Source organism: Paraburkholderia diazotrophica (genome assembly GCF_900108945.1).
Classification (GTDB): domain Bacteria; phylum Pseudomonadota; class Gammaproteobacteria; order Burkholderiales; family Burkholderiaceae; genus Paraburkholderia; species Paraburkholderia diazotrophica.
Genome location: NZ_FNYE01000002.1, coordinates 115,344 through 173,014, shown reverse-complemented (window position 1 = coordinate 173,014; position 57,671 = coordinate 115,344). Strand labels below are relative to the sequence as shown.

Genomic DNA, 57,671 nt, shown 5'->3' with positions numbered 1-57,671 from the left:
AGGGCGCGATCGATTCTGCCGCGCCGAAAATTGCGCTCTCCAACGTCGGGAACGCATCCGCCCACCGAGCGAATTCTGGATCCGGCAGTTTCCGGGCAGTCTCCGCAGATTCATCGAAAATACTGCGATAGCAAATAATCTCCAATACTGTAGTTTCTGTCCGATCACCGCTCATATACAATGCAGTTATGCGCCCGACACCTACAATCCTGACTAATTGCACCGGTCGAAAACGTGCCAAAGGCACGGCGATTTCGCTGTCTACCGTCACACTCGGAAATACGTTAGACGGCGTCGCTCTGAACTGGGCCGAAGCTGTTAAATCGGCCCCTCCCAATCACGTGGCGGAGGAGTTGTACGCCGGGCGATCGTTCGCGGAAGCCAAGCGCGTGTCGGCCGCCCTTGGCGCAAGCCTGCGGATAGTTTCCGCGGGCCTCGGCATAGTGTCGGCCGAGGAGCGCATACCTAATTACGATCTCACAGTTGGAAGCGGGCACAATTCGCTCGCGACCGTCTTGACCGGTTTCAGCGCGAGCGCTAGCGATTGGTGGTCAGCGCTTACGCTGCAATTTGATACCCCGCGAACGCTTCGGTCGGCGCTTCGAGACGCGGACGACGTTCTTGTGATGCTCGCTCTCCCCGCCAGTTATCTGAACCTGATCGTCAATGAGCTAGCTGCGTTGCCCGCCCGGCAAGTCAACCGATTGAGAATATTCACGTCTTCGTATGGAAGAACAATCCTGCCGCCCGCAGTCCGGCACACTGCGATGCCATATGACGATCGACTCGAGACCTCTCGCCTGCCCGGAACGCGGACCGACTTTCCACAACGGGCACTGAGACACTTCGTCGAAGATCTTTCGGGACATGAGCTTGATCTTTGCGTTGCGGCCAAGGTCGTCGCTGAATCGATGCATCAACTGAACAAACGACCTGTTCCCGTTCGGACCCGGATGAGTGACCACGAAATTGCCGCCCTCATACGTGAGAACTGGAGTCGGTTTCAAGGCGCGTCTACCCAGTTGCTCCGCTATCTTCGCGACGAGGCTTCGGTCGCTTGCGAGCAACGGCGGTTCCGAGATATCTGGTCGCATGTAAAGAATGAAGTGCTCGATGGACGCTCGTGATGACGACAACTAGGCATGAAATCGTTGTCCGCGCATTGAAGACCACACAAGGCGATGGTCTGGACGTGTTCGCCTTTTTTATCAAAGGCTCAGACGTCGTTCGTGTTGCTGACATCTCACGCGTCGAACGCGATGAGGCCGATGCGTTAAGAGGGTTTCAGAGACCCGAGATTCGCAACCACGTAAAGGGTATCGTCGACTACCTTAATCAGGGAAATGTGTTGTTCCCAAATGCCATAATTCTGGCGATGTCGCCTGAGGTCCGGTTCGCTGCGGCTCGCGGCACAAAACCAACTGGGGACGACGGAGTAGCTCAGGCAGGTACGCTTTCCATTCCTGTCTACGACGAAGGTCATCGCGTCGCGTGGATCGTCGACGGACAGCAGCGTTCCCTCGCTCTGGCACAGGTCGAAAAGTCGGAAATCTCCGTGCCGGTCGTCGGTTTCGTATCCGACAATCTGGAGGTACAGCGCGAACAGTTCATCCTTGTGAACAAAGCGAAGCCTCTTCCTACGCGATTGATCAACGAATTGCTACCGGAAACTCGTGGAGTGCTGTTGCCACGAGAGTTGAGTGCACGCAAAGTACCATCTGAAATTTGCAACTTGCTGAACCGCGACAGCGACTCGCCGTTCCACAAGCTCATAAAGCGTACATCTGACAAAGGCAATAGTACGGCGGTCATCACCGACACGGCGATCATCGCGATGATCCGTAACAGCATGAACAATCCACTGGGCGCCCTCTCACCGTATAAGTCCACGGGACGTGACGGCGCAGACGTAGAAAGCATGTATCGCATTTTGTTGACCTTTTGGACCGCGGTTAAAGATGTCTTTCCAAACGCTTGGGGAGTCGATCCGCGAAATAGTCGCCTGATGCATTCAGCCGGAATCGAAGCGATGGGCGTTCTGATGGACCGGATCTACGCGAGAATCGCAGGTCACGGAGAGGACTATAAAACTGTCAGAAAGGAAATCGAGAAAGTGGCACCCGCCTGTCATTGGACCGAGGGCATTTGGGAAACGCTCGGAGTTCCATGGAATGAAATTCAGAAGACACCACGGGACATAAAAAAGTTGCAGGACGCATTAGTTAGAGCTTATACCAGCGTTAGGTCATGAAATTCCTTTATTCAGATACTCAGGACTACGTAGACCCAGAGTACGACTTTCTCGCAGACCGTCATGCCCTTGGGCGTCGTCGATACTGGGACGACGCTTACGCGCATGAATTGTTGCGACCGGCACCGTACGACGGACTGCTGGTGTCGATGAGTGCAGTTCGACAGGCGGATGGCGTCGCAAAGTCGAAAGTACGCTATTCAACTGCTGAGGAGCAGCGCATGCTCCGCGACGGCGTTAGAAAATTCCTCCGGTACGGCGGCCCAGACCACAGGGATGCCATGCTACTAGGTGACTGCGGTGCGTTCGCATACGTCGAACACGAGAAGCCAGCTTACTCTCCGCAGGAGGTCGTGGACTTTTATGCCGATGCGGAATTTACACATGGCGTTTCGCCCGACCACATTATCTTCGACTGTGACACAACGAACCCACCCGCGAGCGAGATGTCCGATGCGGTGCGTAAACGTTTCGAAATTACGTTGGCAAATGCTGAGGAGTTTCTGAAGATTACGCGTCAAGAAGGCGAGCCGTTCGAGCCTTTGGGCGCGGTTCAGGGCTGGTCTCCAGCTAGCATTGCTCAAGCCGCATCTGCGCTGGAACATATGGGCTATCGGTATCTGGCAATCGGAGGTCTCGTCCCGCTGAAGGTCGATGTGATCCATCAGGTCCTGCGCGCTCTTCGCAAAGCAATAAAACCCGAAACGAAAATTCATCTGCTTGGATTCGCGAAGGCGGAATCGATACACGAGTTTACTGGTTATAACATTACAAGTTTCGATTCGACATCACCTTTGATCCGCGCCTTCAAGGATGCCAAATCGAACTACTACATGCCGTCCACTTCGACGGGACTTGCCTACTACGCGGCGGTTCGAATTCCCCAGGCAATCGAAAATCCCAGGCTAATGCAGGGAATTAAGCGTGGTATTTTTAGTGCCGAGGATCTGCAACAGCGTGAACAGAAGGCGCTGTCCGCCCTGCGCGCGTTGGACTCAAAGGGCGGGAAGGTTAAGACCGCACTAGACGCAGTTATGGACTACCAACGCTTCCTAACTCTGGGTGACGGCAGTCCGCCTGAGAAGCATGAGCGAGAGTTGCTACGCACTCGCGCGTTGGTGGAACGCACTCTCGAAGACGCGCCGTGGAAGCGTTGTCGTTGCGAAATCTGCACATCTGTCGGCGTCGAAGTCATCATCTTCAGATCCAGTAACCGGAACAAGCGACGCGGATTTCACAATCTGCGCGTATATCACCAACATTTACAGAAGACCTTGGGAAATCTGTTGTGAAAACCTACAAGTTCAAGGCCATCCGCGCGTCGCAAGCCCCTGAGCACGACGTTTTTTCATTCGCAGCGACTCCGGAACAAATCCTCGCATTTTCAGAGATCGAACGCGTCGGACGAGAGGAGGATGGACAACTACGCGGCTTTCAACGGCACCAGATAGCATCGCACATCAAGGAAATTCGCGACTACCTCGGCCGCGCAGACGCGCTGCTTCCCAACGCGGTGATCGTTGCGTTTATCGGCGGGGTAAAGGTGCGTGAACTGTCCGATGGCATTATCGAGGTCGAAATCAGGACGAAGGACGGAAAGCCGGGCTTCGTTGTGGATGGCCAACAGCGACTCTCCGCACTTTCCGGTCTGCAAAAGCCGGGATTTCAGGTATTCGTTTCTGCACTTATCTGCAAAGACTATAACGAGTTACGTCAGCAATTCGTGCTTATCAACAACACGCGGCCATTACCTAAAACGCTCATCTACGAACTCCTGCCGTCGGTTGAAGGCTTGCCCGCACGTTTTACCGCTCGAAAGTTTGCGGCCCGAATTGTCGATCGCCTGAATTTCTCCCGTCATTCAGCTCTTCGCGGAGAAATCCGGCAACACACCAATCCGAAGGGCGTCATTAGCGACACTGCCATGCAGAAACTCGTTATGAATTCCACTTCCGATGGGGCTATTCGGGAATTTATAAAGGACGACGATTACGAGGACCGCGCCTTCGCGTTCGTCAATGAGTTCTTTGAGGCCATAAAAGTCGTATTTGGAAGCGAGTGGGTCGGCATGAGCCCCAAGACATCCCGACTTCGCCACGGAGCAGGCTTGGTTGCGCTAGGCTTCGTCATGGAAATGTTGTACTCGAGCGAGGGTGCGGTCACACGAGAGCAGTTCGCAGCGGGCTTGCGACTCATAAAGCCATATACGGCTTGGACCAGCGGCCAATGGCGGCTCGCAGACGGCGACGAACGGCCATGGAACGGAATACAAAACACCCCGAGTGATATCGACCTGCTCACGAATTTCCTCGTCAGAACCTTGAAGAAGGAACTGCGTCGTCCACGACGGGTTGCGAACGCCTGACATCCAGAGGCAATGATGAAGACACGTGCACTTGTTCTATTCTCCGGTGGCCAAGACTCGGCTACCTGTCTCGCTTGGGCGCTCAACCGGTATACATATGTTGAAACTGTTGGGTTCGACTACGGACAGCGACATTCAGTCGAACTGGATTGTCGACTTACCGTTCTTGACGACCTCAGAAAGGTCTTCCCAATATGGAGCGAAAGGCTGGGATGTGATCATCTGCTAGATCTCTCGGTTCTCGGGTCCGTCAGCGACACCGCGCTTACTCAAGGCAAAGCGATTGAAATAGAGAAAAGTGGACTGCCAAACACATTTGTTCCAGGGCGGAACTTGCTGTTCTTCACTCTGGCAGCCGCTATCGCCTATCGCCGCGACCTACATTCGCTAGTTGGAGGCATGTGCGAGACGGATTACTCGGGCTATCCCGACTGCCGCGACAACACGCTCAAGTCACTCCAAGTCACTCTTGCCTTGGGAATGGACTCACCGTTAATTATCGAAACTCCGCTGATGTGGATCGATAAGGCTGATACATGGCAAATGGCAGCGGATCTGGGTGGCTCGGCGCTGGTTGATCTTATTCGCAAAGCGACGCACACCTGCTATGTCGGCGACCGCACGCAAAGTCATGATTGGGGCTACGGATGCGGCCAATGCCCGGCCTGTGAACTTCGAGCCAATGGATACCGCACCTTTGCAACGCGGAACGTATAACGGTGCCCCGTGTGACGGCCATGCTCATTCACCAACTGCAGCTCACCCGCGCGAAGACTGTACCGCGGGGAATAGCACGGTCCCGAGAGCATCTGCGCACAAAAATACAGAACGTATTAACCATCCTATGATCTTCGAGCTAAGCCAACGATTCTTCTTTGATGCCGCTCATACCCTGCATCGTGAGATCGATCAGGAAGGAAGTCGCCGCATACACGGCCACACATATCATGCTCACGTCTTCGTACGCGGCAATCCCAATCCAGAAACCGGCATGGTTGTCGATTTGGGCCTGTTGAATCAGGCCATCGAGCAACTGCGAGACCAACTGGATCATCGTTTCTTAGACGACATTCCAGAACTCGGACCAGCCACCCTCGAGAGCTTGTGCGCTTTTATTCTTCGAAAGATCAGGTATTCCTTTCCAGAAGTCACGAGAGTGCGCGTTGAACGTACGGCTGGAGGTGATGCCTGCGATCTCTATGTGCAAGGATAGAGGCCCCCGCGCCTAAGCGTCCGATGATGCATCGGACGCTTACCCCTGATGACCAAGGATTGAAAGTCAAACCATCACATCCTCGCTGTCCTCGTATGGTCGGCGGTAACCTAGGTACAAGGAAGCTCACCGAACGCATAGATGATGTGCTCAAAATTTCCCGCATCGACCTAGGAGATTCTATCCCGAGATCGTCGCCACAAACGCATCGACTATGCTAGATGTACCTTTCCCCTTTGGATAGATGATGTCTTTTCGCGCTTTGCTGACAGGATAAAACGCCTGATGCGTCGCACTGGCCGAAACAAATATGAAATATTGAGCCTTTTGCGCTAGATTCAATAAGCCGACCGTTGCCACGTGATCATGGTTGATCTCCACCATCAAACCCTCAAACATGCGTAGCAAAACATCCCGAGCTCTTCGCGCGGCACCTTCGGTCAAACTATAGATCGCTAACAGCTTACCGCCGCAGACATTCGTCGCCGCAGTCGAGATCTCACCAGATTCGTCGTCTCTCAAGGGAGGAAACGCCTTGAGAATCTCAGGCCCAACAATCTCAGTGGCAATACTTTGGGTTATACAGCGCTGGCCAACATCCAACCGCCCCCATTTCGCCATCGAGAACTGTTGCAAGACATGCCAGAGTTGACCTAACTCTTCCAGATTGGAGGATGTCTTTTCCAAGAGTAGGTCGACGACATCAAGCATGCTCGGGTATGCCGTCACTGAGCCTCCCTTTTCCCAAAGGACCTGTAACGCCTCAATCATACGTTTTTGATCATTAGAATCGATCGTCTCCGATATGACAAGTTGGACCAATCTCCCGGCAAATTGAACATCTAGCGGATTTATCAGGTCATCAAGTGCTAGCACTTCTAAAATTTCCAACCATAATTTCGACGTGCACTTGATGTTTCGTTCATCAAGCCAATCCAATAGCAACGGGAAGCTGTTTCTTAGCGTCCCATAGTTTTCCGATCCTTTCTTGAGAAAGTTGAGTAACACCGGTTCCGAAAAGGAGGCTATCGGCCAATCGGCACAATCATCCTGCAACTCTCTCATCAGACGTTCTGTATCAACAATTGGGGCTGACAGTCGTTCCAGCCACCCGATCCACCCTAGACCTTCGGTCGCATTCTGCATCTTCTGGAGGTCTGACCACACCCCGAAGAGTCGAGGAAAACGACGCAACTGCAACTTAAACTCACTAGGCGCCGATTCCAAGCCACGCCAAATATCGCTAAGCTCACCGATGGGTGCAGTCAAGGTTCGTTCGAGCAATTGTCTGAAATCGTCAAAAGTTCGCGCGTCAATCCGTTCTTCCTTGTTGGGCCTTTCTACGTTTGTTTCATCCTTGCCGTTTTGGCCCTCAAACAGCCCCGCTAGCCTTTCGAGGGCATTCAACCAGGCTGCGTCAACAAACGATGGAAGCGTGCTTCTATACTTTCTGTTTCCAAGAAGACAAGCGCCGATCGCCCAATATTTCCATAAGTGCTCGAAGCACTCATTCGGTTCTATTCTGGGTGGTGTATTAAATATTGGACTCAACTTCTGAGACAGTAACCTCAGTTCGTCAACTCGCGTGGTTGAAACAACTTCAAAATTAAAGAGGAGATCGAATCCGAGTGCCCCGACTGTGTGAAGCAGTAAAACCGAGAGCCGAGTTGGTACGCGCCCATTGAGAAGATTTCCGAGTCGTGGATGATTTACGATATCCGAGTGTCGGTCTCCGGCCCAAAGCGCTTGGATCTCAAGTGAAACTAGATTTCGTTGGCTCAGCGCATCGGTACTCTGAATTTCCTTGTAGAAACGCAATGCTTCGACACCTGCCTTAATCTGACAAGCTGCGAAAAAATCGCGCAATATCCGACCGAGCGGGCGACGCGCCGCAGAAGTGAGAGGCGGACGCTGGCGATAAACGCCTAAAATGCGGCTCAGAGAGTCGAAGACTCTGTCACGGCGTTCTACCGTATTGGCGGCTTCTTCGAGCAGCATTATTCTGATGAATCCACTGGGACAGTGATCCAAAAAGGCTTGCTCGATTGCATCATCTGCCTTATTGACGATAAGGAAATCCGGCCAAACGTCGGCCGATCCAAGAAACGCCTGCAGCACCCTTCGCAACTCTTCCAGAGCTTGCCGACTGTTCTCGCCCGCATAGAAGGTCAATCTCCCAGAACGGCTGACGGGCAAAAGCAATGGCCAGCATCCACTTCGCGCGGCGAGGATTAGGGGCAGCAGAAGGCCCTGGATTTTTTCATCGTAAGGGCGGTCGTCCGACAGCACTCGCTCAAGCCGAATTTGGTTGCCATGGCCATAAAACTCGGTCAGCCAATCCTGCGACGCCATCATGTGCACTCCGGGAATAGGTATCGACTCTCAAATTCCAAGAATGCGTCTGAAATCACCGCTGCATCTTGGGTCAGCATAATGTGCTCGTCGTTACGATGCGTACCGCTATAAGTGAAGTTCATCGAACCTTTGAAAAAGCATTCTTTCGTCAAAAATCCTTTCGTATGAACCTCATCGCTCAACAGAAACCTGAGATCGCTTGTAGAGTCACGCCGGTTATCAAGATGCTGAATAAACCGTCTACTCGGCGCGTCATCCCGCGAAACGATCCTTATCGAGCAACCCGCGTTCAAGGCATCCGCTAGAAGTTCGCTAAAGGAAAGTTCACGGCTGCCCCATGAAGGATTTAACGCATCCCATTGACCCGCCGTGTTGTCGAGCAACACGAAGTCACTCAACCAAGGTGAGACGAGCCAAATTACATCTGGAGTCAGTAGAAGCGCAGCCATGACGCTCCCCAAAACTTCCTTGAACTGACGTCTACCAAATGGACCATGAAGAAAAATCTGGCGTTGTTCGCTCACTTGTCTTGTCCTTTCATTGCAGTGCTTCTCCAAGTTCAATTCGCAAGACAACGGCACCAAGCTCCCGTCGAAGACCCGCGATCCTCGGATAGAGTAGCAAACCCAGATGATCGACAGGCTTAACTTGGATTTCCCCGAGGGTGCGCAGTATCTGACCTTGCTGCGATCGCGAAACAACAAGCTCGGCACGCCCCGCATTTGTCAGCGCCGCATGCAATTCCCTCAGATAATTTTCCGAGAACTCGACTCTTGGAGCGTGGTCTTCGAACAATTTCGCCGCCAGCAAACGCTCCGTTCTCAACGGAGACCGAGAGAAAGGGCTGTAATAGTTCAATGCCGACTGTCGAACAGTGTGACCTCGTGGCCAAAGCAACCCTTGAAAGTTGCAATATGTCCGGAACAATTGAGCAGTCTGCACGTCAGGTCCCAGTTGCGCTCTCGCGAGAGCATGAGCGGCTACATTCAGAGGCCATTCGATTCTACTGGTGGCTTCGATCGTGCGCCACTTGTGAAGCAACGAAAGGATATTCTTATCCGTCTCGGCACTACTGCCCGGTCTAAGGATTCTTGAGTGCAAGACACTTAAGAAACTGTGGCTCAAGGCGAAACCCTCATCGCCGACGATCTTTCGAAAGCGCTCATTCGCTTCGCGACGATGCTTCATGTCCAAGGACGATCGCAGGCTCGCCAGACTCGCCCGAATCTCGGGTTTTGAGTTTGACCTACTCAGCAGATCATAGAGATCGTAGTCAATCTGCTCATAGTCACTCGGTTGCAAAACACGGGTAATCACATTTAGGACCCGCATCGGATCATCGAAATACTGTTCGGAGAGTCGACCGATGATGCCAGCTCCTCCAGGCTCGATCTCACTGAGAAAAACCTCCAAACACTCTTCTTTCCAGACAACGTCTGCGAGCAACGACCTCTCGTCAACATCTGGAAGCAATATGCATAGCGCCTGCTGAACGGTGGCGGCGAGTGTGTTCGCAAGAATCTCCCGCGCTGTAGCGACGAGCGTGCCAATTTCCGCTCCTTCTCGCCATAGAAGATCGCTACACCCGAACAGCGCATCAAGAAAGTGATCGTTCGACAGTATCTCCCGCAATGCTGCCTGAAGCTCCTGTTCTATCGCGTTGTGGTCTGCATCGTCGGGCTGAAACAGGCTTCCCGGAATTGCTCTTAGTCGCTCTATGCCGTCAGGTTGTCTCAACCGTTGAATTGCCTCGCGAAGAGTTGGCGAATTTGTCAACTCCGACCCAGCCAGGTCGAACACTTCTGAGAGAAGGGCCGCCATGAAGCACTCACTCACCCAGTCGGCGAGGAAAGGGTCCCTACGAAAATGATCGAGACTCAAAAGCTGTTGACGAAAGAGTACGGGCCGAAGCGCTCGGAGAACACACTCATCTTCGAGCCCCCTTGCAATAGTTTCGTTTTGTAGGCGGAATCGGAATCTGGCCCCATCCACCCATTGACGTGCTCCGATCGCAACGGGAGTTCCGTTACGCTTCCATTCAAAGGTCGTTTGAGCCTCACTTCCATCCTTGAAACGAAGTGAAGCAGTCGCGCCGAGGCTATACCGAACTACCTCTAACTGAGTCATGTGCTGATGCATACAAAACGTCACATCCGCGAGGCTGTTTTCCCAAGAACCGGAGGGGGACGGGTAGACGGGTGTAGCATCGGGGACCGCAAATTGCACTCCCCACAATGTCTGTGCGTGACTCTTCTCCGAGAGTTGCAAGCGTCTATCAAGCTTTCTTGTATGGATTTCCATAGGGCGCAATACACGTATATTTGCGCACGCACCGGTTTCTACTTCAGCTTCCTCTACGATCGATTCCCCGAAAGCGTCGGCGATCTCGAAGTCTACGAATTCTTCGACATTGGGCGTTGGTGCAAAGGCGGGGGGTACGAGCCAGTCGGTGTCGAGATTACTATCGGTTGCGAACCTTTTTGATATTCGTCCCGGCGCGAATTCACGCAGCCCCTGGAAGAAGGCCAAACCCTCCCAAACCGGCACACTTTTACTTCCGCGTTCAAGCGAAACAAACAAACTTGGAACATTAAGGGCCGCAAACAGCGCATCGGGTATAAATTCCGGGGACGGCGACCTGCCATGTGGTAGCCCCTTCCACAGCGTTCCATACTCCGCCCAGCTCGTCGATATTTGCCGGCGAAGACTTGGTAAAAACTCAAGCATAAGCGAACGAGGCGATGCCCAAAGAATCTTCTGCATCGCCGCTTCATCTACTCTCAAAGCATCCTTTATGTACTTGACCATCTGATCTTGCACATCACCCGGCACGAAGACCTTTTCGATCAGCGACTGTATCTTGGCTAAATCCGCCTCGCGCTTCTTTGGATATTTGAGAATACTGACTAGAGATCCATGGCCCAGTTGCAAGCTGATCCAATCGAGCGCAGCCATCGCACCTTGCATCTTCTGAATATGTATATTCGAAAGCGGCAGGCGGCTCCCCTTGATGACTGGGTCAAGTAGATCTTCATAACGTTGAAACGCTACGCGGTCGCGGCCGTAGTCGGAGAGCACAACGATCATCCATGGGCGCATACTTCTCGATCTTCCAGCTCGTCCCTTGCGCTGAAGATATGAAGCCATGTCTCGCGGAGCCTTGTGCTGCAAAACGGCACCCACCGAGGGATCATTGAATCCGACTTCCAGCGACGACGTCGCAACGATCAACTCAGCGCTGGAGTCCACGCCTGCGTCTTGACTCGAAGTTCTACCAACCTTAGCTCGATCATCCGCTCTCATCGAATGACCAATACTAAGACCGACCCTCCAATCTTGGCCGAAGCGAACGCGCTTCAATCGACCGGTTCGATCTAGGCCGATCTGAAGTCCTCTCAGGCTTGCGAGAGTGGGCTTGGTCGGCGTCAACCCTCTGAAGCTAGTTTGCCAACCTTCAGCGTCAGCCAGTTGATGGTACAAACGATTATTGACGTCAAGATCGTCCGTAAAGATGAATGCTTTAGTACCCCATGTTCCTTCGGATCGGCGATCGTGATTATCCAATACACGGCGTGTTAGCATACTCGCCTGAATTGTGGTCGATAGAAGTGCAGTTTGAGAGACTGGGTCACCCCGTAAGACCATTAAATATTCTGCACCGCTATCCTCAAGTTCCTCTTTCAATGGCTCAACGAGTTCAACGTGCTCTGCTTTGGCTCCAATCAACTCGGAAAAGAAGCTCGTTGCGTCCGCTAATGTAGCCGACAAGCCAACAAAATGAGGTCTACAGTTACTTCTCTTCATCCACCGACGCAACAGAAACGCCGACTGCGCTCCGCTGCTGCCGCCATAGGTGTGCACCTCATCCAAAAGTACAAGGTTAGGTCCAGCATGCTGCCCGACGCCGAAGAGATGGTTCAATCTAAAATTACTCAAATGTTCATTGAGCATCTCCGTGGTTGTGAAAAGAATATCAGGTGGAAGTTTTGCCTGAGATTCTCTTGTAAGCGCGACTTCGTCGGAAGTTACTGAGTGACTGCATTTGTTGCATTGAAGTTTTTCAATTCCGGACTTTAACGCTTCGAACCTCCACTCCATTTTTCCGTCGCAGCCCTTGGTCGGACAACGCATCAAATCGAACGAAAGATTGCCTCTCTTCTCGGCAGCGGAAGCATATGCTTTCGCAACATCTTTCGGGGTATCACCGAAAAGTGCGGCGATCCGAATCTTTCGTCCGTGAAGATGTGTCACGCTGTCGAGTTTTCGACACTGCGCCCATGTCTCCATGAACTGATCTTTCAGCAATTCACGACGGGGGTAGACGGCCAAAATGCGTACGCGCCTTCTATCGTCTACTGAGACCTCTGCAGACAGGGCGGTGATCGCAGGTAAATAGAAGGCCAGGGTCTTTCCGCTTCCGGTACCTGCACAGACTATCGTTCCAGTGGGTTGAGCGGCCCCCCGACGATGATGATCCCAAGCTTTCAGAATCCGACCTGTAGCGCGCTCCTGAAAACCTGACAACGAAAAAGGTGCCCCCTCATCGTCAAGCAGTGCCCGCATGGTCTCCTTTCGAGAATTCACCTCTGCAGACGGCGCATTCTCCAACACTCTCGCCACGAACTGATTTGCGTCGCGGTCTCGCCTCGGATAGCCGCGAGTCCGCCTAATGAACCTAAAATCCGAGACCAACGTCTTCGATTGGTCAATGGGCTTATTGAGAAACCATTGACGCGAACTCCTGTATAGATGCGCGGCCTCTCCCATTCGTGTGCGGTACATCTTCTCGAGGCCCTCTGGATGCGGAGACTCGACCAGCATGGCATGCCTTTCCAACTCGATTAACACATCGAGTGGATCATTCTCGGGCATCTCAGCGACGAGAACTGCCTTTACCTCGGCCTCGCTGAACATGCCTCCTGTGTCACCCCACGTAAGAAGAGTGCTTTCGATCTCTTCAAATTTGTCCAGACATCGTCTCAGATCGGGGAGTGATATGGTCATTGGTACAGCTTCCTTGATCGTTCAATCGAAAAATTGGCCAGAAGTCCCTGCTCTCTAAGCCAGTCGAATATTTTGGGCGACATTTCCGACAAGGGAACCTTCCCCGCCCCATCATGCTGATTTAGCCTTTTGAAGAACGCGTCGACTTCGGGAGGCAAATCAAATTTCATGCCCTCACGTTCCGCGCGCATTGCCCTCGCGATACTTTGCAAGTCGGATAACGAACTGACGGCATCCGGTATTTGGCTCGAAAGCAATTTAAATTGCTTTCGTAATTCGATGTATCTCGTATATGACTGCTCCAACCCTGGAATGTCGCGTTGTGTATCAAGTATCACTTGCTCAACTATAAATGTTCCACGCAGACTCTCGATCCAGTTCGTCCAGCAAGATTGAAGATGCTGGTCGATAGACAGCGACAAATGACGAAGCGAATCGGTAACCGCATTCAACGAATCGTCTTGTCGTGCCTCTGACTTTTGTGAAGTCCAAGCCTGAGTGAATCGTGAGAGATTTGACGCGGCATGATCTCGTAATCGCTGGAGTTCGTTGTCGAAGTCAACTCGCTCCGGCGCGTTTTCTGGTAGTGCTTCGAGCACGGATTGATTTTTAATCGACATCGACAACGCATCAATGACGGGCTTTAGGCGAGAAAATATCTCCGAGCAGTCCTTGATTGCCTCATGTGCCTTCCCTGCCGAGCGGCTGAGTTGGTATTGCTCGCGTAGCGTGAGCAATTGTTGTTCAAGCGTCCGCACGATGAATCCCCTGTAGACCGATCAAGCTGGATTCGGCTTCCTGCAGAAGTTGTGCAATTCCCTCTTGTGCCCGATGCAGCGACTCGGCGCCCCATTCTGCATTGTTAGCCTCCAGGCGGTGAGAGACGTACGCATAGAATATTTTCCACCAATCGAAAGCTTCGACAGCTTGCTTCAGTCGATCGCCGTCGATCTGGTTGACTATCTGCAGACGCCTCAACGTGTCGGGCTCCTTTTGAAGTGCTAGCGTGAGCTTAATCGTTGCCCATGTATCGGCATCAAGAAGGTTCTTGAGCATTGATTTGAAACGTCTTGCACTGGGAAATTCTTGTGCCGAGAAATTAGTTGGGTAATGCTCACCGTCTTTGCTTATGTTATCGATCATTTGGGACATTTCGCCTAGTAGCCCATAGAACTGCTCTTGTCGGGTACACTCCGCCAAACTCTGAAATGCTTCGATTGCTGGAGCGATTTGATCGCTTATGGATCTGTCCAAAGAAACAAGTTGACCATTGGCTCTGCGTTTTTCTGCTTGCGCGATACCATCCATCGCCAAGTCGCCGTCCAGTCCATGATCATTGAACGCGACCAAACTTAACCAAGCTTGTCGCTGAGCATTCCAAGATTGGATAACACGTGATCGAGCTTCGCGTACCGCTGGGGCAGCCGCCGGTTTTGTGACGGCGGCTATATGTTCGGCCTTTTGTAACAGTACGTTCATTACGTACTGTCCGCTTTTGTCTTGACCAATGATGCCTACTTCCTTGGCTGCCGATATCTGTATGCCCATTAATTCGGGAATGACTTTCCTTACTTCGAGAGATAACAACCCCATAGCATAAGGAACCCAGATCGAAGCGAAATTCTGGTACCTCAAGAAATCGACGAAGCCATCCACGTATCGCCATCCGATGCCCGGTGTCTTTTCGTTTATGTACTCATAGCGCAACAGTGCTATCGCTGCGCCTTGAAGAACCGCAGCCTTAAGCGGGTCATCGAAATCCGTTTCGTCGCAAAATTTTAGCGTCCACCCCAGCGCGTTGCCAAGCGCAAACGGCACTTCGATCTGTATTCTTGACCCAATTTTAATTTTTGGTTTTTCTGCCAAACCCACCCATTCGTTTCTGCAATACTGTTGAAACATACGGTCCAATCCGGCACGAAGGAGTCTCGCCTCTTCCTGACCAAGTTGCTGTCTGCGTTGAAACCACAGAGAGACAGTGGCGGGTACCTGGTCGCCAACAGGTTGAGCAGAGGGTTTTGCATCGCCTGTCGCTGCCGACCCGGCTCGGGGTTTTATCGAGTTCGCGGCGATATTTTTTGTCGTGCTCGCATTTTTCTGACCAACGACGGGCTGCTGTGAAAGTAACGCTGCCATCCCCCTAAGCCCGAATGTACTCGCGATTTTCGGATCTAGTTCAGATTGGAGTTCGCTGATTGAGTGGCAACCGTACCCCCAAATTGCCGCAAAGGTCGAGCATCGAGCAGGCTCGTCCAACACGTATAGCTCAGTAAGTCCCGCACCAGCCGCGATTTCGCCAAACCCCGCCACAGGGAATCTTTCTTGTCGACATTCCTCGCGATGATCTCTTAGCGTCCGAAGAAGAATTTCATTGAGGATCTGTCGGGGGTTGAATTTCAAGGGTTCGTCGCCCTTTCTGCAATACCTGTCGGCCAGTGCCTCGATAGCGGACCGGTTAAAGGGGTAGAGCGGGATTCCGGATGGAGCGTATCCGAACGCCTCGATAACGTCGCTATCAACGTCTACATCGTCCCAACGGGGCGGCCACTCGGCGGCGCCCCGATTTCTCCACGATTGCGTGAGTTCAGAGCTACCATGTCGCGCAGCATTCAGATAGCGGGCGCAAAAATTTAGGATTCGCGTCGATGTTTGCCCCGCATCTCCGCTTTGCTCACGAATGAACCACTCATAGATGGCGCGCGTCTTGATTGTATCCTTTCGCCGCGCATACCCATGGTATCCGTCAGTCACGGCGATTGCAGAGCGAAGCGTGCACAACACCTGCTCACCATCCCGTACCGATTCTTCGAGTAAGCCATCTACAAGTACATCTTCGATAGCGGAAATCGCTGCCATATCTTCAACAAGAACGACGAGCGTACGTTCTTGCATCTTCAAGGTACGACGGATGTCCTTGAAGAGATCCTGGAAGCTACCACCGTCGAATTTGAAGAGATGTTGAAATGCTCTCCGCGTTGCCTGTCCAAGTACTTCATTCAACACTCGCACTGCGGAGTTCCTTGCATTTGTGCTGGTGTTGAGTTGCGCTTGACTCACGTACTGCCGCGCCTTGGCCGACAAATCGTGCAGGTTAAAATTGAAGTCGAGGTCTTCCTCTTTTAGTTCATACTCGTTTCTAACCAGTTCATCGTCACTAGCTCCCTGCGTAAGGCGACGCGCAAACTGATAAATGCAATGAGTTGGCTGTAGCAAACTTGCTTTGAAGTTTGGATCTGTAATTAGCTCGGACAGCCCTTGGCCTGGACGGGCATGAGTACTAATAGCTTTGAGTCTATCTTTGTCTTCTGTCGACAGCGCTCGTGCCTCATCTCGAGATTTCGCGATCTCGTCTGTCGCCTGTTCATATAACCTGTTCAGTTGCTGTGCCATAAACATCAATAACAGGTCAGCAACCTCTTCCGTCCGAAGCAAATCTCCTACGGAGGCTATCCGCCCCCGCGCGCTGTCAAACTCTTCACCTTCCAATCTGTCGAGAAGAATTTCGAGAACTTGACGTAAGCTGGCGTTCTTTGGTATTCGAACAATATGCCAGTTCGACGACGCCTCATGCATTTTCAAACGCGCTTCAAGCCAACGAATCAGGTGTGACTTTCCGACGCCTGATCGACCAATAATCGGAATCGGTCTTTCTACCGTCAAGAAGTGCTGGAGGAGGTCGTGCTCATTGCACAGTCGATCTTCGCCTGCGCCTACTCGCTCCAACTCCATCGACTCGTGAACCGCGAGTAGAACGGGCTCGGCCAATTCCTCCGCTTCAGTCCTGATACATTGAAGGACGTGATCTCGCGTCGGCCAATAAGTTATGGGATTCATTCGTTATTCTGGCTAATATAGTGGACCTCCCCGACCGAACGCTGAGCTTGGCCCGGGAGTTGCAAATTGAGGGATGTCGAGTCATCGGAAGGACGCTCCAACCGTATCTGGAACGAACTCTCTAGCCGCACCAAGGCGTGGCTCAAAGCGGCGCTTATCTCGTACGGTTCGTCGAACTCGAATCCCTCCATTAGCGGCTCTATAAGCCTACGATATCTACCGCCGTCCAGCATTGGCAAATACACGCCAAGACGCTCGACCACCGTCTTGATCGGGAGCCGACCTTCGTCAGAAAAAATTGTTGGAAGGTACGGTTTAATGGCTCTTGTGGGATCAATCACGTAAGCTTTTTCGACCGGCTCTAAAAAACCCAGAAAATCCGCAAAAGCAAGAAACCCGGAAAGTTCGTTAGTTTCGTTTAGCTTCTTACCAGGAAGGAAGTTGTTAACCACTTCGGCAGCATTGCTCGATCCTAGGGTCTTTCCACCAAGAAACGTGAAAGCTCGCTGCGGCAACAGACTAGTGATTGCTCGAAGAAACGGTTCGGTGCGTGATCCTTCCAGTATTTCGTCGTCCTTAAATGTGCTGGTGTTCGATACAATCTTCGCAAGCAACCGAGTAGGTAGATCCTGATGTTGCGGATTCGGAACGAGTGAGATGGCTCCGTCTTCCGACGTCGCCCAGAGCCCCTGCTCGAGCCAAAAGTTAAGATTCCACTCAAAGCGCTTCTCTGCGTTCTCCGTGAGAGGTAGATTATCCGGCCGTAAAGTTGTCAACATTTCGACACGGGACACGGGTTTCCCCCTCGCCAGCAAATAGCGATCGATAAGGTTCAATAAAACAAGGCTGCTGCCGGGATGTGCGTTATTTACGATCGACATGTCAAATTCCTCGGAGAAACTCTTCCAGCGACTTAGTTTCCGGATAGCACTCCCACCATGTTCGGTGTGGATAACGTTCGTCGGGCAGGGTATCAGGCGCTATAAGAAGCCTCGGTGGATCATCAATTCCGATAACTGGTAGGTTCTCGTCGGCGGGCGAGACGATGACCACCTCAGGCCATTCCCCTGGAGAATCTCCGGGTTCCAGGGCACACCAGAAGGGGACCGACTGAATCGATGCATCTCGAGATATTTCATCCAGAAACCTGCGATTCGCACGGATCGCCCTCACCTGGCCACTTGCCAGAAGACTGTGCAACCAGTTTCGCCACTCATGCGCCAGCGCACGCTCGCCTGTTCCACGAATATGGTCAGACCTATAGCGGATTCTCAATAGCATTGACGGCGGCATCCATTCGGGACGCACTGGAAAGTGCAGACCGCTCACATTGAAGGCCATTCCGAGCGTGGGGGTGAAGGGCTCCCTTTTGGTCGCTCGACAACCCGGGCACCCTCCGCAGGCGCGCTCGGGCGATATCCCCCCCGACCGATAGAACGTTTCTAACAGATCACATAGTGGTCGATTTGGATCATCAAGCCATTCAGTCAATTTTTTGAAGCCGTCAGCCGCGTAGCCCTTTTCCAGCGCTCGCCTTGGCTCAACTACGTTATTCCAGACTTCGACAGCGGCGTGAGCGTCGTTTCTCACCTGCACCACTAGTTCATCGAAGTAGCGGTCAAAATACTGCGACCGCGCCGAGTCTGTCTCCAATCGCACGCCTTGTTCATCAATTGCACTGGCCGGCGACAAACCCAGATTGATCAGCCCTGCTCGTTGCATTAGCAACAACGTTCTAAGATTCCACTGCTCATTTCCCTCGCTGTTCCGAGGAAGTGACCTGCGTAAAGCCGATTTCGAAATCGTGAATGAGCCGTCTTCCTGATCTATTTTTCCTCGCAAGAGGGTTGTCCATCTGTCGAGGCCCAGCTCAACCGTCACTAGCTTCTGTGCAGATAACGACCTTGCAACATTTAATTGTGCATCGCTATAGATTAGCCAAGACCAACAGGCATTGCCGTCACGTCCACCGCGCCCGGCCTCCTGATAAAAGCGGTCTAAATTTTCGGGTACTGCCGCGTGCACGACACTACGCACGTCGGCCTTATCCATTCCAACGCCAAACGCCGACGTCGCGACCATAACATCTAAGGTATTGTTTTCCCACTGATTGAGAAGTCCATCTCGCTTTGAGGTACTGGTTTCCCCGTGAAAAATACCTACTCGCTCAAAGCCTTGTTTCGACAGCAACTTTTTCCACGCCTCGGCGTCCGCAGGCGAGGTGGCATAAAGAATGAGCGGCCGCGGTAATGTTGATACGGCCTTCACCACTGCACGGGTATGATCTTCTGGTGACGATGCACGATAAATGTTGAAGTCCGGCTCCGGACGAAGAAAGCCAGCATGAACTACGATAGGCTCATCGTCTGTCGAAACAAACGCGTCTCGCAACATTTCTAGCGTGGAATTACTGAGCGTCGCAGACATTAAAAGTGTGCGAATCGCCGAAGGCGAATGTTGCTTGAGCGAACGAAATAAGGGCGATAAAAGTTGGAATTCGGGTCGGAACGCCGCACCCCACTGATCGATCAGATGCGCTTCGTCAACGACCAACGCTCCCAAAAGGCCTTGCTGGCAGATCCGGAAAAGCAGCGGCCTCAGTGAACCAAGAGCAGACTCCGGTGCACAAAATAGAATTCTCTGTGTTCCGCGAGCAAGCCGCTCGCGGATCTCTTCGCGCTCGGACTCCGCTTGCTCGCCGAACCATGCATAGCTACCTCCGTGATCGAGGCCAGCTCCCTTCAGTACGCTTGTCGCCCTTTTTGATTGTTCGAGCATCAGACCGATTGTTGGAACAATGACAAGTACCAAAGCTTGGGGTGTCGCGCAAACACTAAGTGCGTGAATAGCTAACGTTTTACCGCTGCCGGTCGGTAAGTTGACAATAACCGTGCTGTCCATCGGTGACGTCAATATAGCCCTTATAGCAGCCTGTTGCCCTGCGCCGTTGTATGCGGTAAAGGCCGTAGCACCCAACGCTGATTTCAGGGCTACGTCCATACTCAAAGGCTTCAAATAACGACGTCGCCGTCTTCCATAGACTGCGCTCTCGGCTTCGCTCAAGTGCTGCATTAAGCTCACGGCCCCAGTAAGATCCTCAAGTTGAAGCCCAGCGGCAGCCAAGTACTTTGATGGAATCAGGTCGCGAGAAATCTGAAGGACCGGGTTAGATAAACGATTTGCTGCGGCGCACCCAATCGCATCGCGACAAGCAGCAGCTCGATCAGCCGGACCCGCGGATGGATCGGCGAAGACAGTGAGGAGACGACCGAAAAATGGTTCACGAAATCGAGTCTCGGAGATCTGGAAGGTTCGCTCGCGAACCAACTTTTTCAAAGCGTTGAATTCAGACTGCATCAAGCAGTCTCCAACAGATTTTTAGAGCAAACAATCACCGCGTGCATCGACATCAACTGTAAACTAGGAGAATGTGCGATCACGCCAGCGAATTCAGGTAATCCGAGAACTAGGATGCGGCTACTCGCGGCAACCTCCGTTACCAACTTCTGCCACTGAGTAGCGGGAAGGATGGGGTCTAGTTCGTCCCACAAATTGTGGCGCATGTTTAAGTCGGTGAAACCGCGATTCTCTGTTTTATACGGAAACTCCAGCGCCCGGAGTTTTCCTTCGTCCGTCACAATAGCGCCGTCCTCGCCTAACCAATGGCTAATAACTGCGGGACGGAAAAATTCGTCTCCTCTTCTTTGCTGGACGCGCGTATCACCGGGCGCCGAGAAGCTGAGTAGCCAGTTCAGGCGGAAATAGGCCCTCGGCGCGGTCATGGCGCCTCTCTCATAGACTCGCAAAAAGGCACTGGTTGCCCCCCGTGAGTCTGTCGCCAAAAGCCGGTAAACCGAGTCTAGAAACGGCTGCCCATATCTAAATGGGTAAGCGTCTGCGTCGCCGAGTATGTTCTGCCGCGAAAAGCTCATCATCGAAGTTTTTGGCGGGTTTCCGCTTTGGCGATCGATGCCGGTGATACAAGATGCGACAAAAGTGCCAGCGTCTACCAAAGTTCTCCCGCTACCGTTCTCATCTGAAGGAAGGCGGAAACAAAGGCGAAATTGTTCGTCCAATTTTCCTTCAACCTTAAACCGAAGGACGTTTGTTATCCAATCAGACATCTGCTCACCCTGCTCGGCGGCACTCGCTTCTGCAGTTGATATCTCGTCCGCAAACTCCGTAGCGCCAGCGACGTCCGGGTCAAGCGCGAGTAACTCTTCTTGCACGCGAATACGCTGTCGCTCGCGATGCAGCAATCCGCTTTCCTCGCTAAACTCGAGTTGGCTGGCGAGGAGGGCTTGGTCGCCAAGTGTTTGTGCGTTTCGCCAAGTCGCTTCGAACTTCTCTTCGAGCAGGTACTGCAAACTAGCCGCGGTCCGTTCGAACAATTCGAGATTTACATCTAACAGGTCTACCCAATGTCGGATTACCCCTACGTTCTCCGGCAGTAGTGCGAGGCTTTCTACCGGGCGTACTCCTCTGAGATTCGCGCTGTATCGGTTCAGGCGACCCAATCGCTGTTCGATACGGCTGAAATTGCGGGGTATGCTGTAGTGCACCGCTAGCCGGCGACCGCCGTGTAAGTTGAGACCATCTTCCCCATGTTGATCGCATACTAGGAGTTTTATGCTGCTCATCGGTTGAAGGAACTGAAGCAGCTGACTCGGTTTGTAGCGCTCTACCGCCGCGTCATAGTTCGCATCGAGAACTTTGAACACGTGGTCGGCGACGGCGCTGCTGCCGCAGAACACCACTGCTTTTCCTGAGGGGTTTTGCTCAAACCACTCAGCCAAGCCATCGACGAGCGCTTGATCCTTTGCTCCCTGTTCACGCAGAGACTGCTCCACGAGGTCTTCCAATATCTCCAACTCAGCCTGACCAATCTCCCTCGCATCGCCTTCGATGGCATTTCGAGCTCTCTGCCCGACGAGGAACGGAGCATCGAGTAGGTCATCAATCCACTGCAAATATCGATCTACGGTCATTGACGCGTACAGCGAAGGAGCATGAAACGCCTCAGATCGGTAAGCCTCTAGCAGAGCCTCCAACGGCGCGACCCTCGCCTCGCTCGAAAAGTATTTTCGACGTAAGCCATCTAAGCCAGGAAAAAGGTATTGCAGATGCTTCGCCTCGCGTCGATTGCGAAGGAGGCGTTGATGCAGACGATAGTGCTCGCTAATATATACGCGAAGTTGATCAATCGCTTGGCTTCGGGTTTCCCCCGCTTCCTCAGCAAAAAAATCCACAAGGGGAAGCAACGCATCGATCAAATGCCCAAGACGTAAATCCTCTGGAAACTTTTCCTTTAGCTCGCCCGCGATGCTTTCCAATGCTGCATTTGAGTTATCGGCAGTCAGAGCACTATGAAGGCCTCCAAGCCATTCGCGCTGTTTAACCTGACTAGAAAAGCGAGCTACTCCGGCCTCAGATAGCTCGTATGCATCGGGGTTCAAACAATGCAGCATCGCAAGAAAGTTTCTTTCGTTGCCGTTCAATGGCGTGCCCGACAGCAGCAAAACGATCTCGGCTGTCTTGCACGCGCTAGCGATCGACACGAAAAGTGCGCGCTGCGCAGAGACAGCGCTCCAACCGAAATGTGCGAATTGATGAGCCTCATCAATGACGAGCATCGTAGGATTCCATGCCTCGTCCGGTTCGAATCCATCCTGATCGAAGGCTCGAATTCTGATCAGTGCGTTGTCCTGCTGTGCCCCTTCTAGCAGGTCGCCCAAATGGAATCTGAGGGACAATTCGTCTCGCCATTGCGAAACCAAGCTTTGAGGTACCAATATCAGAACACGGGCTTCTTTTTGTCGGTCCATTACATGTTCACGAACAATCAAGGAAGCCTCGATGGTTTTCCCTAATCCGACCTCGTCGGCAAGCAGATACTTCGGATATTTGTCTTGTAGGACCCGCCGAACTACGGAAATTTGATGCGGTTCAAGTTCAACATTGCTGCTGGGGATCGCAGAGATGGATCGACAGGCGGCACGCTGCGCAAGATACGCGTTCAGAAACGCCTGTCTGCGAGGAGCAAAATACGGTGCATCGTTTGATCGCATGGCAAGAAAGGCCACTGGATCGAGAAACTCATTCGATGCGAGATTGAGACAGTAAATTTCGGCAAGTGTGACTACAGAAACATCGGCGTCCTCCGACCGGAAGATCACCAAGTGCTTGCCCTCCGGCCGCGGTCCACCGTATCGTCCGCGTCGCCAAAGTCCTGACGATTGATCTTTGCAATATACGATGCTTTCGTCCAATAACAGAACTGGCTGAAGGACGGATTCTCTGACGAGAATGATTCGACTCTCAATCGCACAAGGAGACTCGAAAAAGCCAATTTCACACAACCCTGCTTCGGTTCGCCCAACAACCTTTCCAATCCCCGTAAAGGCGTCAGAGCGAACCAGATCGCCCATAGCACGCTTGGCCCTCATCCTGGCTCCCGTATTTGTTTTGCCTAATTATTTGTAGCTTTTCCGAGCATTCGCGCCGAATGGCGCTGATACAAAATCTTACAATGTAAACCATGAGACTGCACCGCCCCCAATGGATATCTTTCCACCAATCCCGTCGAGCGACCATCTACATACAATTATTAGTTCCAGTACATTCACGGATCCGAATCTCGCCGGACAATCAATACGGGCCGCCCCGTTTGCGCCAGCCGCACCGGCCCCTATTTATTACATAAACATTACAATGCGTTATCAAGACTTTTGCGGCCTGATACGCTGTGCAGGCACCTCTGAAATCCGCCTACATCGCTAATTCTCAATGCGCTCCAAGCGCTTGAACGTTCCCGAGCTTAGGGGAAACTGCGCTCCAGTTTGTGTTGTCATCACTTACGATCACCAGCGCAACACTTCGACGTTTCAGCCTGTGTTCGAAGTTAGTCATCGATCCGACGTCGAGCGGTCAGGCGGGCTTGAAGCTCACGGATGCATTTGCGTATCAATGATCACGCATCCATCAATATCGCCCAGATGGGCTGTGCCATCTTGTTCGCCAGTGGTACGAACACACGATCGACGGCGGCTGGGACGCTCATTTGGTTTTCAACGTATCGCAGGGAATGAGTCGTCCGCGGTCATCTGCAAAGCGTCCGCCGATTGATTGCCTCCTTGCGACATGAGTGCGCCACTGGCCCACTATCGGCGAGCCCCGTCAGAGGGCGAAGGCGGGAAGCCAACTCGATCACAAGACGGCGCCCAAAACCGGCGCAAGCCTATCCTGCAATACCGTGATTTCCTTCTATTTCCATCGCGCAATTTCAAACGTTACCTGAGCGGCACCGAACGCCACCAAACAACCGCGGAACTGGATCACTTGTCTCGTGGAAAGAACGTGGTTGCGTTTTTCCTTGGTTCGTAGATGCGATGCAGACATCCAAGGAACAGCGCCGGATACGTCGCGAAAACTCATCGCATCAGACGAGGAGCCGCGTCACAAACCAATTCGAGGCGACAGCCATTCGCGAACACATGCCGTGCTATCCAGCGCGACATATTCGCTCGATAGCCAAATGATCTCATCGAAGTTCACGGGTATCTTTGCGGCAACGCACGTCCTGAACGCTAACGTTGTTCCTCCGCCACTGACTGAAAAAAATGCGTCGTTCCCGCGTGTCGCATTGTCGTCCAAGGCGCTCCGCGAACGTCCACAACACGCACTAGTACGGCGTTGACCTGTTAACCAACGGCATGCAGGATCATTTAGACACACCGATCGCCCGATGGAAACGGAGAGTCACCATGCCCGCACCGAAGATGTACACGAAAGCCCAATGGGATGAGTTCGTCCGGTTGCTCGATGCGCTACCGGAAAAGCCGCCGTCCGAGCAGCGCATGACCGTGCGTGATGCGATGTCGAACGTGCGCGTCCACATCGACGCGGCTCGCGCCAAAGGTTATTCGGTCGAGCAACTGATAGGTCAAGCGAAACAGGCGGGTATCGATGTGACGGCCAGTGCACTTCGATACGCACTGCAGGAAACGAAGAAGCGAAAGGGAACCAGTCGTCGACTGGATGGCACATTCGGGGCTCGCAGACGCGCGAATACTTCCGACAACCAATCGTCAAAGCGCACAACTGGTCACCAATCCAGTCTTGCACCTCAGGCAAAGACGGAGCGCGAAAACAACAAACCCGATTCGATGGTCATCCAGGATACGTTCAGTTTCCAAATCAGACCCGATATCGAAGACCTTTGAATCAGACAGCGATACAAACGGATCAGGGCGATAGACGCCATCAGGACGCGCCCAAACGACGCTAGAACGTTACGGCAAACGTGTAGTAGATGGGTAGCGACAAACCATCTATATTCCTGCGCAGACGTTTACCTGGGCCACCGCTCGCATAGCGTCTACTTTCAACGGCGTTGCGCGACTCTGTCTGCTCAGGACGCTCTGAACGAAGCGCTGACCAGAACCTCGGCACGTTAGGACCTTCGTCTCAAAAACGTCGCGGTCGGATCGGCCCGAACTCCGCGCCCGCTTTTAGTCGATCTAGGTAATCAGCCCAAGCCTGCATCATCGCGACCCGGTCGTCGATAAACCGCGTCCGGTTGTAGGCGCTGCCGAGCGAGTCAGGAACCCGGTGTGCAAGTTGGTGCTCGATGACTTCGGCCGAAAACCGAAGCCGCTCATGCAAGATGGTCCGCGCCATCGCCCGGAAACCGTGCCCGGTGATCTCGGTCTTCGTGTCGAAGCCGAGCCGCTGCAGCGCGGCATTGATAGCTGCGCCACTCATGGGTTTTCTGCGATCACGGCCCGGAAAGACGCAGCGCCATTTTCCAGTCAGCGCCTGCAGTTCTTTCAGGATCTCCACGGCTTGGGTAGCCAGCGGCACAAGATGTTCGGTCCTCGTCTTGGAGACGGTAAAACGCCATTCGCGCCGCTCCAGATCAATCTGCGTCCACTCAGCCTGCCTTAACTCGCCGGGTCGCACGAACAGCAGCGGGGCCAGTTGCAGCGCTGACTGCACGACCAAAGTCCCGGAAAAGCCGTCGAAGGCGCGTAGCATCTCCCCCACCTTCTGAGGATCAGTAATAGAAGCGAAGTGCGTATGCCGGTTAGGTCGTAGCGCTCCGCGTAAGTCGGCGCTTGGGTCGCGCGTAGCGCGCCCGGTCGCCACAGCGTAGCGAAAGATCTGACCACAATTCTGATGAAGTCGGTGTGCAGTATCGTGAGCGCCGCGCGACTCGGCACGACGCAGCACTTCGAGCACTTCGGGCGGGCTGATGTCGGCAATTGGACGCGATCCGAGCCACGGAAACAGGTCCTTCTTCAGTCGCCCAATGATCTTTTCGGAATGGCTGGGTGCCCAGCCGGGCGCTTGCTGCTCGAACCACTCGAGCGCGATGGCCTCGAAGGTGGTGGCTGCGTTGAGCCGGGCGAGGCGCTTCTTCTCTTTCTTGGCCTGCCCCGGGTCGACGCCATCGGCCAGTAGAGCACGCGCCTCGTCGCGCTTCCTCCGCGCGTGGGCCAGCGTAACATCGGGATAGACGCCCAGCGCCAGCTTCCGCTCACGATCGTTGAACCGGTATTTAAGGCGCCAGTACTTGCCGCCGGCAGGAGAAATCTCGAGATACATGCCGCGGCCGTCGGAGACTCGATACGTCTTATCCCGTGGCGCAGCCCGGCGAACTTCCAGATCGGTAAGAGGCATGGGACACCTCCCGTGGCGTGGGGGCCTAAATTTCCGGCGAGCTCAGAAAACGAGCGGATGCCCCCAAAACTGCGCTGGAAAGCCCCCGGCTGTCAACGGAAACCACAATCCCGAAGTGGAAACAAAAACCCCGCGAGCCTTACGGGACGCGGGGTTTGCGGAATTCTGCGGAACTTCGTGGAATACTTAATGGTGGAGCGGAAGGGGATCGAACCCTCGACCTTCGCATTGCGAACGCGACGCTCTCCCAGCTGAGCTACCGCCCCACGATCAAACGATTCTAGCACAGCACATTCTTAATGCACCAGCCAGCAACCCGCATCACTTAACCGGCGCCCCGGCCAACACCCAATCGACGACGATGCGGATATCCGCATCGCTCATCGCCGGATGGGCGGGCATCGGAATCGCGCCCCACACGCCCGACCCGCCATCCTTCACCTTACGCGCGAGCATCGCGGGAGCCCCGGCGTTGCCCTTGTACTTCTCCGCCACTTGCTGAAACGAAGGTCCAACGAGTTTCCGATCGACAGCGTGACACCCCATGCACGCGTTGCTTCGCGCGATCGCGAGCCCGCGCGGCGTGTCGGCGGCGGATGCAGACACCGAAAACGCCCCCACAGCCAAAGTCACCAACACTCCACCCAGCATCATGCGCCCGACAAAGAAGCCGAACCTCATTGCACCGCCTTAGGATTGCCCGGATGAACAGACGTCGAATTACTGACGGGCGCAGGCGACTGTTGCTCCAACGGACGCGAAGTCACCGACGAATCCGGCACCGCCCCCGACGTCACATCCGCGGCTTCCGGTTGCGCGGCAGCGGCCGGCGCACCGGAAGCAGCCGAAGCAGTCGCCGCCGATGCAGCCACCGCCTCCTGCGGCTGGATGTACTGGAAGACCTTCACAACCTGCACGACGCCCGGCACGCGGCTCGCGACATCCGCGCCCCGATTGCCTTCGTCGGCGGTCACGAGCCCCATCAGATACAGCGTCCCGCGCTCGCACACCACCTTGTAGTTGTTCGCCGAAATGTTCTTTTCGGCGATCAGCGCCGTCTTCACGCGGCCCTCGAGATACGTGTCGTTACTGCGCGACGAGAAATCGCTCGCCGGCGCAATAGTCAGCTCGTTGACAATCGCATTCACGTTGTTGAGGCTTCGCACGACGCTTTCCGCACGCGCCTTCGACACCTCGCCGGCCACTTCGCCCGTCAGCAGCACGCGCCGGTTGAATACCGTCACGTTGACGTGCGCATTGTCCGGCAGGTTCTGGCTGATCAGCGACATCGCCTTGACCTGAATCTCGCGGTCTTCCGTCTGCGCGCCGAGCGTGCGGCGGTCGGTCGCGACGAGCGCACTGCCGCCCGCCGCCGCGCCGACAGCCAGCACGCACCCCTGCAGCGTCGCTGCCAGTCCGGCGACGAGCCCAACCACCAGCGTGGTCCTCACAAACGTACTCTTCACGCGATATGCGCTCATCAACTCGCTCTCCTTCGGAATCATTCTTCACCGAGCAACATGGCATCGATGCCGTCGCACAGACTATGGATCGTCAACAGATGCACTTCCTGCACGCGCGCCGTCCGATCGGACGGCACGCAAAGATGGATGTCGGTATCGTGCAGCACTTCATTGATCTTGCCGCCGCCTTTGCCCGACAGCGCGACGACGATCATCTCGCGATCGTGTGCGTCTTCAATGGCGGCGAGGATATTCGCAGGATTGCCGGATGTCGAGATGGCGAACAGCACGTCGCCCGGCTGTCCGAGCGCGCGAATCTGCGTCGCGAAGATCTGATCGAGCGACGCGTCGTTGGCAATGCCGGTGAGGCTCGATGAATTCGCCGTCAGCGCGATGGCGGGCAACGCCGGCCGTTCGCGTTCGAAGCCGCCGATCAATTCGGCGGCGAAGTATTGCGCGCCGGCAGCGGACCCGCCGTTGCCGCACGCCAGTATCTTGTTGCCGTTCGCAAGCGCGGCAAACATCGTATCGACGGCCGCCGCGATCGGCATCGACAGGCTTTCTAGTGCTGCGAGTGTGACTGCCGCGCTGTCGCGGAAGTGTTGTTGAATGCGTTCGACTGACATCGACTCTCTATCGTGTACTGCATGCGCCACCCGCCCGGCGACGCTGGTTCATGTGGACGTGTGTGTCCTTCCCTGCGCGACTGCATACGGCCGCTCCAATCTGCGCGCTCCGATACGATAGCGCGCAGCCCCGTGCGCGTCCGCAAGTTTATCGTACTCACGCTACGATTCCGGCGCGTCAGCAGTCGCCAGCGCAGTCGTCCGCGCGAAAAGCATCGCGCAGCCATAGCAAACGTCCGCGCTCGAACGCGATCACATCGAAGCGGCACGCTGGCATCGCGCCATCATGTGCCGACAAAAAATGCTGCGCGGCGCGCACGATGCGTTGCTGCTTCCGCCACGTGACGCTCGCCGCCGCGCCGCCGTATCGGCTTTGCGCACGCGCCCGCACTTCGACGAACACCAGCGCGCCGTCCGGCTCGCTCATCACGAGATCGATTTCGCCGCCACGACAGACGACATTGCGCGCGACGAACCGCAAGCGCTGCCGCTGGAGAAACGTCATCGCGCGCGTTTCGAATGCCGCTCCGACGGTTTTGGACCGGGCGCCATCGGAAAAGTTGTTCGGGCGGCCCGCGTCATCATGCGTGCGCTCTCGTGCGAATGCGCCTGCGTGGCACAATGTCGGCCTTGTTTTGTGTGTCTGCGTCTTTCGTGTCATGACTCCTCTTTCCGAACTCGCGCAAGGGCAGCACTATCCCGCTTCTGCGCTCTATGTCGTGGCTACGCCGATCGGCAACATCGCCGACATCACGTTGCGCGCGCTGCACGTTCTCGGCCTCGTCGATCGCATCGCCGCCGAGGACACGCGCAACACGGGGCAACTGCTGTCGCGCTACGGCATCGCTAAGCCGCTCGTCGCCGTGCATCAGCACAACGAACGCGAAGCGGCGCGGCGCATCGTCGAGTATCTGCAGGCAGGCGAGCGCATCGCGTATGTCTCCGACGCGGGCACGCCGGGCATTTCCGATCCGGGCGCGAAGCTCGTCGATGCCGTGCGCGGAGCCGGTTTCGCCGTGGTGCCGTTGCCCGGCGCAAGCGCGCTTGCAACCGCGCTCAGCGTCGCGGGCGACTGGGTCGCGACGTTCACCTTTCTCGGCTTCCTGCCGACCAAAGCAAAGCAACGCGCCGCCGCGCTCGCGCCGCTCGCGAAACATCCGCACGCGATGGTGTTCTACGAAGCGCCGCATCGCATCATCGAAACCGTGCAGGCGCTCGCCGATGCCTTTGGCGGCGAACGGCGTCTGTTGATTGGCCGTGAGTTGACGAAGTTACATGAGGCATTGCATCGCTGCACCCTGGCCGAAGGGCCTAAGTGGCTCGAAGAAGATGCGAACCGGCAGCGTGGAGAATTCGTGCTGGTCGTGGAAGGCGCACACGCCGAAGCCGAAGGCGAGCACGATCACGACGCGCTGCTTGGCTTGTTGCTGGAGGAGTTGTCGGTGAGCGGCGCGGCGAGGATCGCGGCGGCGCTGACGGGCGCATCGCGCAATGCGTTGTACACGCGTGCGCTCGCCCTGAAAAAGGACGACTGAAACAAAAAGGGCTGCACAACGCAGCCCTTTTGCAGGTCTTCTCTTTGCGGACATCGACCCTCCGCAGCAATCCCGGCAATGACGGACGATTTATTTGTCGGTCGAATCGCTCTGGTTCGAAGCCAGGATCTGGTTCATCTCAGCCTTCGCTTCGCGCTGCGTCAGCCCTTCGATCTTCACGCGCGCCGTGCCGATGCGGGCAAGGTGCAGGACTTTCGCGGCCGCATACGAGAGATCGATCACGCGGCCACGCGCATATGGGCCGCGGTCGTTGATCCGCACAACGACGGCGTCGTTGGTCGCCGGGTTGGTCACGCGCACATACGAGCCGAGCGGCAGCGTGCGATGAGCCGCCGTCAGCGCGTGCATGTCGAAGCGCTCGCCGTTCGCCGTCTTGCGTCCGTGGAAGCCGCGGCCGTACCAGGACGCGCGACCCAGCTGATGGAAGTCAGCGATATTGGGACCGTCGGTCAGCGGCTCAGCGTCCGCGAGCTTTCCCTTCTGAGCTGCCGCATCCGGTAGTTCTTTCAAACCTGAACCGTACGACAGCGGGGCGAGCGCGGTTTGCGCGTCCTTCGTTGCCGCGGACACACCGCTGGCTTGGGTGTTCGCGCCTGGAGGCACTGCACAGCCGGCGAGTGCCAAAAAGGCAAAAACACTCCCAACGCGTCGGGGTAGCCGAGTTTTCATAATACGAATTGATACAAAATGCGAGCCGCATCACGCGAATGGCTGCGTGTTTGCCTGCGACTCCGGCGGCAAGGGGCCAGCGCGCGCTGCGCAACGCTGGCGCAGAACGACAAAGCCCGGACGCGGCACATTCAGCCGCAACCGCACGGTTAGTTTTCACGTCTGACGCAACCTGTCCCCGCAGATTCGCCAGACCCCACAAGCCGCCATCGAACGTTCACACGCTCAGCGCCGGAAACTCACAGCGCTCAGGAAGGCGGCGTAGGCCCCATCCGGCGTTACGGCAGCGAGGCCGTGGCAGGCGCGTGGCACCTGGCTGGACAGGACGTGCGCATCGATAAAAGCAATCGATGCTGGATTTGCCGTCGGATGCACCCGACAGCACTTGCTTGATGGTGAATCAGCACCGTTCATTCCAGTTTCATATGATGAAACGGCAGCTGCGCACCCGAAAGACAGCGCGGTCTCCCACGCTCAATACGCGCATTATAGCAAAAACACAATTCCGTGTTCCCTACCTGGTGGTTCCGTCGATGAATTCTCACTATTACTGTAAAAATGGGCATTCACTAGTCGGCTTTCCGGCCAATGGCGCGTATCGCGACGGTCGGTACAATCGAGCTTTTCACGCATCGCGTCGCCACTCATGAAAGTCACCCTGATCCCCGTCACGCCGTTTCAGCAGAACAGTTCGCTGCTCGTCTGTGAGCAGACCGGGCGAGCGGCCATCGTCGATCCGGGCGGCGATCTCGACATCATCAAGGGCGAGGTCGAGCGCCAGAAAGTGTCGGTCGAAAAGGTGCTGCTGACACACGGCCACATCGATCATTGCGCCGGTGCAAAGACGCTGGCCGCGCATTACGGCGTGCCGATCGAAGGTCCGCATGTCGATGAACGTTTCTGGCTCGACAAGCTGCCCGAGCAAAGTACGCGCTTCGGTTTTCCCGCTGCCGATGCGTTCGAGCCGGATCGCTGGCTCGACGACAACGACACGGTGACGTTCGGCAACGAAACGCTCGAGGTCTATCACTGCCCAGGTCACGCGCCGGGTCACGTCATCTTCTTCAGCCGCGCGCATCGTCTCGCGCTGGTCGGCGATGTGCTGTTCGCCGGCTCGATCGGACGCACAGACTTCCCGCGCGGCAATCACGGCGACCTGATCCGCTCGATCCGCGAAAAGCTCTGGCCGCTCGGCGATGACGTCACCTTCGTCCCGGGCCACGGCCCGACGTCGACATTCGGCGACGAACGGCGCACGAATCCGTACGTCGCGGATGGAGTCAGCGCATGACGGTGGAAATCTATGTGAGCACCGACGTCGAAGCGGACGGCCCGATTCCCGGTCCGCATTCGATGCTGAGCTTTGCGTCGGCGGCTTACACTGCGGACAAGCAACTGATCGGCACGTTCTCGGCGAATCTCGAATTGCTCGAAGGCGCGGCGCCGCATCCCGTGCAGGAAGCGTGGTGGAAGACGCAACCCGAAGCGTGGGCCGCGTGCCGCAAGGATTTGCAGCAACCGGAGGCGGCACTCGTCACGTATGTCGAGTGGGTCGAGGCGTTGCATGGGAAGCCCGTGTTCGTGGCGATGCCGGCGGGCTTCGATTTCACGTTCATGTTCTGGTACATGATGCGTTATGCCGGCCGCTGCCCGTTCTCGTGGTCCGCGCTCGACATCAAGACACTCGCGTTCGCGATGACAGGGTTGCCGTATCGCAAGTGCATCAAGCCGCGTTTTCCGAAGCACTGGTTCGACGACCATCCGCACACGCACGTCGCGCTCGACGATGCAATTGAGCAAGGCGCGCTCTTTTGCAACATGCTCGCCGACCTGCGGGCGCGTCAGAGCGTGATTTTGTCCGATGCTGAAGGGGACGACTCAGCACAAAACGCCAACGACCCGGCGCGAAATTAGGGAATCTCCCTCAGCAAGGGCGTCTTCGATTGCGTTTCGTTTTCCGTGCCTCTACCATTGACGAAAAGGCGACGCGAAAACGGAGGCGCAGTTGACACTCGATACGTTCTCTCAAAAGATCCTGCGTCTTTTGCAGCTCGACGCGCGCCGTTCGGTGCAGGAAATATCCGATCAAGTCGGGCTCTCCAGCACGCCGTGCTGGCGCCGCATCAAGGACATGGAGCAATCGGGCATCATCCAGCGCTATACGGCGTTGCTCGACCGCGAAAAGCTCGGTCTCCATGTCTGCGCGCTCGCGCATATTCACCTCACGCGTCACACGGAAGGCGGCGTCGAACAGTTCGAGCGGGAAATCGCCACCTGCCCCGAAGTGACCGAGTGCTACAGCACGACGGGCGAATCCGATTACATCCTCAAGATCGTCGCGCCCGACATCAAGGCATACGACACATTCCTGCACGATCGCATCTTCAAGATTCCCGCCGTCGCACAGGTGCGCACGAGCGTCGTGCTGCGCGAGATCAAGTTCGATACGCAGTTGCCGCTTTGACGCCGCCGCGCAGGCGACGGCTCACGCGTCGCCGCGTGGCTCGCGCGCGAGTTCCTCGCCGGCCGTCGACACATCGACCGCGTGCGTGACGTTGAGCTTGCGTGCACCCAGCTTGCGCTTGAGCGCATCGAGATCCACCCGCGCCAGTTGCTGCGCTTCGCTTTCCAGCGCACCCAGCCTCGACGGCTGCAACGTGACCTCGACATCAAGCCCTGTGCTCAGATAGTGCAGGTTCACCGTGGCCGCCGTGAGCCCTTGCGCGGCGAGCGCGGATTCGACTTCCGCGGCGATCTTTGCACGCGGCGGCAGATTCACGGGCGGCCGCGCGATCGCGTCGTTTTCCGGGTCCACGTGAATCAGCGCGTCGAGCACGCGGCTATCGGCCAGCACTCGCGTGCGCGCCGTCTCCGCGATGTAGTGGCCTTCGGAAACCGAGATCAATGGATCGACGAGAATGTGCGCGTCGACGAGTGCAAAGTCGCCCATCTTGCGCGTACGCAACTCGTGGACATCGCGTACGCCGGGCGTCGACATCAGCCGCGCGCGCAGATCAGCCGTGGCCGATTCGTCGAGCGCGCGGTCGGATAGATCCTGTAGCGCGTCCCAGCCAAACATCCAGCCCATGCGCGCGATCATGAAGCCGACGATGGCCGCGGCGATAGGATCGAGCAGCCTCACGCCGGCCAGGCTCCCAAGAATACCAAGCGCAACCACCAGCGACGACGCCGCGTCCGAACGCGCATGCCAGGCGTTCGCAATCAGCATCGCGGATCGCACGCGCTGCGCCTCGTGCAGCATGTAGCGGAAGAGCCCTTCCTTCGACAGCAGCACGACGATGGCCACGGCAAGCGCGCTCATATGCACGGCCGGAATGCTTTGCAGATCGGTGAGCCGCGTGCCCGCGCGCCACAACATGCCGACACCGACCGAGATGAGCAGCCCGCCAAGAAAAAGCGAAGCGACCGTTTCGTAGCGACTATGTCCGTAATTGTGATCGGCGTCTGGTTCCGCGCCGCTATGGCGATTGGCGACCAATACGACAAAATCCGAAATAAGATCGGCGAGCGAATGCACGCCGTCCGCGACGAGTGCCTGGGAATGCGCAATTACGCCCACGACGATCTGTACCGACATCAACACCGTATTGAGTCCGATGCTGACGTAAGTGCTTTTGCGCGCGACGCGCTGTTTTTCCACTGATTGCTCGGCCACGTTGGAAGGCATGTGAAAGAATGCAGGTTCGTTATTTTTGATTCTACCCGCTGCTCGATGAAACCGCTGTTAAGCGAAGAAAAAACATCTTTCAAATCATATGCTTATCAAAACGCGAAGCATTCTCATTGTGGGCCGGTGCGTCGTGTATGAAGTTCAATAGCGCAGTCGGGTAATCATGGGCCAATAAAAAACCGCAGCCCGAAAAGCGCTGCGGTTTTCTTTTAATGCATTGCTCGCGACTCGAGCATTAAGTCATATTATTTCTCGATGAGAAATTTATCGCGGTCCTGACCTGCGATCCAGCGCGGCGGCTTACCACGGCCCGACCACGTGCTTCCACTGGCGGGATCGCGATATTTCGGCGCAACGCCAGCACGCGGACGAGACGCCGCTTTCGCCGCCTTTGCGCGACTGCCGCCGAGTTCGGCCAAAGTAATGCCGTAATCAGCCATTTTCTGCTTGATTTCGTTTAGCACTTCCGCATATTCGCGCGCTTTCGCCTCTTCGATCTGCTTTTCGAGCTTTTCGCGCTGCGCGAGTAGTTCCCTGTAGGAGGACATAGTTCCCTTGTGGTTCGATAAATGGACGACGGTCTGTGCCGATTAGCCCGGAAAGTGATCATGCCTCGGAATTTGCTGGCGAGATTAACACAAAGTAGAAACGCGAGAAAAGCCTCCGCGCGAAATTAATTAATCTCAATTTCATAAACTTTCATCACGGTCGCAATTGTCAAGTCTCACCGCTCTATTATTCTTTCCCTGAAAAACCAAGCCCTGCTAATAGAGCGCTATTTAACTGACAAATCATGAAATATAAAAGTTAATTTATACGAAAACATTTCATGCCGTGCGAACTTGGGTCGCGAACGTAAAATCATCTTTACAGCCAGGTTAAAAACCGGCGATCGAACGGAATTCACGCATCAGTCGGCCGCTCGATGCAATCCTGCAACGCAGCGCGCAGGGTATCCTCATCGGGCGCGGGGGTTTCGAACTGAAAACGGCTGCGAGCTCCCGCCAGTTCGAGGTCGACACCGTAGCGGTCCACTCCCGCCAATCGCACGTGCGGCGACCGGCGCGGATGGCGCTCGAAGAATTCGACCAGCCTCTCTTCTTCGTCGAACGAAACCGGGCCGAGCGGATCGAGTTCGTCCGCCGTCAGCCAGCCCATCGCGCCAAAGCCGCCGATGTATCGGATGCGTTCCACCGACATCACCCAGAACGAGAAATCGCCCAGCGCGAGATAGCGCTCGGCGCCCGGGTGATAGCGGAGGTATCGGCGGATCACGGGCGGCGTCGGCTCGACGTGCTCGAACGTGCCGACCAGTGTGATCCGCTGGCCGTTGAGGACATCGCCGTCCGGCGCATGGACGATCAGGAAGCCGGCGCGCGGATCGGACTGCAGATTGCGCGTGTGTTCGGCAAGGCGGCTCACGAGTATGGTCGGACGGTGGCGCGCATTGGGCGCAAATGGCAGCACAGTCGGATACGGAAAGCCCTGCGGCTGACGCGAGTGCGTCGCGAGCGTACCAAACGAAGCCTGATGCAGCAGATGCAGCGGAGCGTGAGCGGGGATGTTCAAGTGCGCGTCCTCGGTGGAATGGATGCGGCGGCGTGCGAACCCGATGGGTGAGCCGATGCCATGCAGACGCGCCGCGTGGAAGTCAATATTAGTTCAAGGGCTTGCCGGCACGACGCGGGATGCTTCGCTAGAATCCAAGATCGCTTTCAGCGCGCTTCCGCGTGCCGTCTCCCCATTCACCGAGATCTCCGTGTCCGATCGTCCGTCCGATTCCGCCTCGCTGCCCGCCGCGCACCGCAATCTGCCCGTCGGCGCGCGCAACCGCGCCCGCTACGCGACGATGGCGCTCTTTTTCATCGCGGGGATGATGTACGCGTCGTGGGGCGTTCATGTGCCGACTGTACGCGACCGCTTTCATCTGAACCCCGCGATGCTGTCACTCGCGCTGTTCGCGGTCGCGGGCGGCTCGATCGGCGCGATGGTGACGAATGCTCCATGGATTGCGCGCGTCGGCACGCGCCGCGCGTGTCTCGCGGGCGGGCTCGCGATGTCGGCTTGCGGTGCGTTGATCCTCGTCGTCCCGTGGTACTGGATGCTGCTCGTCGTGCTCGCGATCTTCGGCGCGGGCATGGCGACACTCGACGTCGCGATGAATGCCGAGGCCAGCGCCGTCGAAGAGGCGCTCGGCCGGCCGATCATGTCGTCGCTGCACGGGATGTTCAGCGCCGGCGGGATGGCGGGCGCGGCCGTCGGCGGCGCGGCGCTCGCGCACGGCATGGCGCCCGCGCTGCATCTGCTGCTCGCGTCGCTCGTCAGCGCGGGCGTGCTGGTCGCGGCGTGTCCCGCCGTGTTGCCGCACGTGCCGCACGCCGAGCATCCCGATGCGCATACGCCGCGCGCGAACCGCTGGCGCTCGCCGGCGCTATGGGCGCTCGGCGCAATCGCGCTGATTGCGCTGATCGCCGAAGGCGCGATGTACGACTGGGCGACCGTCTATATGCGCGACGTCGTCGCGTCGACGCCCGCTGTCGCCAGCGCCGCCTATGCAGCTTTCTCAGGCGGCATGGCGGCCGCGCGTTTCGCCGGCGACGCCGTGCGCGCGCGTTTCGGCGCGCCGCAGCTGATCGCCGCGAGCGCGTCGCTCGCCTGCGCGGGCATGATCGGCGCGCTGCTCCTGCCGAACGCCGTCGCTGCGCTGACGGGCTTCACGATGATGGGCCTCGGCCTCGCCAACATGATGCCGGTGCTGTTCGCGGCCGCGGCGCGCGTGAAAGGCATTCACGCCGCCGAGGGTCTCGCGCACGTCGCGGGCCTCGCATACTTCGGCCTGCTGCTCGGTCCGGTGATCATCGGCGGCGTCGCGCAGGTGACGAATCTGCCGATCGGCCTGTCCGTCGTCGCACTGTGCGCGGCGCTCGTCGCGTTCATCGGGCCGAAGGTATTGCGCTGGCTCGGCATCTGAGCGCCGCCGCTCGCGTTCGGCTCTCCGGCGCGTCGTGCGGCGCTACGTCACGTAACGTGCTACGTGACGTGCGCAGACATTTCACTGCACGCCCCACTCTCGCAAATCTCCCCGCATTCTGCCCATCGCGCTGAATCTATTGATTTTGTTAGGGTTCCAGACGATGCCACGCCATTGCAAACGCCGTGCGCGCAATGGCATAGGCTTTGCTCAAACATCAGACGATGCGCGACGCAGACATGCTCATCGCGTCACTGAACAACTACCGACGGCAACTGAAGCGTCAGGGAGGACGGCGGACCGGAACATCGGTCCGCCGTATTTATCGCTGCATCGCCGTCTGGCGTGACGGAAGCTGCGCCGTCTTGTTCAGTCACAGCTCTTGAAACGTGCTGTACGTCCGCCCGAAGTCGTTCCGTTCGAGAAAGTTCGTATAGGTCATCGTCACGGACGCGTCGAGCGCTTCGACGTAATGCCACCAGCCGATCGGCAGAAACAGCAGTTCGCCCGGCTCGAGCGTGCACTCGATCATTCGCGCCTGCTGGACGGAAGGAAAGCGTTCGACGTCGATCGCGCCGCCGTCGATCTGCGAATAGCAATGCAGATGGTTGTACATGTGCGCGGTATCGGTGAACGGCACGAGCAGCACGCGCTTGCGTCCGACCACCTGCGCCATCACGTTGTTGGTCAGGTCGTGATGGAACGGCGTCTTCGTGCCGGCCGGTCCGAACCAGAAAAAGCCCGCATCGGCGGCGCCCGCATCCAGATATTCGCCAATGGGCGGCGCATCGGCCCATAACGCCGCGAGCGCCGCACGGTTGCGCGACGCGTTATTCGCCGTCATGTAGAAGTCGTTCGTCACGCCGCTCTGTTCGACGTGATCGACGTAGTCACGAAAGCGCATCGTGCGCTTCAATGCGGGCTGGTTGATCTCGTAGTCCGCGTCCGCATCGCGCCCGAATTGCACCTCGACTACCGCGTCGCCGCAGCGCGCGCGGAAGTAGTCGAAATTCCATCGCTCGCGCGCGGGCCACGAATCGAACATGCTCGTGATGATCACAGGCCGGTTCTGGAAATAGAACCGCTCATAAAACGCATCGCGCGGCAGACGCACATCGTTCGATGGAATCCGCTCCGGTGCGCATGCGATTCAGGTCGCCATACACGGAAAGCATCCATTCGCGCTTACGCAAACGATTGCGCAAGCGTGAACCCGCTTGAAAATAAGGGCTTTTCAGCGTGCTATCGATTTCGCATGACGCGTGATCGTGCTCGAACCCATGCTGGACGAGCACGGCGTACACGGTTTCGGGCGCAGCGTCGAGCAACAGGTTTTCGGCGATCCAGCGACGCCATTCATCATCGATCAGACGTGTCACGACAGCCCCCAAACGTTGATGTCCCGTTCGACAGTATCTCCGGCATTGCGCGCGAACGTGCGCGGCATGCGCAGGAAGGCGCGCGCCGCGAAGCAAGCCGGACGCGCATGAAAAACAAAAGGCACGCGGGTCGAAACCCGCGTGCCTCCTGGGGCCTTCCGGCCGGCTCGGCGTCAGACGGAGAGCGGCGAGCCGCTCACCGCCCGCGACAACCGCTCTTACATCTTGACGACGTCGAGCAGCGTCTTCTTGCCCGACTTGTAGTTGTACAGCGAGATCACGCCGTGCTTCAGGTCGCCCTTCGAGTCGAACGTCGTTTCGCCGATCACACCCTTGTAGTCGGTGTTCGGCATCGCTGCGAGAATCTTCGCCGGATCGGTCGAGTTCGAACGCTTCATTGCGTCGACGATGATGTACACAGCGTCATACGTGAACGGAGCGTAGATCTGGATCGGCTGGCCGAAGCGCTTCTGATACTTCGCCTGGAACGCCGCGCCGCCTTCCATCTTCTCGAGCGCCATGCCGGCTTCCGAGCAGACGATATTGTCGGTTGCGTCGCCTGCCAGGTCAGACAGCTTGTCGGTACACACGCCGTCGCCGGCCAGCACCTTCGCACGCAGGCCGAGCTGCTTCGCCTGCTTCGCGAACGGGCCGCCCGTTGCGTCCATGCCGCCGTACATGATGGCGTCCGGGTTTTCGCCCTTGATCTTCGTCAGAATGGCGCGGAAGTCGACGGCCTTGTCGTTCGTCGCGTCATGCGACATCACGTTCAGGCCCAGCGACTTGGCCGTCTTCTCGAATTCGTTCGCGAGACCCTGGCCGTAAGCCGTCGAGTCGTCGACGATCGCGACGCTCTTCACCTTCAGGACCTTGCCTGCATAGTTAGCCAGTGCCGGACCTTGCTGCGCGTCGGTCGCCACGACGCGGTACGTCGTCTTGAAGCCCTGTTGCGTGTATGCCGGGTTCGTTGCCGACGGCGAGATCTGGACGATGCCTGCATCGCTGTAGATCTTCGAAGCCGGAATCGACGTGCCCGAGTTCAGGTGGCCGACCACGGCGACGACCTTGTCGTCGACCAGCTTCTGCGCGACCTGCGTAGCCGTACGCGGGTCGGCCGCGTCGTCCTGTGCGTCCAGTTGCAGCGTGACCTTCTGGCCACCGACCGTCAGCCCCTTCGCGTTGATTTCCTCGACTGCGAGACGTGCGCCATTCTCGTTGTCCTTGCCCAGGTGAGCGATGCCCCCAGTCAAGGGTGCAACATGGCCGATCTTGACAACGGTATCTGCCGAAGCCGTCGTCGCCAACGTTGCAAACAGCATCGCCGCAGCGCTGATCGGCAACAGCTTTTGAATTTTGATGTTCATGTAAGTCTCCGATTTCGGTCCCAAAAACAACGTAATCGCCCTTGTGCCCCGCTTCCTTCACGTGTCGCTCAAATCCCGTGGACGACTCCGCCGGATGCATCGTTCATGCACTTGGCAAGCACGCGTTCCAGCCTGTTTGTGGCAGGTGGCGCCCCGCGCTTGCGCGCAAGTGTAGGCCATCAAATTAATTTGTGGGGTTTTTTTGAGTAAGTGGGAACACTACCAATAGCGTTTGTCCCATTTAGTCGTGAATCGGGCCACAACGCCGCCCCGCAAGCGCCAATCCATACGGCTCTGGGGAATACGAGGCTTTCTTCTATAACGCGGACCTCAAGCTTCGCGGGTATCGTCCGTTAATGCGCCGGATATGCACCGATCCCGTCATAACGCGTGAACGTAAAGTTGATAAACCAGCACTGAGAACGTTCTCATTTTTTCTTATGCGCTGCTCCTATATATAGGTGTAGGTGCAAGCGGCACTTCGGGCATTCGACGCACGCGCGGATGCCGATGGCTCCCACGCGAAATTCTCGGTAAAGCGTACGGATCAGTATCACTGCGCTGTCTCGGGACTTGCGTCCATTCGGCGCATTCAAGATGGTGTTCCTCAGACGAGTGCGCGGACACGTGCGCAACTCATGCGTCAACGCCTGCGAAGCCCGCGCGGCGGGCCGGTGAACCATCGCCATCGCTTCAACCCGCTTACGGGCGCGGTGCCGTCGGCGAAGCGCGTCAGTCAACCGTCAGCGCGCGCGAGCGCCTGCTGCAGCCGCTTTCTTTTGATGGCACACTGAGCGCCCGCTGCGGGCCAGGCGCGCGCAAACGATTGTCTGCCCGCAGCGCGGCGGTCCAACCGTAGCGGTCCAACAGCAGCAGCCCGACCGCGGCATCCCCGTTTATGCAAGGAGAAACAACGTGAGCGTGACTTCCCGATGGATCGACATTCCGACCGGCAATGACTCGTTTGGCGCGTACATGTCGACGCCGAAAAGCGGTAAGGGTCCGGCCGTCATCATCATTCAGGAGATCTTCGGCGTGAACGGCCACATTCGCGACGTCGTCGATCAATATGCGCAGGACGGCTATATCGCGATCGCACCGGACATCTTCTGGCGCACGCAGCCGCGCGTCGAACTCGGGTACGTGGGCGCGGATCGCGACAGGGGCATCGAGATCCTGCAAAAGACCAACGTCGAGCTCGCCGTCGCGGACATCGGCGCAACGGCAGCTGCGCTGCGCGCGATGCCCGAAGCGACGGGCAAGGTAGCGGGCATCGGCTATTGCTTCGGCGGACGTCTCGCGTATCTGGCGGCAGCCGAAGGTACGCTCGATATCGCCGTGTCGTACTACGGCGGCGGCATCCAGAACCAGCTGGACAAGGCGCCGCAGATCAAGGTGCCGATGCAGTTCCATTACGGCGAACTGGACCACGGCATTCCGCTGTCGGCAGTCGGCGAAGTGAAGGAGCGCTTCGCGGGCCGCGACGACGCCGAGCTGTACATCTATCCGAACGCCGATCACGGCTTCAACTGCACCGAGCGCGCGAGCTATCACCAGCACTCGGCGGCGCTCGCGCACGGCCGCACGCTGACTTTCCTCGCCACCCACGCGTAAGTTACGCTAGAGGCGTGACGTGGCTGCGTCGCGCCTGACATCTGTGCGTCACGTCACCGGCAGCCCGCGCGTGTCGTCAACAACATGCCAATCCGGGCGGGGGACTTCGTCGTGCAAGCCGACTATCTCGATCATGATGCGATCGGCCTCGCCGATCTCGTGCGCAAACGCAAGGTGAGCGCGCGCGAGCTGCTCGAAACGGCGATCGCGCGCGCCGAGGCCGCCAATCCCGCCATCAACGCGATCGTTCTGAAGGATTACGACGCCGCTCGCCAGCGCGCATCGCGCGAGCGCGCGAACGGCAGCACGTATGCCCCGGTCGCTGGTGCGCTTGCTGCCGGTGCGCCGGACGCAGATGCGCTCGGCGACGGCCCGCTCGCCGGCGTGCCGTATCTGATCAAGGACCTGGGACTGCCCGTCAAAGGGCTGCGCATGTCGATGGGCAGCCGTCATTACCGGCATTACGTTCCCACCGAAGACGCCCCGCTCGTCGCGCTGACACGCGCCGCCGGCCTCAATATCTTCGGCAAGACGAGCACGTCGGAGATGGGCCAGATGCCTTTTACGGAGCCCGAACTGTTTGGCCCGTGCCGCAATCCGTGGAATCTCGATCACACGCCGGGCGGTTCGAGCGGCGGCTCGGCCGCGGCCGTCGCGGCGGGCATCGTGCCGCTCGCGCATGCGTCGGACGGCGGCGGTTCGATCCGCATTCCCGCTTCGTGCTGCGGCCTCTTCGGGCTCAAGCCGTCGCGCGGACGCCAGCCGTCGAATGGCGTGCCCCTGCCCGGCGAACTCGGGATCGATCACGCCGTTTCGCGCAGCGTGCGCGACAGCGCGTTGCTGCTCGATCTCACCTCCGGCAACGCGGAACGGCCGATGGGCGCGCCCGGCACTTTCCTCGCCGCGACGCGCGAACCGTGCAAGCCGCTGCACATCGCATTCGTGACGGACCCGATGTTCGCGCCCGCGCTGTCGCCCGACGCCCGCGCCGCGCTCGACGATGCCGCGCACCTCGCGGCATCGCTGGGCCATCGCATCGAACCCGTCTCGCTCGGCATCGACTTCGCGAGCCTGCGCGAAGCGTTTCTGATGATCTGGTCGGTGAGCGCCGAGAATCTCGTGCTGAAGGCCGATCAGATCACCGGGCGCAAGCCGAACCGCGACCAGTTCGAAATCGCCACATGGACGATGGGACATATCGGCCGCAAGCTCGGCGAGCGCGAACTGCCCGAGGCGCTCAAGGCGCAGCGCAGCGTCAGCGCGAAACTCGCCGATCTGATGACGCGTTACGACGTAATCCTGTGCGCGACGCTTGCCTCCGCACCGATCAAGATCGGCGAAATGCAGCCGACCGCCGTCGAGAAAATGCAGATGCGCGCGGTCACGACGGTCCCTGTCGAACCGCTGATGCGCAAGCTGCTGACGGATGTCTCGAACAGGGCGTTCGCATGGGCGGGCTGCACGGAACTCTTTAATCTGACGGGCCAACCGGCGATGTCCGTACCGCTCTACTGGAATGCGCGCGGCCTGCCGATCGGCGTGCAGTTCGCGACGCGCGAAGGCGGCGAAGCGACGTTGCTGCGGCTCGCGGCTCAACTGGAGACGGCGCGTCCGTGGTTCGACAGGCGGCCGCCGCTGATGCCCGCACGAATCTAGGCCGTCGCGAAAAGGATCAGGAGAACACTCAGGCGGGCTTGCGCATCGCGTCGAGATCGGCGCGACGCTGGGCCGGCACGCACGCGACGGCGATGATCGACAGTGCGAGTCCGCGCATCACGTAGGACGTCGGCGCGAGCGGAGAAACCGACGTTTTGATGAGCCACGTGACGATGAGCTGGCCGAAGCCGCCGAACAGCATCACCGCGAAGTTGTACACGAGCGAACGACCGATCGAGCGCACGCTCGCAGGAAAGAGTTCGGCCATCAGCGCACCGAACGGGCTTCGCGTGCAGAAATGCTTCGGAATCCGCGAGATACGGGCGGATGTCGTAGCCGATCGGCCCGATCACGCGCCCGATGACGAACGGCACACGCCAGCCCCACGACTTGAGCGCTTCCGGCGATAACCCGCGTGTCACCAGCGCGCTGACGACGGCGCCGAGCAGCAGCGGCGCCGAGCGGCAGCGCCGCTGCCTGGCCCGCCATCTGCCAGTTGCCGTAGAAGCGGCATTTCGAGAACGGCGCCGCTTCGATCAGCAGCACACTCGAACTGCCGAACTCGCCACCTGAGGGGAAGCCTTGCAGCAAGCGGCCGATCACGATGACGACCGGCGCTCCGATGCCGATCGCCGAGCACAGCGGCGCAATCGCGAGCGGCAGAATGTGATTCGAATGGGGCGGCAAGGCCCCGCGCGCACCCCTTGCGGGTGTATAGGAGCGCGACACTCCGTTTCAACCACATTCATAAGGCAAAAGCGCGCCCACAAGATAAGAGAGCGCCACGCCGCATTGCGCGGCGGGCGCTCTCTTCGGCTGCTGCGAAGGGCGCGCTGAGCGATGCCGCGATGCATCGCCCATCACGCACCCATGAACTTCGCGACGCTTCGCTCAGGCCTTCTTGTTATATGCGCTGCACCAGCCCTTGTTGGCCACCTGCTTGCCCGCGAACATCGGGCATGGTGCATAGGCGTCGGTGGGCTTGCCCTGGAAGAAGCTGCAGTTGCCGCAGTCCTGGCCGGCAGCGTATTTCGCGTACTTGGCCTTGTCGACTTTCGTCGCGTCTTCCTTGTAGCCGAGTGCCTGCGCGGTCGGATCGGATTCGGCGACCTTCGGCGCATCGGCGAACGCCTGGCGGGACAGCGCGAGCGAAGACGCAACGCCGATGCTCGTGATCAAAAAGGTACGACGGGAATTTTTCATGGGGACTCACTCCGTTTCTCTTGTGGGTATTGACCAAGCCGTTCTGACGACAGCCGTCCCCAAGCATAGCAATGAAGCCGACGCGCGTGATGCCTGAAATGCCCGTCATAAGCAAATCCGTAGCGTGGACGTTGAATCGCGTGCGGTTGGATTATGAAGATCGTATGCGTGTCACGGCGGCGTCACCTTCGCTACATATCGGCGCTCGCGCGTTCGCGCCGTTGGTGTCTACGAATCGGCTGCCGTTGGTTTCTGCGAATCGGCCGTGGGCTCCGCGAACCTGCCGCCCGCTTTTGCGAACCACTCGCAGCTACGCGCGACCGCTCACTTCGCATACGCGCTGCGCAATCGCAAGCGATGCCGTCAGTCCCGGCGACTCGATACCGAACAGGTTCACCAGCCCGCGCACGCCATGCGCGGCGGGACCTTGAATCAGGAAGTCGGCGGCTGGCTCGCCGGGCCCCGACAGCTTCGGACGAATACCCGCATAGGCCGGTTGCAGCGCGTCATCGGGAAGCCCGGGCCAGTACGCGCGGATCGCGGCATAGAACGACTCGGCGCGACGCGGATCGACGTCATAGCCGATCGAATCGACCCATTCGACATCGGGACCAAAACGCGTCTGTCCGCCGAGGTCGATCGTCAGATGCACGCCGAGCCCCGCTTCGTTCGGCATCGGATAGATCAGGCGGCTAAACGGCGCGCGGCCTGAAATGCTGAAGTAGTTGCCGCGCGCGAGATAGAGCGGCGGCACGTGACGCGCGTCGAGTCCGCGAATCTTGCGCGCAAGCGCGTTCGCATGCAGGCCCGCGCTGTTGATCACGCACGCCGCGCCGATCGTGGTCGGCGAACTGCCGCCGACCTTCACGACAAAGCGCCCGTTGATCGCCTCGACCGCTTCGACGGGCGCATGAAACGCGCAGATCGCGCCGTCGCGCTCGGCATCGCCGAGCAGCGCCAGCATCAACTGATGGCTGTCGACGATGCCCGTCTGCGGCGAGAACACCGCTTCGACGCATCGTAGCGACGGCTCCAGTTCCTGTGCGTCCTCGCCGGAAATGCGCATCAGGTCGAGCACGCCGTTTTCCTTGCCGCGCGCCATGATGCTTTCGAGTTGGGGAATCTGATTGCGCGCGGTCGCGACCAGCAGCTTGCCGCAGCGCTGATACGGCACGCCGCGCTCGGCGCAGTAGTCGTAGAGCATCTCGCGGCCGCGCACGCACAGCGTCGCCTTGAGTGAGCCGCGCGGATAGTAGATGCCCGCGTGTATCACTTCACTGTTGCGCGAACTCGTGCCGACACCGATGGCTTCGGCCGCTTCGAGCACGATCACTTCACGTCCACGCGCAGCCAGAGCGCGCGCGACGGCAAGACCGACGACACCAGCGCCGATCACCACACATTCGATCTGATCCATGTCCATTGGACGCGGCTCGATGCGCCGCGTTCTGTCTCGTCATCCAACTGGATATCGAAAGCGTGCGGCACCTGATGACTCGCAGCCGCGCGCTGTCGAACGCTTCACATGCACAATGCGAAATCGCACAGCGCGCCACAGACACAAATGCCCGCAGCCTGACTCGGCTGCGGGCATCGATATGTGGGAACGCTAGCGCGTTCGACTCAGTGTACGCCGACGACGCGCATTCCTGGTGAATTCCGGCGCACCATCGCGGGCCAGCGTTCCACGCGCGCCACAACAGGGTTGATCAATCCACGGCAGTTGTGCGTTTGAAAAGATGGCGCAGATTCGCCTGCGCGACGGGCACCGTATAGCCGCCCATCGCGAACTGCTGCGGGTACGCGGGCGCGTTCGGATTCAGGCTCAGTTCGCCGTTTGCGCGGGCTTGCGCCAGTTCCGCCCTCACTTCGGCGCGCGTCTTCGGACCGTTCTGCGTAGACAGCGTTTGCGACGGAGCCGGACTGTAGCCGCTCGCGAAAGCCGGCACGGCGACCATTGCGGAAATCAACAGTGCTGCAAGCGAAGACGTTTTCATGATCGGTTCCTGACGTGAGTTTGGAAACGCGGTTCGCATTTCGATGAACGCAGTCTAGTCCTCGCCTATCGCGTTGCCGACCCTGATTAATGGAATTGACTGTTGCCGGATTGATTCATATCGGACGCGAATCGCCCTTCGCGCGGCGTGGAATAGCCCGCATCATCCGAACAATAAAAAGGCCGCGCTAGCGCGGCCGTTCGCATAAATCGCGCTGGCGCCGTTAGAAACCGATCGGTTTGCGGCGCGAGTTGTAGTCAAGGCGGATATCGTCGGCGCTTATGTGATCGCGGCCTGCGATGCGCGCCGAGCCGAAGCCGTTCAGAATCGCGCGCCGCATTTCGCGCGGCGACGCTTGCGCCAGCGCGTCGAGCGTTTCTTCGCCCATTTCCGCCGGAAAGCGCTGCCCCCAGCCATGCGCCAAGCGGATCTCGTCGTAGATCGACTGCGCGATGCGCCGCGAGCCCTCGCGATCCGGCGGCGGAATCTCGTAGACGTTCATCCGGTTGAGGATCGGCTCGGGAATTGCGCGCTCGTCGTTCGCGGTCGCGATCCAGATCACGTGGCCAGCGTTGATCGGGATTTCCGCGAACTCGTCGATGAATGTCTGCGCGGTGTCGTGTTCGAGCAATGCGTAGAGCGCGCCGAGCGGATCGTATTGCGAATCGCCCGTCGCCTTGTCGATTTCATCGACGGCGATCACCGGGTTTGCATAGCTGCCGTGCACGAGCGCGTCGAACACCTTGCCCGGCTTCGCGTTCTTCCATTGCGACGACGCGCCCGACAGAACCCAGCCCGCCGTCAGTGAACTCATCGCGACATAGTGATACGACGTGCCGAGCATCCGCGCGAGTTGCTTCGCGAAGTGCGTCTTGCCGATGCCCGGATCGCCGAGCAGCAGGATCGGCATCAGCTCCAGCCGGTCGTCCGTTTCGAGGCACAGCGCGACCTGCTTGCGGATATCGTCGAGCGGCTCGTTGAAGTTGGGCAGCGCGCCGATCAGATCGTCGATGGACGGCATCCGGTTCGGCTTCACGCAAAAACGCAGGTTGCCAACCTTGAGCATCTTCTCGTACGTCGAACGCAGTGCGTCGCTGGCGCCTTCGCTCAGTTCGTTCAGCGCCGTCTCCACCTGATCGAGGTCGTAGACCTTGCTGAACGATGCAACCGCGATTTCCTGTTTCACCATTGCCGTTGTCATCGCTTCACCCCGTTGTGCCGGACTTGCAGCCGCAGCGTCCCGGACGCCGCTCCGGTTTCAGTGTATCGACGCCGAAATACCATGCAAGCCAGCAGCCGCGCGGGTGTGCTGCTAACGGCGGCAGCGGGCGAGGCGCTTGCTTGAATCGCCACGTCCGCGCCCTTATCTGCAATGCACTGTTACCGTCGAAGGCTGAACCTTGGTTCAGGATCGAATGTCAGAAAACCGTTATCTCGATAAAGCGTAAGATGGTCGGCGGTCGCAAGAAAGAACGCGCGGACACCGCACGCTTTGGCGAAACGCAGCGATTCCGGAGACTCTCTTTTCATGTTGAAAACCAGCTTCGCCGCCCTTCTGGTCGGCGCCTCGCTGATCGCACAGGCCCCGATGGCTCAGGCGCAACAGCGCCCGGCGGCGGCCGTCGTCAAATGGGAATTGCAGGTGATGCGCGACGGTCAGCAGATCGATACATTCGACGGCACGACGACCGTCGGCCAGGCGCGCACCGACACGCATCATCACGTGGTGCAGAACAACGTCGGCTGCAAGAACGTGCCGGCGGGCAGCATCGATCTCGCGCGCACGCTGACCGTGTCGCCGACTCAGGTGGATACGAGCGGCGTGACGTTCTCGATCGACGCGCAGGAAACGCTCGAAGAACCGGGCATGCGCACCACGGACACCGGCTGCAAACTGCCGCCACAGCCGCGCCAGGTGAGCGCGAATCATCCGGCGCTGAAGGTGCCGCCGGGCGACTGGACCACATGGACGATCGTCGACAAGGACCCGAATCTCGTCTATCGGTTGCGTGCAAGCGTCGCAAACAATCCGTGAACCCAACGACCGACGTGGATAACGCGGCATGCGAAACCCCGAAGAACTGATACGCGAAAACATCGACCGGAAAGACTTCATCGCCGTGAGCTGGAACTTGCACAAGGGGCGCTCACCGCTCGGCTTCCAGGCGTGGGAGGCGATGCAGCGCTGGGTGCAGTCCGTTCATGCCGATGCGTATTTCCTGCAGGAAGCGATGGCTCGCCGGATGCCCGCGCCCGTGCTGGCCAGTTCGTTCGGCGCGCGCATGGGCGATTTCGACAACGACGTATGGCATTGCCAGGCAACGGAAATCGCCGAGTCGCTGGATTTGCAGATCGCGCTCGGGCCGAACGTGTTCAAGCCGTCGTGGCGGCACGGTAATGCGATCCTGTCGCCACATCCGCTCGATCTCGGCGGACGCTGGGACATTTCCGCGCACCGTTTCGAGCGGCGCGGGCTGCTGGTCGCGCGCGCGACGTTCGGCGGCCATGCGGTGACGCTGCTGTGTGCGCACCTCGCGCTCACGCGCCAGGCCAGGCTGCGTCAGATGCACTGGATCGCGCACTGGATTTCGAAGGAAGCGCCGGACGGTCCGCTCGTGCTCGCAGGCGACTTCAACGACTGGCGCAACGATTCGGTGCCGCTCTTTCGCGAACACGGCCTTGTAGAAGTGGCGACGCTGCTCGGCGAGCCGGGCCGCACGTTCCCCGCGTTCTCGCCTGCGCTCGCGCTCGACAAGATGTTCGTGCGCGGAATGAAGCCCATCGAGTGGATCCAGCCGGCGCAGGAAACCGCGTGGCTGTCGGATCACCTGCCGTATATGGCGCGGCTGCGCGTCGAATAAACGCGGACTCGTGACGCGGACGGACTTCGCGGTCGGTCGCGCCGGGGCGACTTGTGACGCGGACTTCGCGGTCAGTCGCGCCGGGGCGTCCAGACGAGCTGCGCACTGATCGTTTCGCCGGGCTTTAGCACCCGGTAGCCTGCGCGCTCGCGCATCTGCATGTCGTTCGCGTTGAAGCAGTCGGTCGTGTTCGTGACGGGCTCCACGCACAACTGCGCCTCGTTCGCGGGCGCAAACACCACGAGATGATCGAACGGCGCTTCCGCCGTCAACGTCAACTGACGGCGCTCGTCCCGCCACGCAACCGTCGCTTCGCGCGACCAGCCGCTGAAGTTGTTGTCGAGATCGAACGCATCGGCGCTCATGCCGTGCTTCAGCGCGTCGACGGCGGGATGCGAGCCGAGGTGAGTCGGCAGCACGTCTTCGTCGGTGTGCCACATCTGCTCGACGTTGGCGGTGATCGTCGTATTCGCGGTGCGCGGGTAATACGGATGATGACCCATGCCGAACGGCATCGGACCGTCCGAAAGGTTCTGAGCGGTCAGCGTGATACGCAGTGCGCCGCCAAGCAACTCGATGCGCTGGCTCGCACGATAGCGGAACGGCCAGTCGCCGCGTACATCGGGATCGGGCACATGCTCGAAATGCAATTCGACGGATGCGGCCGTGCGCGCCCCGACACGCCACGGCCTCTTCCACGCGTGGCCGTGCAGCGCGTGCGCGAACGAGTCGCTGTCCGAGGCCAGATCGATCGTGCGACCTTCGAACTCGAAGCGCGCACCGCGAATGCGATTGCAGTATGGGAAGAGCGGGAAGCTCGCCATTCGCAGCGGATCGCGTTGGACGATTGCGGCGCGCGTCGCGGGGCGCAGCCAGTGCAGCACGCGTTGCGACGTCGGTTCACGCACCGTTTCGTAGTACGCGGCGATCGATCCGCCGACGTCCGGCGCGACCACGAGCGTCGTATCGCCGCTCGTCAGCACGACGAGCGCAGGATCGTCGATGCGCAGATCGGTGGCCATGTCGGCCGCAGACGGTTTGAAGAAGGCTTCGCGCATGATCGTTTGAGTTGGCGTGGACGGTTGCGGCGCAGGGCGGCGTCCCATCATGCCGAAGCGGCTCGCGCGACCGAGAATCGCACGCCGAAGCCTTCCTGTCAATATTATTAGTAATAATTCGTCCCGAAACGTGGCTCATCAGACGACGGGAAAAGGCCAGAAAAGCGGGTTTGCGCGTGTTGTCCAGCGCATATTATTAGTGTTACCGTCAGCACGACGATGCCTGCGGCATCCCCGTCTACAAGCCGCGTTGCGCGGCCATATCAATGAAAAAATCGACCCAGCGCCGTCCGACGATGACCGATATCGCCAAGCTCACCGGCGTATCTCAATCGACTGTTTCCCTCGTCCTCAACAACGCGACCAGCGCGAAGTTTTCCGAAGCCACGCGCAACAAGGTGCTGAAGACGGCGCAGGAACTCGGCTACCGGCTCGCCCCGCGCGAACCGCTGCCGCGATCTTCCGACGAACGCAACCTGATCATCTATCTCGCCGACGAAATCTCGACGAGCCCGCATCCCGTCGTGAACATCGACGGTGCGCGCGATGCCGCGTACGCAAGCGGCAAGCTGCTCGCCGTCTACTCGACGCACGGCAACGCGGACATCGAGCAACAGGTGCTCGACGCCGTGCTCGCGAGCCCGACCGTGTTCGGCGTGATCTACGCAACCGTCTACACACGAAAGGTGACGCTCCCGGCCGCACTCTCGCGCGTGCCGACCGTGCTGCTGAACTGCTATACGAGCGAGGGCGACCAGTCGTCGATCGTACCCGCCGAAGTCGCGGGCGGCCACGTCGCGACGGAATACCTGCTGCGCGCGGGGCACAGACGGATCGGCTATATCAACGGCGAGCACTGGCAGGACGCTGCGAAAGACCGCCTGAAGGGCTATCGCACCGCGCTTGCCACCGCCGATCTGCCGTTCGCGCCGGAGATGGTGCGCGACGGCGACTGGAGTTCGGGCACGGGCTTCGAGCACACGCTTTCGCTGATGCGCGAGCCGCATCCGCCCACTGCGATCTTCTGCGCGAACGACCTGATGGCACTCGGCGCGATCGAGGCGCTGAAGCAGCTCGGCTATCGCGTGCCCGACGATGTCTCCGTGCTTGGCTACGACGATCAGGAGATCGCGCGCCACACGCATCCGCCGCTTTCGACCGTCGTGCTGCCGAACTACGAACTGGGCCGCTGGGCCGTCGAAACGCTGCTTCAGGAAGTGCAGAACCAGTCGGCGGGCGCCCCCGTCCGTCATCGGATGGTGAAGCTCGATGGTCCGTTGATCGAGCGCGGATCGGTCAGGGTAATTACCGAGGCAAAAGCGCCAGCAATTAATATTATTAGTGATTGACCGATAATAATTCGCGATGAAATAATCGGCGCGACCGGTCACGTCATCACGGGAGTGCCGGCGGCAGTTGAAGCACAAAAGCACAACACATCCAACTGGTACCTGGAGGAAGACATGGCGTCGCACAATCGGGATTCGCGCCGGCAACGGCTTCAGCCGCTAGCCGCATCGCTGTTGGCAGTCGCTCTGGGTTTCGGCGTCGCGTCGGCACAGGCCGACGACCTGCCGAAGCTCGCCACCAAAACGCCGCTGAAAGTCGGCTTCGCGCAGACGGAGAGCAACAATCCGTGGCGTCTCGCTGAAACGAGAAGCTTCAAGGAGATCGCCGCCAAGTGCGGCTGGCAGCTCGTGATGACCGATGCAAACGGGTCGAACTCGAAGCAGGTCTCCGACATTCAGAGCATGATCGCGCAGCACGTCGATCTGCTCGTATTCCCGCCGCGCGAAGAGAAGCCGCTCGCACCCGTTGTGCTGCAAGCGAAAAAGGCTGGCATTCCAGTGATTCTCGTCGACCGCAACGTCGATCAGTCGGTCGCGAAGGCGGGCCGCGACTACATCACGTTCATCGGCTCCGACTTCATCGACCAGGGGCACCGCGCCGCCGACTGGCTCATCAAGGCGACGGGCGGCAAGGCGAAGATCATCGAGCTCGAAGGCACGACGGGCGCTTCCGCCGCGAACGACCGCAAGAAGGGCTTCGATGAAGTGATCGCGAAGCAGCCGGGCATGTCGATCATCGCGTCGCAAAGCGGCGACTTCGCGCGCGACAAGGGGCGTCAGGTGATGGAAACGCTGTTGCAGGCGCACCCGGACGTGACGGCCGTTTACGCGCACAACGACGAAATGGCGCTCGGCGCGATCGCCGCGATCAAGGCGGCCGGCAAGCAGCCTGGCAAGGACATCCAGATCGTGACCATCGATGGCACGAAGGGCGGCCTCGACGCGATAGCCTCGGGTGAACTCGGCGCGAGCGTGCAGTCGAGCCCGTTCTTCGGTCCGCTCGCGTGCGACGTCGCACAGCGCTTTGCGAAGGGCGAAAAGATCCCGACGTGGGTCAAGGTGTCGGACCGCTTCTACGACAAGAGCAACGTCCAGGAAAGCATGCAGTACGGTTACTGAGGGCGTCAGTGTGCGGCTGGCGCTTATTGGGCAGTGACCCGGCCGCGCGCGTCTCGATTCACGCAGCAAGGCGCGCAGCGAGCCGGACAGGCAGGGCCTCATCGAGGCGCACGCGCGCCCCGCTGACGGGAAGGGTTTGAAGCGACGTGTCCGTTGCGCGCGTGCTTTCGCGATCGACGGTCCGTCGCTTCGCTTTGTCGGGCGTACCATGGACGTCGCGGCCCAACGGGCGGCCACTCGTCGTCGCGCGCGGTGCCGCTGTTCGTCGCCGGTACGTCGAAGCCTTGGGCAACGCATCAGTCGACACCTCAACTCCCGTTGACCGCTCTGCATGGGACGGCAGTAGGCACCAAAGCGCCAGTTCCCGCCGACCGCCTTGCATGGGACGGGAGTAAGCGCCAAAGCGCCAACTCCCGTCGACGCATAAGGAGACATATGTGACGCAAGCCGACGCGCATTCCGACGCTCCGCAGTCTTCCGCCCGCGCGCCCCTGCTCGACATGCAGGGCATCGACATTTCGTTCGGCGGCGTGCCCGCGTTGCGCGGCGCGAATCTCACCGTTGCGGCGGGCGAAGTGCACGCGCTGATCGGCCAGAACGGCGCAGGCAAATCGACGATGATCAAGATCCTCACGGGCGCTTACCGTCGCTCGGGCGGCAGCGTGCGCTTCGAGGGCCGCGAGATCGACTTCCGCACGCCGAAGGAAGCGCGCGAAGCGGGCATCAGCACGATCTATCAGGAGATCAATCTGGTGCCGTTCCGCTCGGTCGCCGAAAACATCTTTCTCGGACGCGAGCCGCGCCGCTTCGGTCTGATCGACTGGCGCGAAGTGCAGCGACGCGCCTCCGCGTTGCTCGAATCGTTCGGCTTGCAGATCGATGTGAGAAAGCCTGCGGGCAGCTATTCGACGGCGATTCAGCAGATGGTTGCGCTCGCGCGCGCCGTGTCGTCGGACGCGAAGATGGTCATCATGGACGAATCGACTTCGTCGCTCGACGAACGCGAAGTCGAGCTGCTCTTCAGCGTCGTGCGCAAGCTGCGCGACGACGGTCGCGCGGTGATCTTCGTGTCGCATCGTCTCGATGAGCTGTACGCGCTGTGCGACCGCGTAACGGTGATGCGCGACGGTCAAACCGTCGCCCAAAGCGCGATGAAGGACATCGACAAGCGCCAGCTCGTCACGACGATGCTCGGCCGCACGCTCGCCGCCGTCGTGCAGGACGACAGCGCCACGCGCGAAGCGAATCTCGCGCGTCGCGGCGACAAGGCGATTTCCGCGCGTCATCTCGCTGCGCATCCGAAAGTGAGCGACGTGTCGCTCGACGTCCACGCGGGTGAGGCCGTCGGCCTCGCCGGCCTGCTCGGCTCGGGCCGCACGGAAACGATGCGCCTGCTGTTCGGCGCGGACCCGGCCGAGCGCGGCGCACTGTCGATCAACGGCGAGACGGTCGCGCTGAAGTCGCCGCAAGACGCCATCGCGCGCGGTCTCGCGTATCTCACGGAGGACCGCAAGGCGGAAGGCATCGTGCCGGACCTGTCGGTGCGCGACAACCTCACGCTCGTCTGTTTGCGCACGCTGTCGAAGCACGGCGTCGTCGACGTGAAGAAGCAGCAGGCGATCGTCGAGCGCTTCATCGCGTCGCTCGGCATCAAGCTGCGCTCGCCCGATCAGCCGATTCGCGAGTTGTCGGGCGGCAATCAGCAGAAAGTGCTGCTTGCGCGCTGGCTCGCCGCGCAGCCGTCGCTGCTGCTGCTCGACGAACCGACGCGCGGCATCGATGTCGGCGCAAAGGCCGATGTCGCGAAGATCGTGCGCGAGCTGCGCGACGAAGGCATGGCAGTGCTGCTGTCCGCGTCCGAACTCGAAGAGCTGACGGCCGTCGCCGATCGCGCCGTCGTGATCCGCGACGGACGCACGGTCGCCGAACTCGACGGCGCGCACATGAGCGAATCCGCGATCATGGATGCGATTGCCTGGGGCAGTGCGGGCACGTCGCAGCTCGTGGAAGCGGCGCAGTCCGCGCATATCGGCGATGCACTGGAGGGCGACCGCCATGGCTCATGAGTCGCTGCGCAATGATGGCGCGCCGCTCGCCGCGTCGGCATCGGCGCCCGACACGCCGACGGTAAAGAAAAAACGGCGCCTCGCGATCCAGCGTGAAATCGCCGTGCTGCTCGCGATGCTCGTCTTCAATCTGCTGTTCACGCAGCACTTCTGGTCGCTGCAAACCTTCAACGTCAATCTGACGCAGGTCGTGACGATCGTGATCGTCGGCATCGGCATGACGCTGGTCGTGGCGACGGGCGGCATCGATCTGTCGGTGGGCGCATCGATGGCGATCGCGGGCGCACTCGCGCCAATGCTCTTCATGCACATCGCGGGCCCATCGGGCATCGCGCTCGCATTCGTGCTGCCCGTTCTGGCCGCCGCGCTTTGCGGCGTGTTCAACGGCTTTCTCGTGACAAGACTAGCCGTGCAGCCGATTGTCGCGACGCTCGTATTGTTCATCGCCGGACGCGGCATCGCGCAGGTCGTCACCGACGGCAACCTTCAGGCGTTCAACAATCCCGCGTTCCAGTGGATCGCGCTCGGCAAGGTGGCGGGCATTCCGTTCCAGGTGCTGCTGATGTTCGCGCTCGTCGCGTGCTTCGCGTGGATCGTGCGCAAGACGCTCTTCGGCCAGTATCTGCTCGTGACGGGCGGCAACGAAAAGTCGGCGTATCTGAGCGGCGTGCCGACTGCGCGCGTGAAGATGATCGCGTACACGCTGTGCGCGGCGCTGTCGGGGCTCGCAGGGCTGATTTCGATTTCGGTGAATTCGTCTTCGGATGCGAACGTCGTCGGGCTCGGCATCGAACTCGACGCGATTGCCGCCGTCGCGGTCGGCGGCACGGCGCTGACGGGCGGCAAGGCGTATATCGGCGGCACGCTGATCGGCGCGCTGATCATCCAGCTGCTGCGCTACACGTTGCTCGCGCATGGCATTCCCGATGCGGCCGCGCTCGTCGTCAAGGCGGCCATCATCATTGCGGCGGTGTACGTGCAGCGGCGCTCGCGCTGAAGCACTCGAACGATCTTGCGAGACACGATCCGATGAAAAAGAACCTGCCCATCCTGATCGCGCTCGGTGCGCTGATCGTGCTCGGCCTCGTGCGCTACGAGCACTTCGCGTCCGAGTACAACATCATGTCCTTCTGGCGCTACAACTCGATGTTCGCGCTGATCTCCGTCGGCATGGCCTTCGTGATCATCACGGGCGGCATCGATCTGTCCGTCGGCACGGTCGCGGCGTTGGCGAGCGTCGTGTCGGCCCTCGCGAGTCCATACGGCGGCTGGATCGCGGTGCTCGCGGGTGCGGGCGCGGGACTGCTGGTCGGCGTGGTCAACGGCGTCATCATCACGCGGATGAAGATCCTGCCGTTCATCACGACACTCGCGACGAGCCTGGGCGCGCACGGCCTCGCGCTGCTGCTCGGCAAGAACGACGCGGTGTCGGTTTCGTCGGATACGAACTTCGCGAATTTCGGCCAGGGCGATCTGTTCGGCCTGCCGATTCCCGGCCTGATCGCGCTCGGCGCCGCCGTCGCGGGCTGGCTCGCGCTGCGCAGCACGCGCTTCGGCCGGCATTCGCTGGCGATCGGCGGCAGCGAGGAAGCGGCGCGGCTGATGGGCCTGAACGTCAACCGCACGCTGGTCGCCGTGTATGCGGTGAGCGGCTTGCTGGCTGGCCTGGCGGGCGTGATCCTCGCCGCGCAGTTCGGCGCGGGGCAGCCGAACGAAGGCGTCGGCTGGGAGCTGTTCGCGATCTCGGCCGTCGTGCTGGGCGGCACGCTGCTGACGGGCGGCGAAGGCTCGATCGCGATGACGATCGCGGGCGTGCTGCTGCTCGGCCTCGTGTTCAACCTGCTGAACTTCGAGAACGGGCTTGGCTATATCAGCCTGTCGGCGTACTGGCAGTCGGTGATTCGCGGCGTGTTCCTGCTGCTCGTGATCGTGCTGCAAGCGCGCGTGCTCAAGCAGCGCGCGCACAAGCGCCCGCTCGTGGAAACAGGCGCGGACGCGGGCGCGGGACCGGCTGCGGGTTGAAGGCCGGGTTGAAATCCGGGTTGAAATCCGGGTTGAAATCCATGTGTCATGGGCGTTCAAACGGGCGTTGGCGAGAGTAAGATCGCGGTTCCCGTCGTTCCCTTTCCGCCCAACGCGCCGCCGTCCGATGCGGCATATCGTCGCCATGCATCACTACCTGCCGATCCTGCTGCAAATCGCCATCGTCTATCTGATCGCGCTCGTAAGTCCCGGCCCCAACTTCTTCATGATCACGCAACTGTCGCTGGCGGGACGGCGCGGACTCGGCGCGGCGTCGGCGCTGGGCGTCGGCACGGCATCGACG

At 58.7% G+C, this 57,671-nt stretch carries 46 protein-coding genes, 1 tRNA gene and 1 pseudogene (1 of these 48 only partly in view); 22 read left to right on the top strand and 26 right to left on the bottom strand.

Annotated elements, in window-relative coordinates:
* Nucleotides 1-188: 188 nt before the first annotated feature.
* From BMW76_RS03485 to BMW76_RS03460, 6 genes are all read left to right on the top strand, one after another.
* Nucleotides 189-1,127, top strand: coding sequence for a hypothetical protein (locus tag BMW76_RS03485; protein ID WP_143062202.1), 939 nt, complete (start codon nucleotides 189-191; stop codon nucleotides 1,125-1,127).
* The gene (gene dbpB, locus BMW76_RS03480; protein WP_090862942.1) at nucleotides 1,127-2,251 is read left to right on the top strand and encodes a DGQHR domain-containing protein DpdB; all 1,125 of its coding nucleotides are present in this window, start codon (nucleotides 1,127-1,129) and stop codon (nucleotides 2,249-2,251) included. The genes BMW76_RS03485 and dbpB (BMW76_RS03480) overlap by 1 nt, the downstream gene beginning before the upstream one ends.
* Nucleotides 2,248-3,543, top strand: a complete 1,296-nt coding sequence (dpdA, locus tag BMW76_RS03475) for a tRNA-guanine transglycosylase DpdA (protein WP_090862939.1) — start codon at nucleotides 2,248-2,250, stop codon at nucleotides 3,541-3,543. Before dbpB (BMW76_RS03480) ends, dpdA begins: the two co-directional genes overlap by 4 nt.
* Nucleotides 3,540-4,616, top strand: coding sequence for a DGQHR domain-containing protein DpdB (dbpB, locus tag BMW76_RS03470; RefSeq protein WP_090862936.1), 1,077 nt, complete (start codon nucleotides 3,540-3,542; stop codon nucleotides 4,614-4,616). The genes dpdA and dbpB (BMW76_RS03470) overlap by 4 nt, the downstream gene beginning before the upstream one ends.
* A 15-nt stretch (nucleotides 4,617-4,631) precedes the next feature.
* Entirely contained in the window at nucleotides 4,632-5,333 is a 702-nt protein-coding gene (gene queC / locus BMW76_RS03465; RefSeq protein WP_407668885.1) for a 7-cyano-7-deazaguanine synthase QueC, read from the top strand.
* Nucleotides 5,334-5,460: 127 nt separating this feature from the next.
* Complete coding sequence (locus BMW76_RS03460) at nucleotides 5,461-5,829, top strand: 6-carboxytetrahydropterin synthase (protein WP_090862929.1); 369 nt, start codon at nucleotides 5,461-5,463, stop codon at nucleotides 5,827-5,829.
* Nucleotides 5,830-6,009: 180 nt separating this feature from the next.
* On the opposite strand, the gene dpdD is transcribed toward BMW76_RS03460, so the two are convergent.
* From dpdD to dpdE, 8 genes are read right to left on the bottom strand one after another with little or no spacing between them, the layout of a single operon-like run.
* The gene (gene dpdD, locus BMW76_RS03455) at nucleotides 6,010-8,184 is read right to left on the bottom strand and encodes a protein DpdD (RefSeq protein WP_090862926.1); all 2,175 of its coding nucleotides are present in this window, start codon (nucleotides 8,182-8,184) and stop codon (nucleotides 6,010-6,012) included.
* Nucleotides 8,181-8,708 (bottom strand): phospholipase D-like domain-containing protein DpdK, encoded by a 528-nt coding sequence (dpdK, locus tag BMW76_RS03450; protein WP_090862923.1) that lies wholly within the window; start codon nucleotides 8,706-8,708, stop codon nucleotides 8,181-8,183. The genes dpdD and dpdK overlap by 4 nt, the downstream gene beginning before the upstream one ends.
* A 13-nt stretch (nucleotides 8,709-8,721) precedes the next feature.
* Nucleotides 8,722-13,188, bottom strand: a complete 4,467-nt coding sequence (gene dpdJ / locus BMW76_RS03445; protein ID WP_090862920.1) for a protein DpdJ — start codon at nucleotides 13,186-13,188, stop codon at nucleotides 8,722-8,724.
* On the bottom strand, nucleotides 13,185-13,946 hold the full coding sequence (locus tag BMW76_RS03440) for a hypothetical protein (RefSeq protein WP_143062201.1): 762 nt from the start codon (nucleotides 13,944-13,946) through the stop codon (nucleotides 13,185-13,187). Before BMW76_RS03440 ends, dpdJ begins: the two co-directional genes overlap by 4 nt.
* Complete coding sequence (gene dpdH, locus BMW76_RS03435) at nucleotides 13,933-17,022, bottom strand: protein DpdH (protein WP_281248485.1); 3,090 nt, start codon at nucleotides 17,020-17,022, stop codon at nucleotides 13,933-13,935. The genes BMW76_RS03440 and dpdH overlap by 14 nt, the downstream gene beginning before the upstream one ends.
* Nucleotides 17,019-17,903: a protein DpdG gene (gene dpdG, locus BMW76_RS03430; protein WP_090862911.1), complete on the bottom strand. Its 885-nt coding sequence runs from the start codon at nucleotides 17,901-17,903 to the stop codon at nucleotides 17,019-17,021. The genes dpdH and dpdG overlap by 4 nt, the downstream gene beginning before the upstream one ends.
* Before the next feature lies 1 nt (nucleotide 17,904).
* Nucleotides 17,905-20,379: a protein DpdF gene (gene dpdF / locus BMW76_RS03425; protein ID WP_090862907.1), complete on the bottom strand. Its 2,475-nt coding sequence runs from the start codon at nucleotides 20,377-20,379 to the stop codon at nucleotides 17,905-17,907.
* A complete protein-coding gene (gene dpdE / locus BMW76_RS03420; protein ID WP_177200300.1) occupies nucleotides 20,379-23,450 on the bottom strand; it encodes a protein DpdE in 3,072 nt (1,023 codons plus the stop codon). Before dpdE ends, dpdF begins: the two co-directional genes overlap by 1 nt.
* Nucleotides 23,451-24,785: 1,335 nt before the next feature.
* Between dpdE and BMW76_RS03415 the strand changes: the two genes are divergently transcribed.
* Nucleotides 24,786-25,244, top strand: a complete 459-nt coding sequence (locus BMW76_RS03415; RefSeq protein WP_090862902.1) for a hypothetical protein — start codon at nucleotides 24,786-24,788, stop codon at nucleotides 25,242-25,244.
* Nucleotides 25,245-25,488: 244 nt separating this feature from the next.
* On the opposite strand, the gene BMW76_RS03410 is transcribed toward BMW76_RS03415, so the two are convergent.
* The 6 genes from BMW76_RS03410 to BMW76_RS03385 all read right to left on the bottom strand — a co-directional run bounded on the left by BMW76_RS03410 (nucleotide 25,489) and on the right by BMW76_RS03385 (nucleotide 29,453).
* Nucleotides 25,489-26,703, bottom strand: coding sequence for a tyrosine-type recombinase/integrase (locus tag BMW76_RS03410; RefSeq protein ID WP_090862899.1), 1,215 nt, complete (start codon nucleotides 26,701-26,703; stop codon nucleotides 25,489-25,491).
* A gap of 190 nt (nucleotides 26,704-26,893) precedes the next feature.
* Nucleotides 26,894-26,969 (bottom strand) — tRNA-Ala (locus BMW76_RS03405).
* Between the two features lie 55 nt (nucleotides 26,970-27,024).
* Nucleotides 27,025-27,384 (bottom strand): c-type cytochrome, encoded by a 360-nt coding sequence (locus tag BMW76_RS03400; protein WP_090862895.1) that lies wholly within the window; start codon nucleotides 27,382-27,384, stop codon nucleotides 27,025-27,027.
* Nucleotides 27,381-28,184, bottom strand: coding sequence for a BON domain-containing protein (locus tag BMW76_RS03395; RefSeq protein WP_090863581.1), 804 nt, complete (start codon nucleotides 28,182-28,184; stop codon nucleotides 27,381-27,383). The genes BMW76_RS03400 and BMW76_RS03395 overlap by 4 nt, the downstream gene beginning before the upstream one ends.
* 20 nt (nucleotides 28,185-28,204) lie before the next feature.
* Entirely contained in the window at nucleotides 28,205-28,792 is a 588-nt protein-coding gene (locus BMW76_RS03390) for a phosphoheptose isomerase (RefSeq protein WP_090862892.1), read from the bottom strand.
* Nucleotides 28,793-28,970: 178 nt separating this feature from the next.
* Nucleotides 28,971-29,453, bottom strand: coding sequence for a YraN family protein (locus BMW76_RS03385; protein ID WP_090862889.1), 483 nt, complete (start codon nucleotides 29,451-29,453; stop codon nucleotides 28,971-28,973).
* On the opposite strand from BMW76_RS03385, the gene rsmI reads away from it, so the two are divergent.
* The gene (gene rsmI, locus BMW76_RS03380; RefSeq protein ID WP_090862887.1) at nucleotides 29,452-30,327 is read left to right on the top strand and encodes a 16S rRNA (cytidine(1402)-2'-O)-methyltransferase; all 876 of its coding nucleotides are present in this window, start codon (nucleotides 29,452-29,454) and stop codon (nucleotides 30,325-30,327) included. The genes BMW76_RS03385 and rsmI overlap by 2 nt on opposite strands.
* Before the next feature lie 90 nt (nucleotides 30,328-30,417).
* Here rsmI and BMW76_RS03375 read toward each other — a convergent pair whose 3' ends face one another.
* Nucleotides 30,418-31,017: a septal ring lytic transglycosylase RlpA family protein gene (locus tag BMW76_RS03375; RefSeq protein ID WP_090862884.1), complete on the bottom strand. Its 600-nt coding sequence runs from the start codon at nucleotides 31,015-31,017 to the stop codon at nucleotides 30,418-30,420.
* Nucleotides 31,018-31,663: 646 nt separating this feature from the next.
* Here BMW76_RS03375 and BMW76_RS03370 point away from each other — a divergent pair.
* From BMW76_RS03370 to BMW76_RS03360, 3 genes are all read left to right on the top strand, one after another.
* The gene (locus BMW76_RS03370) at nucleotides 31,664-32,308 is read left to right on the top strand and encodes an MBL fold metallo-hydrolase (protein ID WP_090862881.1); all 645 of its coding nucleotides are present in this window, start codon (nucleotides 31,664-31,666) and stop codon (nucleotides 32,306-32,308) included.
* Complete coding sequence (locus tag BMW76_RS03365) at nucleotides 32,305-32,931, top strand: 3'-5' exonuclease family protein (protein WP_090862878.1); 627 nt, start codon at nucleotides 32,305-32,307, stop codon at nucleotides 32,929-32,931. The genes BMW76_RS03370 and BMW76_RS03365 overlap by 4 nt, the downstream gene beginning before the upstream one ends.
* Before the next feature lie 91 nt (nucleotides 32,932-33,022).
* On the top strand, nucleotides 33,023-33,481 hold the full coding sequence (locus BMW76_RS03360) for an Lrp/AsnC family transcriptional regulator (protein WP_012399541.1): 459 nt from the start codon (nucleotides 33,023-33,025) through the stop codon (nucleotides 33,479-33,481).
* A 21-nt stretch (nucleotides 33,482-33,502) separates the two neighbouring features.
* On the opposite strand, the gene BMW76_RS03355 is transcribed toward BMW76_RS03360, so the two are convergent.
* The 3 genes from BMW76_RS03355 to BMW76_RS03345 all read right to left on the bottom strand — a co-directional run bounded on the left by BMW76_RS03355 (nucleotide 33,503) and on the right by BMW76_RS03345 (nucleotide 36,277).
* Complete coding sequence (locus BMW76_RS03355; RefSeq protein WP_090862876.1) at nucleotides 33,503-34,705, bottom strand: cation diffusion facilitator family transporter; 1,203 nt, start codon at nucleotides 34,703-34,705, stop codon at nucleotides 33,503-33,505.
* 248 nt (nucleotides 34,706-34,953) lie between these two features.
* Entirely contained in the window at nucleotides 34,954-35,256 is a 303-nt protein-coding gene (locus tag BMW76_RS03350; protein ID WP_090862871.1) for an H-NS histone family protein, read from the bottom strand.
* 355 nt (nucleotides 35,257-35,611) lie between these two features.
* Entirely contained in the window at nucleotides 35,612-36,277 is a 666-nt protein-coding gene (locus tag BMW76_RS03345) for a HugZ family pyridoxamine 5'-phosphate oxidase (protein ID WP_090862868.1), read from the bottom strand.
* Nucleotides 36,278-36,467: 190 nt separating this feature from the next.
* On the opposite strand from BMW76_RS03345, the gene BMW76_RS03340 reads away from it, so the two are divergent.
* A complete protein-coding gene (locus BMW76_RS03340; protein WP_090862865.1) occupies nucleotides 36,468-37,679 on the top strand; it encodes an MFS transporter in 1,212 nt (403 codons plus the stop codon).
* A gap of 373 nt (nucleotides 37,680-38,052) precedes the next feature.
* Here BMW76_RS03340 and BMW76_RS03335 read toward each other — a convergent pair whose 3' ends face one another.
* Entirely contained in the window at nucleotides 38,053-38,793 is a 741-nt protein-coding gene (locus BMW76_RS03335) for a cupin-like domain-containing protein (protein WP_245763110.1), read from the bottom strand.
* Nucleotides 38,794-39,276: 483 nt separating this feature from the next.
* Nucleotides 39,277-40,422 (bottom strand): branched-chain amino acid ABC transporter substrate-binding protein, encoded by a 1,146-nt coding sequence (locus BMW76_RS03330; RefSeq protein WP_090862862.1) that lies wholly within the window; start codon nucleotides 40,420-40,422, stop codon nucleotides 39,277-39,279.
* 915 nt (nucleotides 40,423-41,337) lie between these two features.
* Between BMW76_RS03330 and BMW76_RS03325 the strand changes: the two genes are divergently transcribed.
* Nucleotides 41,338-42,036, top strand: coding sequence for a dienelactone hydrolase family protein (locus BMW76_RS03325; RefSeq protein ID WP_090862860.1), 699 nt, complete (start codon nucleotides 41,338-41,340; stop codon nucleotides 42,034-42,036).
* A gap of 111 nt (nucleotides 42,037-42,147) precedes the next feature.
* Nucleotides 42,148-43,692 carry an amidase gene (locus tag BMW76_RS03320; RefSeq protein WP_177200299.1) on the top strand — a complete coding sequence of 515 codons (1,545 nt, stop codon included), beginning with the start codon at nucleotides 42,148-42,150 and terminating at the stop codon, nucleotides 43,690-43,692.
* Nucleotides 43,693-43,720: 28 nt separating this feature from the next.
* On the opposite strand, the pseudogene BMW76_RS03315 reads toward BMW76_RS03320, so the two are convergent.
* From BMW76_RS03315 to BMW76_RS03295, 5 genes and pseudogenes are all read right to left on the bottom strand, one after another.
* A pseudogene (locus tag BMW76_RS03315) lies at nucleotides 43,721-44,358 on the bottom strand (MFS transporter); the annotation flags it as partial.
* A gap of 225 nt (nucleotides 44,359-44,583) precedes the next feature.
* Nucleotides 44,584-44,895, bottom strand: a complete 312-nt coding sequence (locus tag BMW76_RS03310) for a high-potential iron-sulfur protein (RefSeq protein WP_087739799.1) — start codon at nucleotides 44,893-44,895, stop codon at nucleotides 44,584-44,586.
* A gap of 310 nt (nucleotides 44,896-45,205) precedes the next feature.
* Complete coding sequence (locus tag BMW76_RS03305) at nucleotides 45,206-46,312, bottom strand: NAD(P)/FAD-dependent oxidoreductase (RefSeq protein ID WP_090863579.1); 1,107 nt, start codon at nucleotides 46,310-46,312, stop codon at nucleotides 45,206-45,208.
* Between the two features lie 292 nt (nucleotides 46,313-46,604).
* The gene (locus tag BMW76_RS03300; RefSeq protein WP_090862854.1) at nucleotides 46,605-46,892 is read right to left on the bottom strand and encodes a DUF4148 domain-containing protein; all 288 of its coding nucleotides are present in this window, start codon (nucleotides 46,890-46,892) and stop codon (nucleotides 46,605-46,607) included.
* A gap of 223 nt (nucleotides 46,893-47,115) precedes the next feature.
* Nucleotides 47,116-48,093 (bottom strand): AAA family ATPase, encoded by a 978-nt coding sequence (locus BMW76_RS03295; RefSeq protein ID WP_090862851.1) that lies wholly within the window; start codon nucleotides 48,091-48,093, stop codon nucleotides 47,116-47,118.
* Nucleotides 48,094-48,420: 327 nt separating this feature from the next.
* On the opposite strand from BMW76_RS03295, the gene BMW76_RS03290 reads away from it, so the two are divergent.
* Both BMW76_RS03290 and BMW76_RS03285 read left to right on the top strand, forming a co-directional pair.
* Nucleotides 48,421-48,927 carry a hypothetical protein gene (locus BMW76_RS03290; RefSeq protein ID WP_090862848.1) on the top strand — a complete coding sequence of 169 codons (507 nt, stop codon included), beginning with the start codon at nucleotides 48,421-48,423 and terminating at the stop codon, nucleotides 48,925-48,927.
* Nucleotides 48,928-48,955: 28 nt separating this feature from the next.
* Complete coding sequence (locus BMW76_RS03285; protein ID WP_090862845.1) at nucleotides 48,956-49,753, top strand: endonuclease/exonuclease/phosphatase family protein; 798 nt, start codon at nucleotides 48,956-48,958, stop codon at nucleotides 49,751-49,753.
* Between the two features lie 71 nt (nucleotides 49,754-49,824).
* Here BMW76_RS03285 and BMW76_RS03280 read toward each other — a convergent pair whose 3' ends face one another.
* Entirely contained in the window at nucleotides 49,825-50,811 is a 987-nt protein-coding gene (locus BMW76_RS03280; protein ID WP_245763109.1) for an aldose 1-epimerase, read from the bottom strand.
* Nucleotides 50,812-51,107: 296 nt separating this feature from the next.
* On the opposite strand from BMW76_RS03280, the gene BMW76_RS03275 reads away from it, so the two are divergent.
* The 6 genes from BMW76_RS03275 to BMW76_RS03250 form a co-directional block, all read left to right on the top strand.
* Nucleotides 51,108-52,160, top strand: a complete 1,053-nt coding sequence (locus tag BMW76_RS03275) for a LacI family DNA-binding transcriptional regulator (RefSeq protein WP_090862840.1) — start codon at nucleotides 51,108-51,110, stop codon at nucleotides 52,158-52,160.
* A 114-nt stretch (nucleotides 52,161-52,274) separates the two neighbouring features.
* Nucleotides 52,275-53,279 (top strand): ABC transporter substrate-binding protein, encoded by a 1,005-nt coding sequence (locus BMW76_RS03270; RefSeq protein WP_090862837.1) that lies wholly within the window; start codon nucleotides 52,275-52,277, stop codon nucleotides 53,277-53,279.
* Between the two features lie 500 nt (nucleotides 53,280-53,779).
* Nucleotides 53,780-55,345 (top strand): sugar ABC transporter ATP-binding protein, encoded by a 1,566-nt coding sequence (locus tag BMW76_RS03265; RefSeq protein WP_177200305.1) that lies wholly within the window; start codon nucleotides 53,780-53,782, stop codon nucleotides 55,343-55,345.
* Nucleotides 55,335-56,342, top strand: coding sequence for an ABC transporter permease (locus tag BMW76_RS03260; RefSeq protein ID WP_090862832.1), 1,008 nt, complete (start codon nucleotides 55,335-55,337; stop codon nucleotides 56,340-56,342). The genes BMW76_RS03265 and BMW76_RS03260 overlap by 11 nt, the downstream gene beginning before the upstream one ends.
* 32 nt (nucleotides 56,343-56,374) lie before the next feature.
* Entirely contained in the window at nucleotides 56,375-57,367 is a 993-nt protein-coding gene (locus BMW76_RS03255; protein ID WP_090862829.1) for an ABC transporter permease, read from the top strand.
* Between the two features lie 145 nt (nucleotides 57,368-57,512).
* A protein-coding gene (locus BMW76_RS03250; protein WP_090863577.1) for a LysE family translocator crosses the window boundary here: on the top strand, nucleotides 57,513-57,671 show its 5' portion. 483 nt of this gene lie beyond the right edge of the window; 159 of the gene's 642 nt are visible here — the first part of the coding sequence; it begins with the start codon at nucleotides 57,513-57,515; the stop codon falls past the right edge of the window.

Coding starts and splice junctions, on each gene's coding strand:
- BMW76_RS03485 (WP_143062202.1), top strand. CDS start 189: ATGCGCCCGACACCTACAATCCTGACTAATTGCACCGGTCGAAAACGT.
- dbpB (WP_090862942.1), top strand. CDS start 1,127: ATGACGACAACTAGGCATGAAATCGTTGTCCGCGCATTGAAGACCACA.
- dpdA (WP_090862939.1), top strand. CDS start 2,248: ATGAAATTCCTTTATTCAGATACTCAGGACTACGTAGACCCAGAGTAC.
- queC (WP_407668885.1), top strand. CDS start 4,632: ATGAAGACACGTGCACTTGTTCTATTCTCCGGTGGCCAAGACTCGGCT.
- BMW76_RS03460 (WP_090862929.1), top strand. CDS start 5,461: ATGATCTTCGAGCTAAGCCAACGATTCTTCTTTGATGCCGCTCATACC.
- dpdD (WP_090862926.1), bottom strand. CDS start 8,184: ATGATGGCGTCGCAGGATTGGCTGACCGAGTTTTATGGCCATGGCAAC.
- dpdJ (WP_090862920.1), bottom strand. CDS start 13,188: ATGACCATATCACTCCCCGATCTGAGACGATGTCTGGACAAATTTGAA.
- dpdH (WP_281248485.1), bottom strand. CDS start 17,022: ATGAATCCCATAACTTATTGGCCGACGCGAGATCACGTCCTTCAATGT.
- dpdG (WP_090862911.1), bottom strand. CDS start 17,903: ATGTCGATCGTAAATAACGCACATCCCGGCAGCAGCCTTGTTTTATTG.
- dpdF (WP_090862907.1), bottom strand. CDS start 20,379: ATGCAGTCTGAATTCAACGCTTTGAAAAAGTTGGTTCGCGAGCGAACC.
- dpdE (WP_177200300.1), bottom strand. CDS start 23,450: ATGGGCGATCTGGTTCGCTCTGACGCCTTTACGGGGATTGGAAAGGTT.
- BMW76_RS03415 (WP_090862902.1), top strand. CDS start 24,786: ATGCCCGCACCGAAGATGTACACGAAAGCCCAATGGGATGAGTTCGTC.
- BMW76_RS03410 (WP_090862899.1), bottom strand. CDS start 26,703: ATGCCTCTTACCGATCTGGAAGTTCGCCGGGCTGCGCCACGGGATAAG.
- BMW76_RS03400 (WP_090862895.1), bottom strand. CDS start 27,384: ATGAGGTTCGGCTTCTTTGTCGGGCGCATGATGCTGGGTGGAGTGTTG.
- BMW76_RS03395 (WP_090863581.1), bottom strand. CDS start 28,184: ATGAGCGCATATCGCGTGAAGAGTACGTTTGTGAGGACCACGCTGGTG.
- BMW76_RS03390 (WP_090862892.1), bottom strand. CDS start 28,792: ATGTCAGTCGAACGCATTCAACAACACTTCCGCGACAGCGCGGCAGTC.
- rsmI (WP_090862887.1), top strand. CDS start 29,452: ATGACTCCTCTTTCCGAACTCGCGCAAGGGCAGCACTATCCCGCTTCT.
- BMW76_RS03385 (WP_090862889.1), bottom strand. CDS start 29,453: ATGACACGAAAGACGCAGACACACAAAACAAGGCCGACATTGTGCCAC.
- BMW76_RS03375 (WP_090862884.1), bottom strand. CDS start 31,017: ATGAAAACTCGGCTACCCCGACGCGTTGGGAGTGTTTTTGCCTTTTTG.
- BMW76_RS03370 (WP_090862881.1), top strand. CDS start 31,664: ATGAAAGTCACCCTGATCCCCGTCACGCCGTTTCAGCAGAACAGTTCG.
- BMW76_RS03365 (WP_090862878.1), top strand. CDS start 32,305: ATGACGGTGGAAATCTATGTGAGCACCGACGTCGAAGCGGACGGCCCG.
- BMW76_RS03355 (WP_090862876.1), bottom strand. CDS start 34,705: ATGCCTTCCAACGTGGCCGAGCAATCAGTGGAAAAACAGCGCGTCGCG.
- BMW76_RS03350 (WP_090862871.1), bottom strand. CDS start 35,256: ATGTCCTCCTACAGGGAACTACTCGCGCAGCGCGAAAAGCTCGAAAAG.
- BMW76_RS03330 (WP_090862862.1), bottom strand. CDS start 40,422: ATGAACATCAAAATTCAAAAGCTGTTGCCGATCAGCGCTGCGGCGATG.
- BMW76_RS03310 (WP_087739799.1), bottom strand. CDS start 44,895: ATGAAAAATTCCCGTCGTACCTTTTTGATCACGAGCATCGGCGTTGCG.
- BMW76_RS03305 (WP_090863579.1), bottom strand. CDS start 46,312: ATGGATCAGATCGAATGTGTGGTGATCGGCGCTGGTGTCGTCGGTCTT.
- BMW76_RS03300 (WP_090862854.1), bottom strand. CDS start 46,892: ATGAAAACGTCTTCGCTTGCAGCACTGTTGATTTCCGCAATGGTCGCC.
- BMW76_RS03295 (WP_090862851.1), bottom strand. CDS start 48,093: ATGACAACGGCAATGGTGAAACAGGAAATCGCGGTTGCATCGTTCAGC.
- BMW76_RS03290 (WP_090862848.1), top strand. CDS start 48,421: ATGTTGAAAACCAGCTTCGCCGCCCTTCTGGTCGGCGCCTCGCTGATC.
- BMW76_RS03285 (WP_090862845.1), top strand. CDS start 48,956: ATGCGAAACCCCGAAGAACTGATACGCGAAAACATCGACCGGAAAGAC.
- BMW76_RS03280 (WP_245763109.1), bottom strand. CDS start 50,811: ATGCGCGAAGCCTTCTTCAAACCGTCTGCGGCCGACATGGCCACCGAT.
- BMW76_RS03275 (WP_090862840.1), top strand. CDS start 51,108: ATGACCGATATCGCCAAGCTCACCGGCGTATCTCAATCGACTGTTTCC.
- BMW76_RS03270 (WP_090862837.1), top strand. CDS start 52,275: ATGGCGTCGCACAATCGGGATTCGCGCCGGCAACGGCTTCAGCCGCTA.
- BMW76_RS03265 (WP_177200305.1), top strand. CDS start 53,780: ATGCAGGGCATCGACATTTCGTTCGGCGGCGTGCCCGCGTTGCGCGGC.
- BMW76_RS03260 (WP_090862832.1), top strand. CDS start 55,335: ATGGCTCATGAGTCGCTGCGCAATGATGGCGCGCCGCTCGCCGCGTCG.
- BMW76_RS03255 (WP_090862829.1), top strand. CDS start 56,375: ATGAAAAAGAACCTGCCCATCCTGATCGCGCTCGGTGCGCTGATCGTG.